At 42.6% G+C, this 57,671-nt stretch carries 47 protein-coding genes, 2 tRNA genes and 3 rRNA genes (2 of these 52 running past the window's edge); 31 read left to right on the forward strand and 21 right to left on the reverse strand.

Annotation, left to right across the window (positions count from 1 at the left end; genetic code table 11):
- Positions 1-1,269: the 3' portion of a molecular chaperone DnaK gene (gene dnaK, locus NQU59_RS03290; protein ID WP_005244748.1), read on the forward strand. Its footprint begins 675 nt before the window's first position; only the last 1,269 of its 1,944 coding nucleotides appear in the window; its start codon lies beyond the left edge, outside the window; it ends in the stop codon at positions 1,267-1,269.
- Between the two features lie 56 nt (positions 1,270-1,325).
- On the opposite strand, the gene NQU59_RS03295 is transcribed toward dnaK, so the two are convergent.
- Positions 1,326-2,201: an MBL fold metallo-hydrolase gene (locus NQU59_RS03295; RefSeq protein WP_257065012.1), complete on the reverse strand. Its 876-nt coding sequence runs from the start codon at positions 2,199-2,201 to the stop codon at positions 1,326-1,328.
- Between the two features lie 176 nt (positions 2,202-2,377).
- Between NQU59_RS03295 and NQU59_RS03300 the strand changes: the two genes are divergently transcribed.
- From NQU59_RS03300 to NQU59_RS03315, 4 genes are all read left to right on the forward strand, one after another.
- Positions 2,378-3,289, forward strand: coding sequence for a matrixin family metalloprotease (locus NQU59_RS03300; protein ID WP_032865391.1), 912 nt, complete (start codon positions 2,378-2,380; stop codon positions 3,287-3,289).
- Positions 3,290-3,668: 379 nt separating this feature from the next.
- A complete protein-coding gene (locus tag NQU59_RS03305) occupies positions 3,669-4,580 on the forward strand; it encodes a matrixin family metalloprotease (RefSeq protein WP_257065013.1) in 912 nt (303 codons plus the stop codon).
- Positions 4,581-4,962: 382 nt separating this feature from the next.
- Positions 4,963-5,871: a M10 family metallopeptidase domain-containing protein gene (locus NQU59_RS03310; RefSeq protein WP_257065014.1), complete on the forward strand. Its 909-nt coding sequence runs from the start codon at positions 4,963-4,965 to the stop codon at positions 5,869-5,871.
- A gap of 118 nt (positions 5,872-5,989) precedes the next feature.
- Positions 5,990-6,373: a hypothetical protein gene (locus NQU59_RS03315; protein ID WP_162616955.1), complete on the forward strand. Its 384-nt coding sequence runs from the start codon at positions 5,990-5,992 to the stop codon at positions 6,371-6,373.
- A 62-nt stretch (positions 6,374-6,435) separates the two neighbouring features.
- Here the strand turns inward: NQU59_RS03315 and NQU59_RS03320 are convergent, their stop codons facing one another.
- The 3 genes from NQU59_RS03320 to purE all read right to left on the reverse strand — a co-directional run bounded on the left by NQU59_RS03320 (position 6,436) and on the right by purE (position 10,024).
- Complete coding sequence (locus tag NQU59_RS03320) at positions 6,436-7,731, reverse strand: lytic murein transglycosylase (RefSeq protein WP_257065016.1); 1,296 nt, start codon at positions 7,729-7,731, stop codon at positions 6,436-6,438.
- A 587-nt stretch (positions 7,732-8,318) separates the two neighbouring features.
- Complete coding sequence (locus NQU59_RS03325; protein ID WP_005244761.1) at positions 8,319-9,440, reverse strand: 5-(carboxyamino)imidazole ribonucleotide synthase; 1,122 nt, start codon at positions 9,438-9,440, stop codon at positions 8,319-8,321.
- Between the two features lie 68 nt (positions 9,441-9,508).
- Positions 9,509-10,024, reverse strand: a complete 516-nt coding sequence (gene purE / locus NQU59_RS03330) for a 5-(carboxyamino)imidazole ribonucleotide mutase (protein ID WP_005277700.1) — start codon at positions 10,022-10,024, stop codon at positions 9,509-9,511.
- A gap of 229 nt (positions 10,025-10,253) precedes the next feature.
- Here purE and NQU59_RS03335 point away from each other — a divergent pair, with 229 nt between their 5' ends.
- Positions 10,254-10,712, forward strand: a complete 459-nt coding sequence (locus NQU59_RS03335; protein WP_005244763.1) for a hypothetical protein — start codon at positions 10,254-10,256, stop codon at positions 10,710-10,712.
- A 47-nt stretch (positions 10,713-10,759) separates the two neighbouring features.
- On the opposite strand, the gene NQU59_RS03340 is transcribed toward NQU59_RS03335, so the two are convergent.
- Positions 10,760-11,122, reverse strand: a complete 363-nt coding sequence (locus NQU59_RS03340) for a DMT family protein (RefSeq protein ID WP_171057874.1) — start codon at positions 11,120-11,122, stop codon at positions 10,760-10,762.
- Between the two features lie 209 nt (positions 11,123-11,331).
- Here NQU59_RS03340 and mpl point away from each other — a divergent pair, with 209 nt between their 5' ends.
- Entirely contained in the window at positions 11,332-12,693 is a 1,362-nt protein-coding gene (mpl, locus tag NQU59_RS03345) for a UDP-N-acetylmuramate:L-alanyl-gamma-D-glutamyl-meso-diaminopimelate ligase (RefSeq protein WP_005244765.1), read from the forward strand.
- Between the two features lie 235 nt (positions 12,694-12,928).
- Here mpl and NQU59_RS03350 read toward each other — a convergent pair whose 3' ends face one another.
- The 4 genes from NQU59_RS03350 to NQU59_RS03365 are packed head-to-tail and all read right to left on the reverse strand — an operon-like array spanning position 12,929 to position 16,753.
- Positions 12,929-13,672, reverse strand: coding sequence for an SDR family oxidoreductase (locus tag NQU59_RS03350; protein WP_005244766.1), 744 nt, complete (start codon positions 13,670-13,672; stop codon positions 12,929-12,931).
- Between the two features lie 18 nt (positions 13,673-13,690).
- Positions 13,691-14,389, reverse strand: a complete 699-nt coding sequence (locus NQU59_RS03355) for a histidine phosphatase family protein (protein ID WP_257065018.1) — start codon at positions 14,387-14,389, stop codon at positions 13,691-13,693.
- On the reverse strand, positions 14,386-15,507 hold the full coding sequence (locus tag NQU59_RS03360) for a phosphotransferase family protein (RefSeq protein WP_257065019.1): 1,122 nt from the start codon (positions 15,505-15,507) through the stop codon (positions 14,386-14,388). The genes NQU59_RS03355 and NQU59_RS03360 overlap by 4 nt, the downstream gene beginning before the upstream one ends.
- A gap of 16 nt (positions 15,508-15,523) precedes the next feature.
- The gene (locus tag NQU59_RS03365) at positions 15,524-16,753 is read right to left on the reverse strand and encodes an acyl-CoA dehydrogenase family protein (RefSeq protein ID WP_257065020.1); all 1,230 of its coding nucleotides are present in this window, start codon (positions 16,751-16,753) and stop codon (positions 15,524-15,526) included.
- A gap of 106 nt (positions 16,754-16,859) precedes the next feature.
- Here NQU59_RS03365 and NQU59_RS03370 point away from each other — a divergent pair, with 106 nt between their 5' ends.
- On the forward strand, positions 16,860-17,777 hold the full coding sequence (locus tag NQU59_RS03370; RefSeq protein ID WP_257065021.1) for a LysR family transcriptional regulator: 918 nt from the start codon (positions 16,860-16,862) through the stop codon (positions 17,775-17,777).
- 59 nt (positions 17,778-17,836) lie between these two features.
- Here NQU59_RS03370 and NQU59_RS03375 read toward each other — a convergent pair whose 3' ends face one another.
- On the reverse strand, positions 17,837-19,036 hold the full coding sequence (locus NQU59_RS03375; RefSeq protein WP_005244776.1) for a low temperature requirement protein A: 1,200 nt from the start codon (positions 19,034-19,036) through the stop codon (positions 17,837-17,839).
- A gap of 392 nt (positions 19,037-19,428) precedes the next feature.
- Here NQU59_RS03375 and NQU59_RS03380 point away from each other — a divergent pair, with 392 nt between their 5' ends.
- The 4 genes from NQU59_RS03380 to NQU59_RS03395 all read left to right on the forward strand — a co-directional run bounded on the left by NQU59_RS03380 (position 19,429) and on the right by NQU59_RS03395 (position 23,530).
- Positions 19,429-20,385, forward strand: coding sequence for a TerC family protein (locus NQU59_RS03380; RefSeq protein ID WP_257065022.1), 957 nt, complete (start codon positions 19,429-19,431; stop codon positions 20,383-20,385).
- Positions 20,386-20,956: 571 nt separating this feature from the next.
- The gene (guaD, locus tag NQU59_RS03385; protein ID WP_257065023.1) at positions 20,957-22,273 is read left to right on the forward strand and encodes a guanine deaminase; all 1,317 of its coding nucleotides are present in this window, start codon (positions 20,957-20,959) and stop codon (positions 22,271-22,273) included.
- A gap of 224 nt (positions 22,274-22,497) precedes the next feature.
- Positions 22,498-23,025 (forward strand): hypoxanthine phosphoribosyltransferase, encoded by a 528-nt coding sequence (gene hpt, locus NQU59_RS03390; RefSeq protein WP_005244785.1) that lies wholly within the window; start codon positions 22,498-22,500, stop codon positions 23,023-23,025.
- 253 nt (positions 23,026-23,278) lie between these two features.
- Positions 23,279-23,530 carry a GlsB/YeaQ/YmgE family stress response membrane protein gene (locus NQU59_RS03395; RefSeq protein ID WP_005244788.1) on the forward strand — a complete coding sequence of 84 codons (252 nt, stop codon included), beginning with the start codon at positions 23,279-23,281 and terminating at the stop codon, positions 23,528-23,530.
- Positions 23,531-23,588: 58 nt separating this feature from the next.
- Here NQU59_RS03395 and NQU59_RS03400 read toward each other — a convergent pair whose 3' ends face one another.
- Positions 23,589-24,287, reverse strand: coding sequence for a DsbC family protein (locus NQU59_RS03400; protein WP_010590072.1), 699 nt, complete (start codon positions 24,285-24,287; stop codon positions 23,589-23,591).
- Positions 24,288-24,723: 436 nt separating this feature from the next.
- On the opposite strand from NQU59_RS03400, the gene NQU59_RS03405 reads away from it, so the two are divergent.
- Positions 24,724-25,905 (forward strand): PilT/PilU family type 4a pilus ATPase, encoded by a 1,182-nt coding sequence (locus NQU59_RS03405; protein WP_257065025.1) that lies wholly within the window; start codon positions 24,724-24,726, stop codon positions 25,903-25,905.
- A 55-nt stretch (positions 25,906-25,960) separates the two neighbouring features.
- On the opposite strand, the gene mnmE is transcribed toward NQU59_RS03405, so the two are convergent.
- The 5 genes from mnmE to rpmH all read right to left on the reverse strand — a co-directional run bounded on the left by mnmE (position 25,961) and on the right by rpmH (position 30,082).
- Positions 25,961-27,316 (reverse strand): tRNA uridine-5-carboxymethylaminomethyl(34) synthesis GTPase MnmE, encoded by a 1,356-nt coding sequence (gene mnmE / locus NQU59_RS03410; RefSeq protein ID WP_257065026.1) that lies wholly within the window; start codon positions 27,314-27,316, stop codon positions 25,961-25,963.
- 115 nt (positions 27,317-27,431) lie between these two features.
- Complete coding sequence (yidC, locus tag NQU59_RS03415) at positions 27,432-29,189, reverse strand: membrane protein insertase YidC (RefSeq protein ID WP_005244793.1); 1,758 nt, start codon at positions 29,187-29,189, stop codon at positions 27,432-27,434.
- A 5-nt stretch (positions 29,190-29,194) separates the two neighbouring features.
- Positions 29,195-29,515 carry a membrane protein insertion efficiency factor YidD gene (gene yidD / locus NQU59_RS03420; RefSeq protein ID WP_004660550.1) on the reverse strand — a complete coding sequence of 107 codons (321 nt, stop codon included), beginning with the start codon at positions 29,513-29,515 and terminating at the stop codon, positions 29,195-29,197.
- Positions 29,516-29,524: 9 nt separating this feature from the next.
- Positions 29,525-29,920 carry a ribonuclease P protein component gene (gene rnpA / locus NQU59_RS03425; protein ID WP_005244795.1) on the reverse strand — a complete coding sequence of 132 codons (396 nt, stop codon included), beginning with the start codon at positions 29,918-29,920 and terminating at the stop codon, positions 29,525-29,527.
- Between the two features lie 27 nt (positions 29,921-29,947).
- Complete coding sequence (gene rpmH, locus NQU59_RS03430) at positions 29,948-30,082, reverse strand: 50S ribosomal protein L34 (protein WP_000831329.1); 135 nt, start codon at positions 30,080-30,082, stop codon at positions 29,948-29,950.
- A 667-nt stretch (positions 30,083-30,749) separates the two neighbouring features.
- Here rpmH and dnaA point away from each other — a divergent pair.
- The 4 genes from dnaA to gyrB all read left to right on the forward strand — a co-directional run bounded on the left by dnaA (position 30,750) and on the right by gyrB (position 37,012).
- Entirely contained in the window at positions 30,750-32,144 is a 1,395-nt protein-coding gene (gene dnaA, locus NQU59_RS03435) for a chromosomal replication initiator protein DnaA (protein ID WP_005244796.1), read from the forward strand.
- A gap of 90 nt (positions 32,145-32,234) precedes the next feature.
- Positions 32,235-33,383 carry a DNA polymerase III subunit beta gene (dnaN, locus tag NQU59_RS03440; RefSeq protein ID WP_005244797.1) on the forward strand — a complete coding sequence of 383 codons (1,149 nt, stop codon included), beginning with the start codon at positions 32,235-32,237 and terminating at the stop codon, positions 33,381-33,383.
- A 28-nt stretch (positions 33,384-33,411) separates the two neighbouring features.
- On the forward strand, positions 33,412-34,494 hold the full coding sequence (gene recF, locus NQU59_RS03445) for a DNA replication/repair protein RecF (RefSeq protein WP_257065029.1): 1,083 nt from the start codon (positions 33,412-33,414) through the stop codon (positions 34,492-34,494).
- Positions 34,495-34,543: 49 nt separating this feature from the next.
- Complete coding sequence (gene gyrB / locus NQU59_RS03450) at positions 34,544-37,012, forward strand: DNA topoisomerase (ATP-hydrolyzing) subunit B (protein WP_257065030.1); 2,469 nt, start codon at positions 34,544-34,546, stop codon at positions 37,010-37,012.
- 114 nt (positions 37,013-37,126) lie between these two features.
- On the opposite strand, the gene NQU59_RS03455 is transcribed toward gyrB, so the two are convergent.
- Positions 37,127-37,684, reverse strand: a complete 558-nt coding sequence (locus NQU59_RS03455) for a VTT domain-containing protein (protein ID WP_005244803.1) — start codon at positions 37,682-37,684, stop codon at positions 37,127-37,129.
- A gap of 341 nt (positions 37,685-38,025) precedes the next feature.
- A complete protein-coding gene (locus NQU59_RS03460) occupies positions 38,026-39,954 on the reverse strand; it encodes an ATP-binding cassette domain-containing protein (protein WP_257065032.1) in 1,929 nt (642 codons plus the stop codon).
- 212 nt (positions 39,955-40,166) lie between these two features.
- On the opposite strand from NQU59_RS03460, the gene NQU59_RS03465 reads away from it, so the two are divergent.
- The 5 genes from NQU59_RS03465 (at position 40,167) to erpA (ending at position 45,346) form a co-directional block, all read left to right on the forward strand.
- Positions 40,167-41,174 carry a putative solute-binding protein gene (locus tag NQU59_RS03465; RefSeq protein WP_257065033.1) on the forward strand — a complete coding sequence of 336 codons (1,008 nt, stop codon included), beginning with the start codon at positions 40,167-40,169 and terminating at the stop codon, positions 41,172-41,174.
- Between the two features lie 192 nt (positions 41,175-41,366).
- Positions 41,367-42,368, forward strand: a complete 1,002-nt coding sequence (locus NQU59_RS03470) for a putative solute-binding protein (RefSeq protein WP_257065034.1) — start codon at positions 41,367-41,369, stop codon at positions 42,366-42,368.
- 216 nt (positions 42,369-42,584) lie between these two features.
- Positions 42,585-43,592 (forward strand): putative solute-binding protein, encoded by a 1,008-nt coding sequence (locus tag NQU59_RS03475; protein WP_005244813.1) that lies wholly within the window; start codon positions 42,585-42,587, stop codon positions 43,590-43,592.
- A 290-nt stretch (positions 43,593-43,882) separates the two neighbouring features.
- On the forward strand, positions 43,883-44,887 hold the full coding sequence (locus NQU59_RS03480) for a putative solute-binding protein (protein WP_005244815.1): 1,005 nt from the start codon (positions 43,883-43,885) through the stop codon (positions 44,885-44,887).
- A gap of 123 nt (positions 44,888-45,010) precedes the next feature.
- On the forward strand, positions 45,011-45,346 hold the full coding sequence (erpA, locus tag NQU59_RS03485; RefSeq protein ID WP_005244817.1) for an iron-sulfur cluster insertion protein ErpA: 336 nt from the start codon (positions 45,011-45,013) through the stop codon (positions 45,344-45,346).
- Positions 45,347-45,400: 54 nt separating this feature from the next.
- On the opposite strand, the gene NQU59_RS03490 is transcribed toward erpA, so the two are convergent.
- Positions 45,401-46,534 (reverse strand): anhydro-N-acetylmuramic acid kinase, encoded by a 1,134-nt coding sequence (locus NQU59_RS03490; protein ID WP_005244818.1) that lies wholly within the window; start codon positions 46,532-46,534, stop codon positions 45,401-45,403.
- Positions 46,535-46,595: 61 nt separating this feature from the next.
- Here NQU59_RS03490 and tyrS point away from each other — a divergent pair, with 61 nt between their 5' ends.
- The 8 genes from tyrS to NQU59_RS03530 all read left to right on the forward strand — a co-directional run bounded on the left by tyrS (position 46,596) and on the right by NQU59_RS03530 (position 54,780).
- On the forward strand, positions 46,596-47,828 hold the full coding sequence (tyrS, locus tag NQU59_RS03495; RefSeq protein WP_009506246.1) for a tyrosine--tRNA ligase: 1,233 nt from the start codon (positions 46,596-46,598) through the stop codon (positions 47,826-47,828).
- 498 nt (positions 47,829-48,326) lie between these two features.
- Positions 48,327-49,863, forward strand: a 16S ribosomal RNA gene (locus tag NQU59_RS03500).
- Between the two features lie 59 nt (positions 49,864-49,922).
- Positions 49,923-49,999, forward strand: a tRNA-Ile gene (locus tag NQU59_RS03505).
- A gap of 55 nt (positions 50,000-50,054) precedes the next feature.
- Positions 50,055-50,130 (forward strand) — tRNA-Ala (locus NQU59_RS03510).
- A gap of 408 nt (positions 50,131-50,538) precedes the next feature.
- Positions 50,539-53,427 (forward strand): 23S ribosomal RNA (locus NQU59_RS03515).
- 174 nt (positions 53,428-53,601) lie between these two features.
- Positions 53,602-53,716 (forward strand): 5S ribosomal RNA (gene rrf / locus NQU59_RS03520).
- Together the 16S, 23S and 5S rRNA genes with 2 tRNA genes alongside form the textbook arrangement of a ribosomal RNA operon.
- Positions 53,717-53,808: 92 nt before the next feature.
- On the forward strand, positions 53,809-54,441 hold the full coding sequence (locus tag NQU59_RS03525; protein WP_257065037.1) for a hypothetical protein: 633 nt from the start codon (positions 53,809-53,811) through the stop codon (positions 54,439-54,441).
- A gap of 27 nt (positions 54,442-54,468) precedes the next feature.
- Positions 54,469-54,780, forward strand: a complete 312-nt coding sequence (locus NQU59_RS03530; RefSeq protein WP_257066142.1) for an ankyrin repeat domain-containing protein — start codon at positions 54,469-54,471, stop codon at positions 54,778-54,780.
- Positions 54,781-54,845: 65 nt separating this feature from the next.
- On the opposite strand, the gene NQU59_RS03535 is transcribed toward NQU59_RS03530, so the two are convergent.
- Entirely contained in the window at positions 54,846-55,808 is a 963-nt protein-coding gene (locus NQU59_RS03535; RefSeq protein WP_257065038.1) for a helix-turn-helix domain-containing protein, read from the reverse strand.
- Positions 55,809-56,236: 428 nt separating this feature from the next.
- Positions 56,237-56,998, reverse strand: coding sequence for a TIGR04219 family outer membrane beta-barrel protein (locus NQU59_RS03540; protein ID WP_257065039.1), 762 nt, complete (start codon positions 56,996-56,998; stop codon positions 56,237-56,239).
- Positions 56,999-57,130: 132 nt separating this feature from the next.
- Between NQU59_RS03540 and NQU59_RS03545 the strand changes: the two genes are divergently transcribed.
- Positions 57,131-57,671, forward strand: the beginning of a protein-coding gene (locus NQU59_RS03545; protein WP_257065041.1) for an aldehyde dehydrogenase family protein. Its footprint extends 902 nt past the window's final position; only the first 541 of its 1,443 coding nucleotides appear in the window; it begins with the start codon at positions 57,131-57,133; the stop codon falls past the right edge of the window.

Here is a 57,671-nt window from a genome sequence, read left to right on the forward strand (position 1 = left end):
CTTGGTGGTGAAGACTTTGATAACGCATTAATTGAATTCTTGGTTGAAGAATTCAAGAAAGAGCAAAGTGTAAACTTAAAAAATGATCCACTTGCGTTACAACGTTTGAAAGAAGCTGCTGAAAAAGCAAAAATCGAGCTTTCTTCATCAAACGCGACTGAAATCAACCTTCCATACATCACGGCAGATGCGACTGGTCCTAAACACCTAGTGATCAACGTAACACGTGCAAAACTTGAAGGTTTGGTTGCTGACTTAGTTGCTCGTACCATTGAGCCTTGCCGTATTGCGCTTAAAGATGCGGGTCTTTCGACTTCTGACATCTCTGACGTAATTTTGGTTGGTGGTCAATCTCGTATGCCACTTGTACAACAAAAAGTACAAGAGTTCTTCGGTAAAGAGCCACGTAAAGACGTAAACCCTGACGAAGCAGTTGCGATTGGTGCTGCGATTCAAGGTGCAGTATTGTCTGGTGACAAAACTGACGTACTTTTATTAGACGTAACACCGTTAACTTTAGGTATTGAAACAATGGGCGGCGTATTGACTCCGATCATTGAGAAAAACACCACGATTCCTGCGAAGAAATCACAAGTGTTCTCTACCGCTGCTGATAACCAGCCTGCAGTAGATATTTCAGTTTACCAAGGTGAACGTAAAATGGCTCAGCAAAACAAATTGTTGGGTAACTTCCAGTTAGGCGATATCCCACCTGCTCCACGTGGTGTACCGCAAATTGAAGTATCATTTGACATCAATGCTGACGGTATCTTGAAAGTATCGGCGAAAGATAAGAGCACGGGTAAAGAGCAATCAATCCAGATTAAAGCAAACTCAGGTTTGTCTGATGCTGAAATTGAAGCGATGATCAAAGATGCTGAAGCAAATGCTGAAGAAGACCGTAAGTTTGAAGAGTTGGCGAAAGCGCGTAACGAAGCAGATGCGCTTGTTTCTAGCTCAACAAAAGCAGTCAAAGATCTGGGTGATAAAGTCACTGAAGATGAAAAAACTGCGATCACAACTGCGGTTGCTGAGCTTGAAGCAGCAACTAAAGAAAATGATGTTGAAGACATCAAAGCAAAAACTGAAGCTTTACAAAACATCTTGATGCCAATTACACAACGTGCTTATGAACAAGCACAAGGTGCTGGCGGCGCAGAAGGTTTTGATCCAAATGCATTCCAAGGTGGCGATGCAGGTCAACAACAGAAAGCGGATGATGGCGTTGTAGATGCTGAGTTCACAGAAGTAAAAGATGACAAAAAATAATTTGTCTCTTTAAAAAGACCGCGCGAAAGCGCGGTTTTTTTATATTTTAAGATGAATCATTTTTGTTCAAAATAAAGTTCGCCCAAAATTGGCATAAATAAAGGTATCACGCCACACGCTTTAATTTCATCCAGAAACTCAGCAATATTCACCCCAGGTAATAACTGCGGTGGTGCATCAATTGGCGTCACCATGCTGTCCCAATGACATGGAATAATATATTTCGGCTTCAGTAGCCGCACCACATCTTTGACATAATTCGGGCGATATTTACGTCCAATCGCACACAGGCACACGATATCAGCCTGTTTACCCTGCAATTCCTGTTCAATAAAATCGGCCGAATCGATGTGAACAACACGCAATTGTCCTGTATCAATCCACCAGTTTAAGACCAAACCATGCCGTAACTGATGAAATTTCGGTGGATACGGGGGTGGCTCGATCATATCTCCCGGCAATGGAACACGACCAAACAAGGCTTTGCCATGGATTGAAGGCAAGCCAATGATTTGCCATTTCCCACACTCAATCACTTCCCTACCCTGTGTCACCTGCATTTGTTGCTCAGGCAAGCCTACAGAACGCGCATACATCATACTGGCGTGTGAACCAATCAGGCGAGCGCCTGTTTGTTTGCAGAGCTCTGGTGCATCCAGAATATGGTCATAGTGTGCATGACCTATCAGCACATCATCAGCCTCAGGGATATAATGCTTGACCAGTGCTGGATCGCTCCATAAAGGTTGAGTAAAGGTCTGCCAAAGACTGGGACGGCTCACAAATGGATCAAGCACTAAGGTTCGATTGGCATCCGACAAGATAAAACCTGCTGTACCCAAATATTTGATTTTTAGATTTTCTACCTTTGCAGGTGCAGGTGAAACAGCAGTCCATGTAACCTCAGTTGCTTTAAGTAGATATTTCAGCATGCATATTCCTTCAGCTTTCTTTTTATTGATCTATTCACAACATTTATTAAAACAGAATGCGCTATACGATGATATCTTTTCCCGTAATTCCCTATTCTTGCTATAGTCTGATCAATTTAAAGGGTTTATGGCCGAATCTCCCATTCATTAATTCAGCTTTTCTAGAAGAAAATAAAATGATTCGTTTGCTTATTTTTGCAGGATTAATTGTGTTCCTACTTTGGTCTGGCTATCAAACTCAGCAACATCCACAACTTAAATTTAACTCTTTGGCAGATCGTATCAGCAGGCCCTTAGATACTCGTCTACGCTATCGGATTGCCGAAGTTGACCCACGTTTTAAACTCAGCATTGAGCAAGTCAAAAGCATCAGCCAACAAGCGACACAAATCTGGAAAGATGGTACGCAACAAGATTATTTTGTCTATGATCCCAATGCCCAACTCGCCATCCACCTGATTTATGATGAACGTCAAATCGAAAGTGAACAACGTCGAGAACATCTCAGCCAACTACAGTCCAATCAACAGCATTGGCAAGATAAAAAACAGCAATTGGATCTGATTGAGAAGGAGATTCTGAGTAGCAAACAACTTTTAGATTTAAAGCAACAACAGCTGAATCAACAAATTCAACACTATAATCAAGAGCAACACAATGCACGGCAACATCCTGCCTCTTATGCCAATCCTGACTATTTTCAACAACGGCAGCGGGATTTAGAACAAAATGTGAAGTTACTACAGCAAGAAATTGACCAATATAATCAAAGAATCGCTCAACTTAATCAGCAAGTAGATGAATTGAATGCTTTGGACCAGCAGTTAACCAACTCTGTCAGCCAATTTAAACAACGCTTTAAACCCCATTTATTTCATAAAGGCTTATTTAACGGTAAACAGATCTTGATTTATGAATTCGAATCTGAAGATGATTTACGCCTTACCCTCGCACATGAATTCGGCCATGCCTTGGGACTACAGCACACTGATGATCCACAAGCACTGATGTATCCCGTTATGAAAGAACAAAATGCCACTCACTTTCGCCTGACTCAGGCCGATCGTGCGCTATTGCTGAATAGATAGTTTTCGCACATGCCAGAATCGAAGAGCTCTAAAAAGTGACTCAAAATTTGCTCGACAATAAATGTCACAAAGCAGCAATTTTGCACTTAAAGTTTAAAAACGTGACTGTTTTAGAAAAAACTTACAAAAGTTAACAATAGAAGGTTTTCTTACTGCTTTTTGAGAAAATTCTGACTCTCATTGATTTAGGCCATTGATATTTTTTGAATTGTGGTGAAAAAACAAGCAAATTGACTGTTTTTTTATTGTGTAAATTATTCCAGTTATTTTTTTATTTCTTAGAAAAAATCACACTTTTCGTTCTATTTATTAAGCAGATAGCATTTTGACGACCACAAAATAATGATCAAAAATAAGTTTTTATTTTGGGGATTTCACAATGCAGGCTCATTATCTCGCATTTTTCATTGCTTGTATCAGCATGATCACACCTCAACTGAGTAATGCACAGGCGAATCGCAATTCGATTGATGTCCACCAACACCAAGCTCTCAAAAAAGTCGTGCGTTATCGCATCGCAGCTATCGACCCACGCTTTAATTTAAGCCAGCAGCAAGTCCTCGACTTAACCCAGCAGGCCGCCAGACTCTGGGAACAAGAAACAGGACAACAAAATTTTATTTACGATCCGCAAGCCGAGTTCAGCATCAACCTGGTCTTTGATGAACGTCAACAGCGCAGTACTGACCGCTTACAGGGCCTCGATCAACTCAAACAACAACAGCAACAATGGGAAACCCAGAATCAGCAATTAAAACAGGCAAAAGATGAAATTCAAAAAAGTACTGCTTTAATTGCCAGTAAACAGGCACAACTCGCAGCCCAATTCCAGCAATATAATGCAGAAGTGCAACGTTTTAATCAAAGTCGTTCAAGTTCAAAAGATTTGGCACAACAATTTTCACAAAGACAACAAGCCTTACAACAACAATCTTTAGCACTACAACATGAAGTTCAGGAACAGAACCAACGCGCTCAAGAGCTAAATCAACGTATTCAAAGTCTCAATCAAAACAATCAACAACTGGTCGCATCAGCAAACCAGTTTAACCAAGTTTTCCAACCTCATCTGTTTCATAAAGGCCACTTTAACGGCAAGCAAATCTTCATTTATGAGTTTTCTTCTATCAATGATCTGCGTTTTACCCTCGCCCATGAATTTGGTCATGCACTCGGACTGGAACATACCAACGACCCAACCTCACTGATGTACCCAGTGATCCAAAAACAAAATCTTCAACAATTTGCACTGACAGATTCGGATAAAGACCTCGTAAAAGCCATTTATTAACAGCAGTTGGACAGAAACTCTTTACAAGAATTAACAGCAACTAGACTTTAAGTATAGTTTTTGTACAAACGAATAAATAAATTATGTGAAATAGAATGTATTTCTACGTTATAAAAAAATACTTTTTATCCAGCCCAGTAAAATTTTAAAGATCTAGTTCCTTTAAAAATAAAAAATAAACAGTTGTTCTCACATTATTTTTGATCATTTAATAAACAAATATCGTTTTTTATCATGATTTTTGAGTTATATGTCTACAAATGTATTTTTATTCATTTTCTAGAAATATCGTTAAAACTCATATATTGCATCTTCATTCATCAATTTGACTACTGATTTTTTTTGGCTAAAATGTGACCTATTTCAAGTTTTATCTCCTATTATGCGTCTTTTATCTCTCCTTTTGGCCACATGCTTTACTGTATTGGCCCCAGTCTCGGCTTTGGCTAAAATTCCTTCGTCGGCTTCAACGTCGTCTCAGGTTCGCTACAGCACTGAACAACCACTGCGTTATCGAATTGCCGAGCTTGACCCACGCTTAAACATCGATCAACCACAAATGGTCGAACTGAGCAAACAAGCAGCAGCGATTTGGGAAAAAAATACAGGTCAAAAATATTTTGTTTATGATCCTGAAGCCGAGTTTGTAATTCATCTGGTGTTTGACCAACGCCAGCTTCGCAGCATGAAACGTGCTGAAAGCCTTGGTCAACTCGAACAGGAACAGCAAAACTGGCTCAATCGAAATGAGAAATTACAGAAAGTGAATGCTGATTTGGCAGAAAGCAGTGTCCAATTAGAGCAGCAAAAGCAAGCTTATGAAAATCAGGTGCAGCAATATCAATTGGGTTTAACACAATATAAAGCAGACAATTCAAATAAAACCTTATTTGCAAGTCTGCAAAAACAGCAACGTGATTTGCAACAACAAGCGCTAAAACTGCAAGCCAAGATTGCAGAATACAACCATAAAGTTCAGCAAAATCAGTTGAAAGCAGAAAAATCTCAACAGGTCTATCAAGAGTTGGCTGCCTCTGTTGCTGAGTTTAATGAAACCTTCAAGCCTGAGGTCCTGCATAAGGGTCAATTTGATGGAAAACAGATTTTTATTTATGAGTTTTCTTCAATCGACGACCTGCGTTTAACTTTAGCGCATGAGTTTGGCCATGCCTTGGGTCTCAAACATACCCGCGACCCGAAGTCTTTAATGTATCCACGTATTAAAGATCAGGATGCCAAAGATTTTCAGCTGACGGATACCGATCTAAAGCTACTTGGCTTAGCCAACTAGAACAGATCAATCGCCATAATAGGTTGCGTTAAGATGATGTGCCAAGCAATAACAAGAATGGGTCGATTGTTTTGATTTATTCATGTTATTGTGATGTTAAAACATCATCTTAGCCTTAATGGAGATCAGCATGAGTTATTATCATATCTTAATTGAAGTGAACGACCACATCAGTACGATTGAGCAGACTCGTGATATCGAACTCTTAGATATTCAAGATATTAGCCCATATCTGCACTCTATTTTAATTCCCTATTTCAATGAGCAAGAAGTTGAACTTGAAGATGAAAACGTGGCGTATGACGAGATTCTGCACTTGGCAGTGAAACAGACCTTATTACCGATTGAACACTTGATTGAAGAAGAACAAAAGCAGCTTCCAAGTGATACCGATGTCACTATCACGGCATATGAAATCTTTAATGATCGAGATTTGAGCCAAGATGTAACTGCAGTAATTTTTGATATTTTAGAAGCGGTTAAATTAGACGCTGCACCATAAAACAGAGCGATAAAAAGGTCTGCCTTGAGCAGACCTTTTTATTTTATATGGATTAAAACGCATTACTGCATCATTTGTTTTGCCTGTTCCTGACGGAATGCACGTAGAATCTGCTGCCCTGCCCGTCCTGTCTGATTTAAACCGAGTCGGCTTTGTTCCTGACGAATGGCTTGACGACTCTTATCACCGATCAACCCATCTACAGCACCAATATCATAACCACGCTTGACTAAAAACTGTTGAATTTCACGACGTTCAGCACGTGATGTACCAGGGTCATCGGTTGGCCAAGCCGTTAAAAATGGTGTGCCGCCACGTAAGCGGTCAGATAAATGGGCAATCGCTAAACCATAACTTTCAGCGGCGTTATAACTATAAATTGCATCAAAGTTTTTAAACACCAAGAATAGTGGGCCATTGGCACCTGCTGGCGAAATCAATCCCGCTGGAGTACTGCCTGATAAATTCCCCTGAATCAAAGCCGTTCCGTCCGCACGGGTTACGCCTTGCGCAACCCAGCTATTCAGTGGCTTTTTATTACGGCGACTTTCACCCGAGATGGACATGCCTTGTGGAATTTTCACCTCAAAGCCCCATGGCATACCTGTTTGCCAACCAGCACGTTTCAAGAAATTAGCTGTCGAAGCCAGTGCATCTGTCGTACTTGAGACCAGATCACGGCGGCCATCACCATCAAAATCAACCGCCAGACGCTCATAAGTCGATGGCATAAATTGAGTATGACCAAAAGCGCCTGCCCATGATCCATAAAGTTGATATTGGGTTAAATCGCCACGTTGTAAAATACGCATCGTGGCAAAGAACTCTCCACGAAAATAACTTTGACGACGACCTTCACAACTTAAGGTACCGAGTGCCTGTAATAAAGGATATTTACCTGAAATATCACCATAATTACTTTCCACACCCCATACTGCCACCACTGTTTCCGCAGGGACACCATAGGCCTGTTCGACCCGGTTCAATACCGCACGATGTTGAGTCAGTTTTTGCTGCCCTGCCTGTACGCGTTCGTTATCCACAAGGCCAGACAAATAATCCCAGATTGGTGTCGAAAATTCAGGCTGATAATTTAATTTATCAATCACCGAATAATCTGGGGTTAAATTTTGGGTATAACGATCATAACTAGCACCAGACACCCCTGATGCAATCGCTTGAGAGCGTAAATTTGCAATACAGCCTTGAAAGTTGCTATTTGGCGTATAATTACTGCTTACAGGTGCTGTTGTGGTTGGTGCTGAAACTGCTGCACCATTAATCACCAACTCGGCATGCGCCTGATTGAAAAAAGTAAATAAGGCAGTGCCTAGAAAAAAAGAAAAATGACGTTTCATGACTGAACCAAAACTTTTGAATTTAAATTTCCTCTTCACCTTAACACGCTATATAAAGATGTATAGTTTGGAAACGTAACTTTGAATTCATTTTATGGTTTTAAATTTAAAACACAGTTTTTAAATTCATAATTGCAGCGCATTTTAAATTTAAAAGTTATCAACAGGTGCAATTTAAATTCAAAACCACCAACACCTTTCAACCCCAATTTTAAATTCAAAAAGTTATCCACTTTTAAATTTAAAACTAAAGAAAACCAGAGCCAACATCAAAAATACCGACTAATCATACAATTTCTAAGTAGTTAAACAAAAAAATAGATCCCCACAGGCTGTATATTTAAATTTAAAACGGCAAAAACATGCACAATTTTAAATTTAAACCATGCGATTATTTTTAAATTTAAAACAAAACCAGCGCCACATCATTTAAATTTAAACTCAATCCTGCTTTTTAAATTCAAACACTATCACTAGAGTTATCCACAATAGTACAATCCCATTTTTTAAATTTAAAAGTTTAAATTCAAAATGCGTTGGTAATAAAAAGCGGCCCAAAGACCGCTTTTTAGCTGTTGTGGATAAGTTTAGAGCATCATATCTGCGGTTAATGCCAATGGAACTGGTAGAATTTTCGCCAATTGACGGCATAATCCAGTTAAATCATCTGCATTATTCGGCATCAAGGTAATATGACCCAACTTACGACCTGTACGCTCAGACTTATTATAAAGGTGTAAATGTGCACCATTCAGTGCCAAAACCTGTTCAGATTTTGGATGTTGACCAATAATATTGATCATCACTGTAGGACGAATGACTTCCGTAGAACCCAATGGCAAGCCTGCAACTGCACGGATATGGTTTTCAAACTGCGAACAAATCGCGCCTTCAATCGACCAATGACCCGAGTTATGTACACGACATGCCATTTCATTGGCATATAAACCTTGTTCAGTGACAAACAATTCAAGCGTCAGCACACCCACATAATTTAAGTGGTTTAACAAACGGGTTATATAGTCCTGTGCCACAGGCTGCAAATCGACACTATTCGGTGCAGGTACAATCGAATGCGATAGAATACCGTTATGGTGGTGATTTTCGGCCAATGCCCAAGTTTTCACATCACCATTTTGACCACGCACCGCAATGATCGAGACTTCACGGCTGAATTTGACAAAACTTTCCGCGATCAAGCTTTTCGCAGGACCGAGTTCAGCCCAAGCCGTTTCGATTTGATCTTCTGTGCGTAATACGAATTGACCTTTACCATCATAACCACCTGTTACGGTTTTCAAGACGATGGGTAAGCCTAATTCCGTCACCGCTTGTTTTAAGCTGTCCAAGCTATCCACAGCACGATACGGCGCAACTGGGATACCGAGTTCATCAAACAAACTTTTTTCTGCCAAACGATTTTGTGCGGTCGCCAAAGCAAGACGAGGCGGGTACAAGCTTTTACTTTGCGTCAAAACATCCACATCTGCGACAGGCGTATTTTCAAATTCAAGGCTAAATACATCCGCACTGGCAATAAAATCTTGCAAGCCTTGCGGTTTCTGGCTGGAAAATACTGGACCTAGAATCGCAGCAGGGCAATCCGCTTCAGCTTCAAAGAAGGTGCATTGAATATTTAGTGGCAAAGCCGCTTGCGCCATCATACGGCCTAGCTGTCCGCCACCAAAAATACCGATGGTTTTATTCATATCTATAACTCTTTTGCTCAGACAAAGTCTTCGCCTTACATTCGGGCAAAGCGTTGCTTTGCTTATCCTCATTCATGACCAGGGATATTATTATTCGACACTTTTTCGGTCTGTGCGGTACGGAAGTCCGCTACATTTTTTGCAATGTCTGCACGGGTTAAGCCAAGGATTTGCGCCGCCATAATCGCCGCATTGGTTGCACCTGCCTGACCAATCGCCAATGTACCCACCGCAATACCTGCGGGCATTTGTACAATTGAAAGCAATGAATCAACACCATTTAAAATTGAAGATTTCACTGGTACACCAAGCACAGGTAAATCAGTTTTCGCTGCACACATTCCTGGTAAATGTGCTGCGCCCCCAGCACCTGCAATAATCACTTGAAGACCACGATCACGTGCAGTTTCAGCATATTCAAATAAACGGTCTGGGGTACGGTGTGCAGAAACAACTTCCGCTTCAAATGGGACACCAAGCTGTTTAAGCATATTGGCAGTATGTTCGAGAGTTGCCCAATCTGATTGAGAACCCATGATAATTCCAACAAGTGGTTGAGCGTCTTGTGCTGCGGCCGCATTCATTGCTAATGTTCCAGAGACAAAAATTAAAGAAGATAAATCTCGACGAGAGCCAAGCTTTAGAGGATTCAGAACGCCATTATTATAGACTGATTTTTCATCTCACGAAAATTTAACTGAACGACTGCAACCATATTTTTTAGGAAAAAATAAAATAAAGTGGGCTAACAATGACATAGCCTTATATTTCAATAATAATAGGGGAGCTTAAAAATCAACAAGAGCATTAATAATGAAAAAACTGCTGAGCCTGATGGTTATGGCACTTTTCACGGCGCACAGCCATGCCGCTTTAGTGAATTTAAATCTTGATGAGTTTCAAAAAACCTTTCAGTCATTAAATAAAGCACAGGGCTATAATGGCGAAATTAACAGTGAAGTGCTCACGGGTAAAGCTTATGAGAAATTCATTGTCACAGGTTCATCCCATACCGATGAAAGAGAAGCTGTATTGATGACAGGCTATTATATCAACCCGACTGAGGTCGGTACACTTTATTCAATTACCCAATATCGTGTGTACTGCGATGATGAAACTTATAGTTATGCCTTGTCTAAATTTAAGCCCAACGGTGCATTATCCACAACAACAGTGGACAGTGACTATGGTTTTGAATATGAAAATCCTTCGGCAAGAGACCAAAAGTTTAGCAAAATTTTAAAAAATGCCTGCAAGCACCCAGCCAAATAGAGCTGAATGCGTATCTTATAATGCTGGAAGGCCAGAACCATTGTAATTTATTGATGTCTAAATACGAAATAGACACAGCCCATCAAACACAGCATCGCCCAGATGTAATCTAGCTTAAATGGCTGTTTAAACACAAAAATCATAAAAGGGACAAACACCAATAAAGTGACCACCTCCTGGGTGATTTTCATTTCTCCCAAACTCCAGCCATGCTGGTTAAGCAGTTTGGTAGCAGGGATCATAAAACTGTATTCCAGCAAGGCAATACACCAGCTAAACAAGATCGCTTGCCAAATTGGAGCATCGTGCAGAATTTTCAGATGTCCATACCATGCCAAGGTCATAAAACAGTTGGAAATGATCAACAAACATAACGCTAAAAGGGTAGGGCTTAACATCGTTCTTTTTATCCAAATCTGAGCAGTACAAGAGGGAGTTGGTGGAGTTCAAAACATTAAAATATTAGCATCTATCCGCATCATTATAAGTAAACAACAACAACGAATTTTGACTATCTTTTCCATGCAAGCCTTGTTATCGTTGCGTTTGATTTTTATTGATAATGACAATCATACATACGATATCAGTGCTGTATGAAAAGCAGTGGAGAAGGCGCGTTATGCATCTGCATATTTTGGGTATTTGTGGCACGTTTATGGGGTCTCTGGCTCTACTCGCACGAGATTTAGGACATAAAGTCACAGGTTCAGATGCCAATGTTTATCCACCGATGTCGACCCAACTGGAAAATGCGGGAATCGAGCTCATGCAGGGCTATGACCGCAGCCATTTACAACCGCATCCAGATCTTGTCATCGTCGGCAATGCCATGAAACGTGGCATTGATGCGATCGAGTACATGTTGAATGAAGGACTGCCTTATATTTCGGGTCCACAATTCTTGGCTGACCATGTATTACAAGGCAAACATGTGCTTGGTGTTGCGGGTACACATGGTAAAACCACCACCACCACCATGCTGGCGTGGGTATTAGATCAAGCGGGCTTAAATCCAGGCTTTTTGATCGGTGGTGTACCTTTGGGTTTTAGCGAAAGTGCACGTCTAGGTGGTGGCAAATATTTCTGTGTAGAAGCGGATGAATATGATTCGGCCTTCTTCGATAAACGTTCTAAATTTGTACACTACCACCCAAAAACGGCGATTCTTAATAATCTTGAATTTGACCACGCCGATATTTTTGATGATCTGGCTGCGATTCAGAAACAGTTCCATCATTTAGTACGTACCATTCCAAGTGAAGGTCGTATTATTGCACCGATTACTGAGACCAATATTGATGAAGTATTAGCGCAGGGCTGCTGGACACCTGTGCTTCGCACCAGTCTTGAGCCAAATGATCAAGCCGCTTTATCTGCTGAATTGATCAGTGTCGATGGCAGTCACTTTAAAGTACTTGAGCACGGCAAAGTGGCCGGTGAAGTGAAATGGAATATGACTGGACAACATAGTGTGGCCAATGCGTTGGCAACGATTGCAGCGGCACAGCACGTCGGTGTCAGCCTTGCGCAAGCCTGTGAAGCCTTATCCAACTTCGGTGGGGTTAAACGTCGTATGGAGCTGTTAGGCACCGTGCGTGGTATCGAAGTCTATGATGACTTTGCCCATCACCCAACTGCGATTGAAACCACTTTGGACGGCGCACGTAAACGCTTAGGTGAACGTAAGTTATGGGCCATCATTGAACCTCGTTCTAACACCATGCGTATGGGCAGTCATAAAGATGGTTTAGCACACTCTGCACGTTTGGCCGATGAAGTGATTTGGTATCAACCAGAAGGTTTAGATTGGGATTTACAACCCGTGATTGCAGCATCAGCAAACAAGGCTGAAGTCAGCCGCTCTTTAGATGAAATCATTGCCCGTGTGGTCAATGAAGCAGGTGAGGGCGACGCGGTAGTGATCATGTCCAATGGCGGTTTTGGTGGTTTACACCAAAAGTTGATTACGGCTTTGTCGTAATCTAGCGCATAGCCCACAATTTTGTCACAGTATTCGCTATCGTGGCAGGCGGCATGGATGCTGCCCGTTGGACTGTGGTATAGGGATATACCATCAGTCCAACAAAAGATTTTTGTTACTTTTCATCTTTGGAAAGTAAGGGAGCGCCTATACCCAAACCAGTTAATGATTCAACCTATATGAGGCTGTAAAATCTTGCCAATTAGAGATATCTCCAATCCATTTTAAATGGCAATCAACTCAATTTATTCACCAATTTCAACGGCAAAATCTTCATTGCAATCCCCATTGGCAACCACGGCCACTGCGGTACATAGGCTTTCACAGGTTCCTTCTCAATCGCTTTGACCAAAGCCTTGCTTCCGGTTTTTTCATCCACTTCAAAGGGTAGTTTTTTCGCACCCTCATTCAGCTCAGTGCGAATATAACCTGGGAAAATCGTTGAAACTTTAATTGGTGTATCCAGCAACTCAGCGCGAATCCCTTCCGCCAAATGCGCCACCGCAGCTTTACTGGCAGCATAAGTCGATAAATGCTTGGGTAAACCACGCATCGCACTCATCGAAGAAATCACCACCAAATGGCCTCTATTCTGCGCCCTAAAGATTTCAACCGCGGCTTCACACTGTGCCAGTGCCGAAATAAAATTGGTTTCCGCCGTGGCGCGATTCACTTCAAAATGCCCCTTACCAATACGGCGACCATCGCCAACACCAGCATTCACAATAATTCGGTCAATCGTGCCAAACTCTTGCTGAAAGGCATGAAAAACCGTAAATACATCATCGTAATGGGTCACATCAAGGGTTTTAATCTTCACCTGTACCGAAAACTGGCTTTGCAACTGTTGTTGTAAGCTTTCCAAACGCTCTAGGCGTCGTGCACAAAGCGCCAGATTGTAGCCTTTAGCTGCAAATTCACGCGCCATACCTGCGCCCAAGCCCGAACTTGCCCCTGTAATTAAAATCGTCTTTGCCATGCCTGCCACCTATTTTTTTTAAATCCATGTTAAAAGTTCAGCATCACGTGCTTTTAAATACTGATGCTCATTAAAACTGAGTAATTGCAAACGATCATCTGACCAGCGCAGTGTGGTGATACTGGCATTGGCAATCGACCAATTCAGCGCAAAAATCTGTTTGGCATTCAGCCCCAACACCTGACCGACCGCCACAGAAATCACACCACCAGAACTAAATACCAATGCCTGGCGCTGCTGTGTCGCATCAAGCTGCTGACACAAATCGTGCAAAGCGTTTTCTACACGGGTTTGGAAGCCTAACCATGTTTCATGATATTCATGGTCATATTGCTTGCCAATCCAGCGATCAATCGCGCCATCAAAGATTTTGGCCAGATAAGCCCGAGGATTGGCCACCAAATCGACATCCTGTTTCAGCAATTCAGGTTGATTAAAACGCGGCTCATATTGGGCAAACACCTGCTGATGGTCAAATTCATTCCAAGCCGACTCTGTTTGTATCGGTGCATCCTGAAAACTTTTTGATAAAGCCAGTTGCGCTGTTTGCTGATGGCGTTGCATCGAACCTGCCACAATCAGCGGTGTTTGTTTCAGCGTCTGTTTAAAAAAATCACCGACAACCTGTGCCTGCTGCTCACCTTTGGCTGAAAGCTGGTCATAACTTGCTGCACCAAAAGATGCCTGCCCATGCCGTACCAAATAAATTGTGGTCATCGTTTTAAAATATCCTGTAGTTTTGCACCATATTCAGCAATCAATGCTCGTGCTTGCGGATTGTTTTGTGCAATCAGTTTTAAAGCCCGAATATGTAAGGCATGAATCATGATCCAGAAATCTTTAAAGGCTGGATTATCGGTTTGCTGATGGTAAAAACGATAATAAATCTGCTGAGCAATCACGGCCAAACGGAACAAGCCAAACACTTCATAAAAAGCCCAATTGGCAGGCTGTAAACCGGTCTTTTCCAGATAGTAATCCACCACCTGTTGCCGTGTCAGCATACCTTTTAAATTGGTCGGTTGACGGCGGCTGGATTTCATCAGGGCATCATCATCCTCTTGAATCCAGTAGGCGAGGGCGCTGCCCAGATCCATCAAAGGATCGCCGAGTGTCGCCATTTCCCAGTCCAGTACGCCAATCACTTGAGTCGGTTGTTGTGGGTCTAAAATGACATTATCAAAACGCCAGTCATTATGAATCACGCAGGTTTTTGTATCGGCAGGGATATGTTGTTGCAGCCATTCACGCACAAAGGCAAAATCGGGCACATTCGGTGTCAGGGCTTTGCTATAACGTGCATCCCATCCCTCAACCTGACGGCGGCAATAGCCTTCGCCTTTACCCAGTTTTTCCAGTTCAGTGCCTTGATAAGGCACTTGGTGCAGCTCAATCAACTTATCTAAGACATTCAGGCAAAGTTGCTGTACCTGTGACGCATCCAGCTGTAATTCTTTGGGTAAATTAGCACGGGGAATAATGCCTTCAATCCGCTTCATCACATAAAAATCGCAACCGATGACGCTGTCATCCTGACACAGTGCAAGCATCTCAGGCAGCACAGGGTAGAACGGCGCCAGATGCTTCTGCACATTGTATTCACGCGCCATATCATGCGCTGATTTGGCTTTGGTACCTTTTGGTGGGCGGCGTAAGATCAGGTCGGCATTGTCATACTGCAGTCGATAGGTCCAATTCGATGCGCCCCCTGAGTATTGGGTCACTTGTGCCTGTCCTTGCAAATCCACACCTTGGTGTTTTAGCCAGTTTTCAACTGCTGCAATATCCAGTTCTTCACCATGGCGAACCTGTCCACCGATATCAATCATTGTCATTCTTGTATTTTCCTTATCAACGAGCATAGCCACGTTTTTTCAGTTCGAGTTTGGCAATCATGCCTTTATGGACTTCATCAGGTCCATCGGCCAAACGTAAACTACGCGCTTGATTAAAAAATGCGGTCAGTGGGGTATCGCGTGAAACGCCTTCACCGCCGTGAATCTGGATTGCCATATCGACCACATGTTGCAATACGTTCGGCGCCACCACTTTAATCGCAGAGATTTCCGTCAAGGCTGCCATATTGCCCAGCGTATCCATCTTATAAGCGGCATACAGCGTCAATAAACGCGCCTGATCGATTTGCACACGCGCATCTGCGACCCGTTCTAAATTACCACCGAGCTTGAGAATTTCCTTGCCAAAGGCTTTACGCGACATACCACGATCAATCATCAGCTCCAGCGCTTTTTCAGCTGCGCCAATACAACGCATACAATGGTGAATCCGCCCGGGCCCTAAACGCCCTTGCGCAATTTCAAATCCTTGGCCTGCACCGCCAATAAAGTTGCTGAGAGGTACACGTACATGGTCAAAATTGACTTGCCCATGGCCATGTGGTGCATCGTAATCACCAAACACAGGCAACATTCTTTCGATCGTCACCCCTTGGGTGTCAATCGGTACCAATACCATCGAATGTTGATGATGGCGGTCTTTGCTTGGATCGGGGGTATAGGCCATGAAAATAATCACTTTGGCATTCGGATCGCCCAAACCCGATGACCACCATTTGCGTCCATTCAAGACGATCTCATCGCCCTCAATCACCGCCGTGGCTTGCATATTGGTGGCATCACTGGAAGCGACTGCGGGTTCAGTCATGCAGAACACGGAACGGATTTCACCCGCGAGTAAGGGTTGCAACCATTGTTGTTTTTGCTGCTCACTGCCATAGCGCCATAACACTTCCATATTGCCACTATCCGGCGCATTACAGTTAAAAACCGTTGGGGCAAGCAGACTGCGTCCTGTCAGTTCCGCAATATGCGCATATTCCTGTACCGACAGACCTGCACCCAGTTCTGCATCAGGCAAGAACATGTTCCATAAGCCCGCTGCTTTGGCTTTACTTTTCAGCTGTTCCAGTTGATCGGGCCATTGCCATTGGGTCCAGTCGCCATCGACATTCAGATGATGGACTTCATCCCAGAAGGCTTTTTCAATCGGTTCTATTTCTTGTTGAATAAAGGCGTGTGTTCGTGCAATAAAATCCTGTGCGCGGTCAGATAATGCAAACATCCTCATGTCCCTCAAAGTAAAAATTTGGCGAAACGTGATTCGCCGCTTTACATCACCATAAGCGAAAATTTATTATGAATGAAATGATTTTATTTTATTCAAAACTATGAATCAGATTCATAATACCAGCCCACTGGAAGTGGCTCATTTTCATCGTATTGATATCAATTTATATCCGCTGTTTATTGCGATTTTTGAACAAAAAAGTATTTCCAAAGCGGCGCAATTGTTGTGTATCAGCCAATCTGCGGTCAGTCATGCCTTGCAGCGTTTACGCACACAACTTGGAGATGAGTTATTTGTACGCAGCGGGCAAAAAATGCTGCCAACGCCTTATGCCGAGCAAATTTATCGGCCGATCCAGAGCGCATTGCTGAGTATTCAACAGATTGCCGTGCCGCAACATGATTTTGTGCCCAGTATGCTGCACAGCCTAAAAATTGCCATTCATGATGAAATCGAACCGATTATTTTTCCACAACTGGTACATCATTTTGCCCAACTGAGTCTGGACATTCAGTTCTTGAGTTCCAAGCTGGATCGTAAAAATATGTTGGCCGATCTCTCGGCCCAACAAATCGATTTTGTGATTGATCTGGTACAACCCCAGCAGGCACATCTGCAGTTTGAAAATCTGATTGATGACCATTTTGTGGTCTGTACCCAGCAGCCTGAGATGAATTTGACTCAGTATCTATCCTCACCGCATATTGGTGTGTCATCACGACGCACGGGCTTATTGCTGGAAGATATTTATCTGAATCGGCAACAACTGTCTCGGCAAATTTTCCTGCGTTGTCAGCATTATTCAACCGCACTACAAGTTTTGGCTCAATACCCCAATGCGGTGTTAACGATTCCACAAAGTATTCTGAAACATCTGCATTATGCGAAGCATTTAAAGATTCACACCCTGCCGATTGAATTGCCTAAAATCAACATGGGCATGTATTGGCATGACCACGTCACACATAACCCACGACACCAATTTTTACGCACCGAAATTTTAAAAATTTTTAATTAGAGCAGGCGAATGCATTGCTTATTCGCCTATCTGCGGATATCTATCTTGGGAGCCTTTGATTATTTGCTTGATGCCAGCTGTTGCAAATCAAGCTCATGACTTAAGTAGGCCTTAGCAAGCATCAGACGAAGAATATAAACCACCGCCATCGCAAAAATCATATAGCCAATATCCGCAAAGAAACAAGGAATCGAATAAAGAATCAAAATGGTCAGCGGATAAAGCCAACGTCTCCAGCCTGACAAATAAAAAGCTTCATAGAACAACCAAATATAGGTGCTATAAATGGCCAAACAGGTCGCAATTAACCATCCCATCATTGGACTGGAAATATGGGCATGTCGCGTTGAAACATCGACCGCGGCTGCTAAAGCTGCCCCCAGAACCGCAATACTGATAAAGATAAAAAAATGACCGTAACCCCATAAAAAAGGCTGCACCCCATGACGTTGATGGTGATGATGACTGCGATCAAAGTAGACCCACCACATGGCGAACATCATCAATAAGCCGCCAATGACTAAAAAAATTTCTTTAAAATTCACATCATGATTGGCAAAGGCTTCCTGAGTGGCTGCAAAACTCCCGATGATTGACTCCCCCAACACAATGATCGTGAGTAATGCATAACGCTCAACAATATGATGAGGGTGCCAAGGCGTCACCGCATATTTTTCTGCATACAACGGTACAGCCAATTCAGCAAAAACCAAAATCAGGAAAAGTACGGGGGTCATTTGTATGGCACTAAAATTGCCAATTAACCATCCCAACTGCACCAAGACAATACCAGTCGCATAGCGATAGGCGGTTACCCTTCGTTCAGGATCATGTTTTGCCACACGTATCCATTGTGTCACCAAGGCCAAACGCATAATCACATAGCCAATGATAATGACATCAAAATTGTGTTGTTGAAAAACCGCGGGAATGCCTGCCGCCATCACTAATGATCCGACAATCTGCACAAAGGTCAGACAACGGTACAGCGTGTCATCATTGTCATAGGCAGAGGCAAACCAAGTGAAATTCATCCATGCCCACCACAAGGCGAAGAACACCATACAATAGGTCGGTAAAGCATGCCATAAATGACCTTCAATAATCGCGTGATGAAGCTGTTGTCCTGCGGTTGCAATCGCAACCACAAAAATCAGGTCAAATAAAAGTTCTAATGGCGTGGCTGCTCGATGGGCTTCATCAGGGTCACGGGGAGCAAATAATTTTCGTATTTTGTTTTGATTTTTTTTAGTACTCATGTCTTCTTCTCAGAACAATATTCAGCCTTCAGTTCTAACTTAATCCATCTGTATTAATTTACCTATCGGCTAGCGCATAAAAATGCTTAAAATTTATGCATTGAAGATTTGCTTAAATCGATTATTTATGTAATTCTATGCCTAGCTTTGGATCTCATCATCCATAACAGAATTTGACAAGGGGAGTAGCCTCCTCCAAGCCTAGATCGTGGCTTTTAACGATTTAGGTGTCAGAGTATCGTCATTACACTTTGCAAAAAGTCGGACTCTGAGCATCACAAGCGATCGTGATGTAGGCAAGACCTTGATCATGTTGAAACAGATGTTTTATTTAATTCATCTGGCAACTGGTCAAGGTTTTTTTATGTCCATTTGCCAGATAGGGAGTTGTGATGGAAACTATCGGTAATTTATGGCTGTACGTTGCGTTCTTCGCAATCGTGACCATCATGCTACTGGTCGACTTTTTAGGCTTTAAACAAAAACAGAACCAAGATGTCCCCATCAGGCAAGCGGCTTACTGGAGTATTGCTTGGGTCACCGTTGCCATGATTTTTGGTGGTGGTTTGTGGCTGTACTTACAACAAACCGTAGGTGCAACCATCGCCAACCAAAAAACCATGGAATACTTTGCAGGTTATTTACTGGAAAAGTCGCTGGCAATTGACAACGTCTTTGTCTGGCTGATGATTTTCGCAGCGTTTGCGATTCCTCCTGCATTCCAGCGTAAAATCCTGCTGTACGGCGTACTCGGCGCCATCATTTTAAGAACCATCTTTATCTTTATTGGTGCTTGGTTTGTACAAGAGTTCTCTTGGGTGCTGTATATTTTCGGCGCATTTCTGGTCTACACCGGCTTTAAGTTCCTGAAAGGGCAGGACGAAGAAGAAACCAATATTGAAGATATCAAGCTACTGAAATGGTTACGCAAACACATGCGGATTACCCCGCAGTTAGAAGGCAATAAGTTCTTTGTTCGCCAGAATGGGATGTTATGGGCAACGCCTTTATTCTTGGTATTAATCTTGGTAGAAGCATCTGATGTGATTTTTGCGGTGGATTCTATTCCTGCAATTTTCGCCGTGACCAGTGACCCGTTCATTGTGTTAACCGCAAACTTAATGGCGATTTTAGGCTTACGTGCAATGTTCTTCCTGTTGGCTGGTGCTGCAAGCAAAATGCATTATCTACCGTATGGCTTGGGCATCATCTTATTGTTTATTGGTGCAAAAATGTTATTGCTCGATGTATTCCACATGCCAATCTGGATTTCACTCGGCTTTATCGTCCTGGTCTTGAGCATCACCGCTTATCTCTCGTTACGTCATAACCAACGCCAAGCGCAATAATCGCGAAGCCGATCAAAAGGGTCTTCAATGAAGGCCCTTTTGATTTGAGCATCATCAACTCATGGCAATTTAGACCATAGCGATACAGCCTGCTTGATTGAGATCAATAGCTTAATTTTTTCAGTCTGGTCGGAGACATCCCACTCAACTCCAAGGCCTGATTCACACATCACAGTGCTATTCAGCAAAGATGTGTAACGCTTAATACAATTGCTTTTCTCTGCTGGAATCAGGCTCGGTTATATCATGATAGATCATATCGACACAGTATTTTGCAAGTCAAAGACATGACCCAGTAAATGCGCCCAAACCATATTCATACAACAGAATTTGTTGTTGCAACATCCTATCCCAAGCAGCGCAGTGCCTAATCAGATCAACCTGTCTGCTTCGATTGCCTTACTTTGGCTCAGCAGCGGAAAAGGCAACGATTTCTATCTTCCCGAGCTGAATTGGTTCAAATCATAAGTCACATTTATATACCTTTTAAACCTGTGAATGAGATGAATAATCCAGTAACTTTGGCAAAATCAGGTACAATCAACCGAAAAAAGTAAAATTGTAGGTTGTTATGACTTTGGCTACTCCAATCACGGTGATTCGTGGTCGCTTCTTAGATATTCAAAAAACCGTTTCCCAAGCGGCTGAAATTGCCGATCAAGTCCGTTATATCGAAGATGGTATCCTGATTACCGAGCAGGGCAAAATCCGCTGGTTTGGCACGTGGAATGACGCTCAAGCCCACCTTCCTGCAAACGTTGAGATTCAACATTATCCAGAACAATTGATCATTCCGGGCATGATCGATACCCATATCCATTTTCCACAAACTGAAATGGTCGGTGCCTACGGCGAACAATTACTCAGTTGGTTAAATACTTATACCTTCCCAACCGAAATCCAGTTTAAAGACAAAGCTTACGCACAGGAAATTGCACAATTCTTTGTCACTGAACTGCTTAAAAATGGTACCACGACAGCCTTGGTGTTCTGTACGGTACATCCTGAATCGGTGGATGCCTTATTTGAAGCTGCACAACAGCATCAGATGCGTTTAATCGCGGGTAAGGTGATGATGGATCGTCATGCACCAGAAGCCTTGTGCGACACTGCAGCCAGCGGCTATGAGGATTCTAAGGCATTAATCGAAAAGTGGCATGGTCAGGGTCGCGCACTGTATGCGATTACCCCACGCTTCGCACCCACTTCGACGCCTGAACAACTCGAAAAAGCAGGCCAGCTCAAAGCCCAATTCCCAGATGTCTATGTGCATACCCATTTAAGCGAAAACAAAGATGAAATCGCATGGGTGAAAGATTTGTTTCCTGAGCAAAAAGGCTATCTTGATGTCTATCATCATTATGGTCTAACTGGTCAACGCTCGGTATTCGCGCACTGTGTGCATTTAGAAGATGCCGAGTGGAAATGTATGCATGAAACAGACTCTGCAATTGCCTTCTGTCCAACCTCAAACCTGTTCTTGGGCAGCGGTTTATTTCCATTGAACAAGACTTGGGAACAACAGGTAAAAGTGGGGCTTGGTACCGACGTTGGGGCAGGGACCTCGTTTAGCCTATTGCAAACCGTCAACGAAGCCTACAAGGTACAGCAGCTGCAAGGCGATAAACTGTCTGCCTTTGAATCGCTGTATCATGCAACTTTAGGTGGTGCAAAAGCCCTCGATTTAGACGACAAACTCGGTAACTTTAATATCGGTAAAGAAGCCGATTTTGTGGTGCTCAATCTCCAAGCAACCGCGTTACAACAATTACGTCAATCACGTTCAAAATCGGTTGATGACAGCTTATTTGCCTTATTCACCATGGGCGATGACCGAAATATTGAGGCAACCTATATTTATGGACAAAAAGCCTATAGCCAAAGCTAAACGTTTAAATAAACAAAGACTTGGGTGGATCATATTGGCGATTGGATGTGCGGTTCTATTAAAACGTGACCGTGCATCTGCTCAAAATGAAACACATTCTTCATCATCAAAAGGTGCATGAACGGTGATTTTGTTTTAAAATTGGCAGATTAGCTCAAGATTTCGAGGTGTTGCAGGTCAACACCTTTTTTATTTTCCCGTTTTTAAGTGTTAGGAATCTACCGATGACCATTGCAATGCGCATTATGATTTCAAGTGAAGAGATTCAAGCCAAAGTCAAAGAACTGGGTGAAAAGATCAATGCACACTATGCTCAAAGTGATAAAGAACTGGTACTGATCGGCCTATTACGTGGTTCAGTCATTTTCATGGCAGACCTATGCCGCTCAATTGAAAAACCACACGAACTCGATTTTATGACGGTCTCTAGTTATGCTGGCGGCACGGTCTCATCACGTGATGTTAAAATCCTAAAAGACCTGGATGGTGAAATTCACGGTAAAGATGTACTCGTGGTTGAAGATATTATTGACTCTGGAAATACCTTAAGCAAAGTGGTTGAAATGCTTAAAACCCGTAATCCCAATTCAATTGAACTCTGTACTTTGGTCAGTAAACCCTCACGCCGTGAAATTCCTCTGGATGTTAAATTCCTTGGTTTTGAAGTTGAAGATCGCTTTATCGTCGGTTATGGACTCGATTTTGATCAGAAATATCGCCATTTACCTTTTATTGGTGAAATCGGTCTTTAAGCCAACGCATGTGTATGGGCATTTCATACTCATAAATGGCGTCAATGATAAGTTTCAGCTTAGGCGGTGAACATCCCAGTGCAAGCTTCAAATTGAGGTGCTGACAAGCACCTTTTTTATTGCGCTTCAATCACGCAATATTGCTAACCATGCACAAAAATACGACATAACTCCGTAATCCACTACAGACAAAGCACCTTCCTATCAAGCAGGATAATAGGAAATACCTTTGTTAAAACAAGGAGAAAAGACAATGTGGTCCCTAATTGTGGCAATTGTTGTTGGTTTTTTTGCTGGTTTAATTGCTCGTGCGATCCATCCTGGAGATGACAAAGCAGGCTTTATTGTAACCACCCTATTAGGTATTGCAGGTTCATTACTTGCCACCTATGGTGGCCGTTTACTGGGCTTATATGCGGAAAACTCGGCGGCAGGTTTCATTGCTTCCGTGGTTGGTGCCATCATTATTCTATTTATTTATAATCTGGTCACCAAAAAAAGCTAAGTTACAGGCAAGCAAAAGCCCAGTTCACTGATTCGCAGGAATTGGGCTTTTTTATCGGCTATAGTCCCAACTCTTTCCAGATCATCTGAATTTCTTCAGCACTACGCCCACCGACCATTTTCAGACCATTACCAAAGATCAACGTTGGTGTTCCATCTACGCCGAGTTTACGTCCCAGTTCGAGGTTACGTTCAATCGGATTGGCACAGCTTTTTTCCTTGGGTTGCACATTCTTTTGCAACAAGTTTTTCCATGCATAGGCCTGATTAGCATCACACCATACCGATTTTGACACTGCGATGGATTGAGGTTTTAATGCATAAATAAAGGTATAAATCGTTACATCAGTCAGTTTATCCAGCTCTGCTTCTAATTTTTTGCAATAAGAACAGTTAGGGTCGGAAAACACCGCCAATTGACGCTTACCATTGCCTTTAACCGTTTTAATCGCATCCTTTAAAGGCAGTTGTTTCCAGTCCATCGAGTTTTGCTGGATGACTAAATCCTTAGTGAGGTTCTTCTGATCTTTTAAACGAACCATTGAGCCGACAAACATGTGCTGCGCACTTTCATCCAAGTAAATGATCTGATTATCCAAACTGGCACTATATAAACCATTCATTTCAGTCGCCTGAATATTGGTTACCTGAATATTGGGATACTGCTTAGTTAAATTGCTTTTTAAGCTATCGACATTGGCTAAACTGATGGCAGAAATACAACTCAACAATGAGAACATCCCAATTTTTTTTAACATCATGAACACTCAACTCAAAAATCAACGGCTATTGTAATCAGTCTGGCTTCCACCGACAGAGCCGCTTACGGAGCAACAACCAAAACCCAACCAATTTTCGCGATGTTTCACGTGGAACATTCGCCTTAATTCTCCCAATGGGTGAGCACGCATTACGCAGTTCCTCCCTTTAATAAAAACCCAAAAATCAAACTCATCACATTGATAATTATTAAATAATTTTAAAAATTAGCTAGATCTCAGCCAAGCTTTTTGGAATAATTTACGCTGCATCCCAATACGGTGAGAATGAAGGGACAAACTTTATTTAAATTGAGTAAAATTCATCTCCCTATCAGCATTCATTTTCAAGAAACAAAAATATGTTTCCCTTAGCGGGAAATTATCAACGTATTACAGAAATGGACCTCGTTTCATTTAAAATTTAGGTAGATCAATGTATAACGCGGAACTATTAGAAGAAGCCAAAACCTTTATGTTTCACATGCTCAGCAAAGTTGTCGAGTATGAGGGGTCAGACTTATTTATCACTGCCGATTTTCCGCCCAGTATTAAATTGCAAGGCTTAATGCGCCCCTTAGGACAGCAAGCACTCACAGCAGATAAGACCAAGCTATTTGCCTATAGTTTGATGAATGAAAAACAACGCCAAGAATTTGAAAGCGAATGGGAATGCAACTTTGCAATCAATGTCCCGAATGTTTCACGTTTCCGCGTCAATGTGTTTAAACAGCAGCTACAAATCGGTATGGTGATCCGGACCATTACCTCAGAAATCCCAAACTTTCAGAAACTTAAACTGCCAGAATCACTGAAACACGTGATTATGGAAAAACGTGGTCTGGTCTTGGTTGTGGGTGGAACAGGTTCTGGAAAATCAACCTCTCTGGCTGCCATGATTGACCACCGCAATGAAAATTCAGCAGGCCATATCATTACCGTTGAAGACCCTGTGGAATATGTGCATAAGCATAAAAAATCCATGATTACCCATCGTGAAGTCGGGGTCGATTGCCATTCCTGGCATCATGCCTTGAAAAACACCTTGCGTCAGGCACCTGATGTGATTCTAATTGGCGAAATCCGTGATACCGAGACCATGGAACATGCGATTGCCTTTGCTGAAACAGGGCATCTCTGCTTAGGTACCTTGCACGCCAACAATGCCAACCAAGCCTTGGATCGAATTATTAACTTCTTTCCAGAAGAACGTCGCAATCAGTTGCTGATGGATCTTTCATCCAACATGAAAGGGATTATTTCGCAACGTTTAGTCCGTACCCAAGATGGTAAGGGCCGTCGTGCTGCAATTGAAATTTTGCTGAATACCCCATTGATTGCAGACAACATTCTCAAAGGTCAATTCCACGCACTGAAAGAGATTATGAGTAAATCGCGTGAGCTGGGCATGCAGACCTTCGATCAGGCCTTATTTGAGCTGTATAACGAAGGCGCGATCAGCTATGATGAAGCCCTGCGCAATGCCGATTCAGTCAATGAACTACGCTTACAGATCAAATTAAGGGCCTCTCGCCAAGAAGGTGTGCCTGAAGCAATGATGACGGCGTTAAATGTAGTTCCAGATGAGAAACCGAAAGAAGAGCAAGAAGAAAATTGATAAACAATGGCTTAGATTATTCCCAATCTAAGCCTTTTTTATTTGATTTAATTTATTATTTACCAATACAAAACGAACCAAAAATCTTACCCAGCAAGTCATCGGCACTGAAATCACCGGTGATTTCACCCAAGGCATTTTGCGCCAAACGCAATGACTCAGCCACCAGTTCACCTGCATTAAAGACCACAAGTTGCTCGCGTGCTTCGGATAAATAGCGCTGAGTACGCTTCATTGCGTCTAAATGACGTGTTCTGGCGATAAAGGTATCTTCCTCAGGTTGGAAGCCTGCATGCGCTGTAATCGCATCTATGAGCGCCTGAACCCCCATCTCTTGTTTGGCTGAGACACTAATATGCCGGAAACCTTGATAATCACTCAAAGTCGCAGCCTGACCCGTTAAATCACATTTATTGCCAATCAACAATAAACGCTTTGGCTCCAGATGATCAGCAAAATATTCATGTGCCAGCTGTAAAGGTTCATCGCCTTGATTCAAGTCATACACCAACAGTAACAAATCGGCCTGTTCAATTTCCTTGATGGCACGACGAATCCCTTCCTGTTCAACGATATCGCCCGTTTCACGTAAGCCTGCAGTATCGGTTAAAGTAATCGGCAAGCCATTTAAACTGATCTTTTCATGCAGCACATCACGGGTAGTCCCTGCAATATCGGTCACAATGGCACGTTCATGGCCAGCGAGTGCGTTTAACAGGCTCGATTTACCCGCATTTGGCTTACCCGCAATCACCACCTGTAGACCTTCACGTAGCAATTGGCCTTGGCGCGCAGACTGTTGCACTGCTTGAACCGAGTCTTGTACCTCATCAAGTAAAGCTAAAATCTTGCCATCGGCTAGAAAATCGATTTCTTCTTCTGGAAAATCAATTGCAGCTTCAACATGTAAGCGTAAGTGAATCAGTTTTTCTAAAACGGTATTAATTTTGGTTGAAAATGCGCCTTGTAAAGAGCGTACCGCGGAACGTGCCGCTGCCTGTGAGGTGGCGTCAATCAAATCGGCAATCGCTTCGGCTTGTACCAAGTCCATCTTGCCATTTTCAAAGGCACGCATGGAAAACTCACCGGCCTTTGCCGCAGTTGCGCCCAAATCAAGTAAACGTGCTAATAGCGCATTCTGAATGACTGGGCCACCATGGCCTTGCAGTTCCACCACATCTTCACCTGTAAAGGAATGCGGATTCGGGAAACATAACACAATGCCTTCATCCATCACGGCACCATCGGAATCACAAAACTGGCGGAAGCCCGCCATTCGTGCAGCAGGCAGCTGTTTCTGGGTCAGTTGCTCTGCAATGGCATAGGCTTTCGGTCCAGAGAGTCGAATCACCCCCACACCGCCACGACCTAAAGGGGTAGCAATCGCAGCAATTGTGGTTTGATGTTGCATGTTAAATTCACCTAAAAAAACGCAAGGGTTATAAAATTAAAACCCTAAATACAGCCAAAGAAAAATCCGCCTAAGATTACCATCTTAAGCGGATTTATTCAGTAAAAGTTCGAACTTAAGCGCTCGGCTCAACCTTGTTAAGACGGTCTTTTTCGACACCTTTGTTAATAAACCATTGTTGTAAAATGGTAATACTGTTGTTGACGATCCAGTAAAGCACCAAACCGGCAGGGAAGAACAACATGAATACCGTAAACATGATTGGCATGATACGGAACACTTTAGCCTGCATAGGATCAGTCGGTTGCGGGTTCAACATTTGCTGAACGAACATGGTGACACCCATGATCAACGGCAAGATAAACCATGGATCCATTGCAGATAAATCTTGAATCCAGCCTAACCACGGTGCATGACGAAGTTCAACTGATTCCATCAACACCCAATACAAGGCTAAGAAAATCGGCATTTGTAATAGCAATGGCAAGCAACCAGACAATGGATTAACTTGTTCACGCTTGTACAACGCCATCATTTCTTGTGAGAAACGCATACGGTCTTCGCCAAATTCTTCTTTCATGCGTTGCATTTCAGGTGCAATTACACGCATTTTCGCCATTGAGCGATAACTTTTTGAAGAAAGTGGCCATAAAATGGCTTTTACCAAGATTGTCAATAAGATAATTGACCAACCCCAGTTCCCCACAAGGTTATGGAAGAATTGCAAACCTAAGAACAATAACTTCGCAATTGGCCATAACCAACCGTAATCTACAGTTTGGTTTAATCCAGCCGCTAAGTCTTTGAGTTCAGATTGAATTTTAGGACCAGAATACAGTTTTGCATCCACTTCCATTGAGGTACCGGCCGGTACATTGATCACGGGAGAGGTGAAGCCCATGATATTCATATGGTCCGCAGACTGACGCGATTCAAGTTTAGCAGTATAAGGCTGACCATCCGCTTGAGTCAGTTTTAAATTACCCGGAATCCATGCACTGACGAAATAGTGCTGAACCATGGCAACCCAGCCGCCTTTGGCATCAACATTCAATTTCTCATCATTAAAATTGCTGAATTTTAACTTGTTATAGTGCGCATCTGGTGTACCCCAAGCGCCCCCTAGATAAGTTCCAAGTGTGAAAATACCTTGAGAAGATTTACCAGGATCATCCGAATTATCACGTTTTAACTGACCAAACATTTGACCTTGCCAGTTTTGCTGGCTACGGTTAATGACTTGGTGTTTTACTGTAATTGGGTAATCACCTTGCGTGAAGGTGAACGATTTGATCACTTCCACACCCTCAGGTGTTTTAAATACCAATGGCACAGTCAACACTTGCTGTGTCTTGCCATCTTTTGATGCGATGCTTTTTGCATCGGCCAATGTATATGCTGTTTTTTCAACATCATACATTGGGCGTCCGCCACGGCTACTATCAGGTCCATTTAAACCAATTAAACCCGATTGAGCGACGTAAGTACGTTTCGCATCACTTTCCAGCATAACAAACGGTTTATTGCTGTCTTTGCTTTCATCATGGCTTAACAATTCAATACGAACGATATCACCACCTTTTGGGTTGATCCAAAGATGGTAAAGATCAGTTTGCACTGAAATCAGTTGCTGACTTACAGAAGGCGTTTCTGTAGCTTGTGATGCAGTCACATTTGCTTGTGGCAAGTCTGAAGCCGCTGTTGCATTTTGAGCATTTGGCAAATCTGCAGATACATCATGTGCAGTGACAACCGCCGCTTGTTGTTGCGGTGCTGGTGCAGCATGACCATAGTCTTTTTGCCAAGCCAAAATAAGCAAATATGCGGTAACAAACATGGCTCCAAGAATTGCAAATCTGGCCCATTGTTGCATATCTATTATCCCAAATGGTTAGAGAGATTTTGCTTGAATAAACGATCACGAAAGGGTACAGCAACGTGATGCATTTGAGAATCTATTTGATGAAACGAAATAAAACGAAGTGCTTTGCGAGGAACTGGATCATAGCCTGAACCACCCCAAGGATGACAACGGCAAATTCGCTTAGTCGATAACCATACTCCTTTGACCGCACCATGCGTTTGCAATGCTTCAATTGCATATTGTGAGCAGGTAGGAATATAGCGACAACGAGGACCCAATAATGGACTAATTGCGATTTGGTAACATCTTATCAACCAATGCAGTAAACGTACCATTGGAGATCTCTAATTCTGGAGGGATGTCACAACGACTTTGGAATGCTTCTTTGCTAAACGTTGTAATTTTTGCCAAGCAAAATCTAATTGTTGATGTAATTCTTGATTTGCGATTGCTTCTATACCTACTTTAGGCATCACCACAATATCGATATCAGCATTAAATTGCGCTTGATGTAAACGGAAACTCTCCCGAGCAAGACGCTTTATTCGATTTCGTTCATGCGCGCGGCGTACTTTCTTCTTAGCAACGACAATACCCAAACGGCTTTTAGGCTGTTCGGTTAATTTTGCTAAAAAAAGGAAATGGGGTTGATGCACTTTAAAAAGCGCACCATCAAATACACTTTTATAATCTGCGGCACAACGAATACGAGATTCTGCGCCGAAACTGTAAAGTGTCATCACCCAAATCTGGTCAGCTTAACAGTATTAAACAGTTAAGCTATGACGACCTTTTGCACGACGACGAGCTAAAACTTGACGACCTGCTTTAGTAGCCATACGAGCGCGGAAACCATGAACGCGTTTACGCTTTAATTCAGATGGTTGGAAAGTACGTTTCATATCGAAACTCCCAAAATGATCTTTCTATAAAGGTCCGCGATTTTATTGTGCAATGTTTACGCTGTCAATGGAAAATCAAAAACTTTACATTTTGTTTGTTCTGTTTTGATGCAATAAAACTGCACTTAAACATTCTGCTTAATAGAAAACAAAAAATATACACAAGCTATCTATTTATATTATATCAACATTCAGCTATATTCACAGCTTGCAGACAGGCTTATCAACAATCCATCTTCTAATTTAAATTTAATTCTTGGATTTTGAATTTAAATTTCGATATGCTCAGTTATCCACAATTTGCTTAAGCCCTATAAGTAATTCAAATTTAAAATTCAAATTTATTCTTATTAGTGTGGATTTATTCTGTGGAAAGTGATGTTTTTCTATAAATAAACATAGAGTTATGGTGTGGATAACCATGTTTTTATCAATTTTATAAATTGTGGATAACTTTAGGGTTAAAACTATCCACAGCTTGTGCAAAAAGTTATACACAAGTGGTTTTAAATTTGAATTTATAAACGAATGCTTTCTTTTTCAGCAAAAGTCTCATAAATTTGCCTGACAGATGTGGATAACTTGGTTAGAATGGCGACCCCTTCGAAAGATGGGTGTGGTGATTTTTATTTTTTGAATTTAAAAATGGATGGAATAGGGGATGCACATGCTCTGGACAGACTGCTTAACTCGCTTGCGACAAGAGCTCTCTGATAACGTCTTTGCGATGTGGATTCGTCCTTTAGTTGCCGAAGAGGTTGATGGTGTGATGCGTTTATACGCACCAAACCCTTATTGGACACGCTATATTCAAGATAACCATTTAGAACTGATTGCTATTCTTGCTGAACAACTCTCTGAAGGCCGAGTTCGTCAGGTTGAAATTCTGGTTGATTCGCGTCCAGGCACAATTTTGTCTTCTAATGAGCAACCTGCGACCACCACAGCTGCACTGAGCACGCCTGTTGCCACGCCAGTAAAAGTGAAAAAAGAATCCGATTTAGTACAACCTAGTCAAAATGTCACAAAAATACCTAAGAAAAGACAACTCAATCCACTATTTACCTTTTCTTTATTTGTTGAAGGCCGTTCCAATCAAATGGCCGCTGAAACGTGTCGTAAAGTCTTAACCCAATTGGGGGCATCTCAGCACAATCCTTTGTTTCTCTATGGTCCAACAGGTTTAGGTAAAACACACTTGATGCAAGCGGTGGGTAATGCGCTATTACAAGCCAAACCAAATGCACGTGTGATGTATATGACCTCTGAAAGTTTTGTTCAGGACTTTGTCAGTTCTTTACAAAAAGGTAAGGTTGAAGAATTTAAGAAAAATTGTCGTTCTTTAGATTTACTCTTGGTCGATGATATTCACTTACTCGCTGGAAAAGAGGCAAGTCTTGTTGAATTCTTCTATACTTTCAATGCCTTACTGGATGAATCCAAGCAAATTATTTTAACTTCAGACCGTTATCCCAAAGAACTGACTGAACTTGATCCACGTTTGGTGTCTCGTTTTTCATGGGGCTTATCGGTCGGCGTTGAACCCCCTGATATTGAAACCCGTATCGAAATTTTGCTGAAAAAAGCAGAAAATAGTGGTGTAGATTTGCCGCGAAACTGTGCTTTATTTATTGCTCAACAAGTCGTTGCCAACGTACGTGAGCTTGAAGGAGCGTTGAATAAAGTAGTGGCGATTTCACGTTTCAAAGGCACAGTCATTGATTTGGATGTGGTCCGTGAGTCTTTGAAAGATGTCCTGGCGATTCGTGCACGCACCATCAGTGTGGAAAATATCCAGCGGGTGGTGAGTGAATATTTCCGTATTCCGCTGAAAGAATTGATTGGACCAAAACGTACGCGTATTTATGCGCGCCCACGTCAGCTCGCCATGGGGCTTGCACGTGAATTAACAGGGGATAGCTTTCCTGAAATTGGGATGGCGTTTGGTGGTCGAGACCATAGTACCGTGATGCATGCTTGTGAAAAAGTAGTCAGTTTGCGGGAAGAAGACCCTATTTTTAATGAAGACTATAAAAACTTACTTCGTCTGTTACAAAGTTAATCTATTTTTCAGAGTTGCAAACTGCTTTTAAGTGCAGCATAGTACACTGCTAACATTCATATCGGCTTCTGTTGTAAGAGGAATAAAATCGTGCGTTTGAAAATCGCTAAAGAAAGTTTAGTCAATGTTTTATCCCATGTGGTGGGGGCTGTAGAGCGCCGTCATACCTTGAATATTCTTTCAAATGTCAAAATTCAAACCACGCAACAGGCCTTAACCATTACAGGTTCTGATTTAGAAGTCGAATTGGTTGCAAGCACCACGTTAGCTGAAGGTGCTTGTTTGGAAGCGGGGGAAACCACGGTTCCTGCACGTAAACTGGTCGAAATTTGTAAATCTCTTCCAACAGCAGCCTTGATTGACTTACAAATTACAGAAGATCAGCGTTGTATTTTAAAATCGGGGAACAGCCGCTTTGTACTAGGGACGCTTCCAGCAGAAGATTATCCCTTACTCACCACTGAAAATAGCCAAGGTACGCAAGTACAGGTGACGCAACGTGAGTTAAAGCGTTTATTTGAGAAAACAGCCTTTGCGATGGCGGTTCAGGATGTCCGTTTTTACCTGACGGGAACCTTGCTGGAAATTGATCAAAATCAATTGCGTACAGTAACAACCGATGGGCACCGTCTCGCTTTATGTGAAGTGTTGGCTTCATCAAATGCATCGGCACCGATTCAAGCGATTGTGCCACGTAAAGCCGTGGGTGAATTGCAGCGCTTACTGAGTATTGAAGATGAACAACTGACCTTGCTGATTGGTCGTGAATTATTAAATGTGACCATTAACACTCCAAGCCGCGATAAAGAGCAAGGGGAGATTACGGTTCGCTTCACGACTAAATTGATTGATGGTAAATTCCCTGATTATCGCCGTGTGATCCCGAAAGGGGGGGATAAACATGTCTTTATTGCGCATGATGTGTTTAAACAGTCACTACAACGTGTTGCGATCTTGAGTAATGAAAAATTACGTGGTGTGTTCTTGAATTTTAATCAGGATTCATTGCAATTGCGTGCCAACAACCCTGAACAAGATGAAGCGGTTGAAGATTTGGCAATCCAATATCAAGATGCACCATTAGAAATGTCATTTAATGCACAATACATTCTTGATGTATTGAGTGTGCTGGATGGTGATGATGTAAAAATGAGCATGACTGAAGCCAATCAATCGGTATTGGTGCAAGATCCAGCCCATCCAGATCAGACCTATGTTGTGATGCCGATGCGTGTTTAATCGGGATTGATGATTTGAGTTTTTAAGTATGCAAATCACGCGTTTAAATATCGAACGTGTACGTAATTTAAAGGCGGTTGCACTCCATGAGTTGCAACCGTTTAATATTTTTTACGGGGCCAATGGCTCTGGAAAAACCTCAATTCTAGAATCCATCCATTTATTGGCCACTGGGCGTTCATTTCGCACGCATATTCCTAAGCATTACATCCAGTATGAGGCCGGGGATGCGATTGTGTTTGCACAATCGGCCAGTGAGCGTATAGGCATGCAAAAGCTGGCTTCGGGTGAGCAACTGATCAAGGTCAATGGTGATACGATTGCCACCCAGGGGCAGTTGGCAAAATTATTGCCCTTACAGCATATTGACCCGCAAAGTACCGATATTATCGATCATGGGGCGAAACCTAGACGGCAATTACTGGATTGGTTGATGTTCCACGTGGAACCTGAGTTTTATTTTGCTTGGCAATACTATTCACGTGCCTTAAAGCAGCGTAATAGTTTGCTAAAAACACGGCGTCATCCAAGTCTGGCTGATCTAGAGCCGTGGAACAAAATGCTGAGTGATTATGGCGAAATTTTGCACTCGCAACGGGTGGCCATCGTCGAACAATGGAATCAGTTCTTCAAGGAAGATTTACAACAACTCCTGCCCGATATCGAGGTCGAGCTGGAATATAGCGCAGGCTTTCATACTGAACAGGGGTTGTTACAGGACTTGGTTCAGCAGCATCAAAAAGACTGTGATCGACGTTATACCGAGTATGGTCCGCATCGGGCAGATTTACGTCTAAAAACGCCCTTTGGCAATGCCGATGATGTACTGTCTCGGGGCCAAAAAAAGTTGTTAATCATGGCATTAAAACTGTCACAAATTGCAATGCTGCATGCGAGTAATAAGGAAACTGTGGTATTATTAGATGATCTGACAGCAGAGTTAGATTTGGCTGCACAACAACGTTTAATTGAGCGATTGAGTCAGTTAGGAAGTCAGGTTTTTATCACCACCTTAGACCATGCGTCGGTATTAAAACACTTACATGATTTGTCGATTTCCTTTCAATTGTTTCACGTTGTCCAAGGCCAAGTCAGTGTTGCTGCGCCATAATTTTATTTCCTCATCTTTGGATAGATTAGATATTTACTAGGGAGTAACCATGAGTTCAGAGTCTCAATCAGTCTCTCAAACAGAACAAACAAATGAAAAGGCTTATGATTCCTCTAGTATTAAAGTATTACGTGGATTAGACGCGGTTCGTAAACGTCCTGGCATGTATATCGGTGACACCGATGACGGTACAGGTTTGCACCATATGGTGTTTGAGGTGGTGGATAATGCCATCGATGAAGCGCTCGCAGGTCACTGTGACGAGATCCTGGTTACCATTCATGAAGATGAATCGGTCAGTGTATCGGATAATGGTCGCGGTATTCCAACCGATATTCACCCTGAAGAAGGGGTGTCTGCGGCAGAGGTGATTCTGACCATTCTGCATGCAGGTGGTAAGTTCGATGACAACAGTTATAAAGTGTCGGGCGGTTTACACGGTGTCGGTGTTTCGGTTGTTAATGCTTTATCTAAAAAATTGCATTTGACCATTCATCGTGCGGGTCAGATTCATGAACAAGAATACGCGCATGGTGATCCGCAATATCCCTTAAAAGTTGTCGGTGAAACCGATACATCGGGAACCACTGTTCGTTTCTGGCCAAGTGAACTCACGTTCAGCCAAACCATTTTTAGTGTAGATATCTTGGCACGTCGTTTAAGAGAGTTGTCTTTCCTGAACGCAGGGGTTCGTATCGTCTTGCGTGACGAGCGCGTTAACCTTGAGCATGTTTACGATTATGAAGGTGGTTTATCAGAGTTCGTTAAATATATTAACGAAGGTAAAACCCATCTCAATGAAATTTTCCACTTCACTACAGATGCAGACAACGGCATCGGTGTCGAAGTGGCATTGCAGTGGAACGATAGCTATCAAGAGAATGTTCGTTGCTTTACCAACAATATTCCGCAAAAAGATGGCGGTACTCACCTTGCAGGTTTCCGTGCGGCATTGACCCGTGGCCTCAACAGCTACATGGAAAATGAAAGCTTACTGAAAAAAGAAAAAGTGGCTGTGACTGGTGATGATGCACGTGAAGGTTTAACTGCAATCATTTCAGTAAAAGTGCCAGATCCAAAATTCTCTTCACAAACCAAAGAAAAACTGGTGTCGAGTGAAGTCAAACCTGCAGTCGAGCAGGCGATGAACAAAGAGTTTTCGGCTTATTTGCTTGAAAACCCGCAAGCGGCGAAATCAATCGCTGGCAAGATTATTGATGCAGCACGTGCGCGTGATGCCGCTCGTAAAGCACGTGAAATGACACGTCGTAAGAGCGCTCTAGATATCGCAGGCCTGCCAGGTAAATTGGCAGACTGTCAGGAAAAAGATCCAGCATTGTCTGAACTTTATCTGGTCGAGGGTGACTCTGCGGGTGGTAGTGCGAAACAAGGGCGTAACCGTAAGATGCAGGCGATTTTGCCACTTAAGGGTAAAATCCTTAACGTTGAACGTGCACGTTTTGACAAGATGATTTCTAGCCAAGAAGTTGGTACGTTGATTACCGCTTTGGGCTGTGGTATCGGGCGTGAAGAATACAACCCAGACAAATTGCGTTATCACAAAATCATCATCATGACCGATGCGGACGTGGATGGTTCACATATTCGTACCTTGTTATTGACCTTCTTCTTCCGTCAAATGCCTGAGTTGGTTGAACGTGGTTATATTTATATTGCACAGCCGCCATTGTATAAGTTGAAGAAAGGCAAGCAAGAACAGTACATCAAAGATAATGATGCACTTGAAACTTACTTGATCTCAAATGCGATTGATGAATTAGCATTACATGTGAGCGCTGAGGCACCTGCGATTAATGGTTCTGCGTTGGCAAGTGTGATTGCCGATTATCAGGTATCGCAAAAGAGTTTACAGCGCCTAACGCAACGTTATCCAGCAAGTTTACTGGATGGCTTACTTGAGCTGGATGCATTCAAAGCCGATCATAACCATGAACGTGATTATGTTGAATCATGGGCAGAGCAATTACGTGTTGCAATTGAAAAATTACAGCCGAGCTTACGTCCTGAAATTAGCTTAGAAGCGTTTGAGCGTGAAAATGCACAAGGTGAGAAGTCGGCACATTATTGGCCACGTGTCACCGTATATGTACATAATTTGCCGCATTCGTATTTATTGGATGCTGGTCTGTTAAATTCTGCTGAATATGCGCGTTTGCTGAAAAACTCGAAGAGCTGGTTTAAATTGTTGGAAGAGGGTGCTTATCTTCAAAAAGGTGATCGTCGTATTCAGGTCAGCAATTTCCACCAGGTGTGGCAGCATATTTTACAAGACTCGCGTCGTGGCATGATGATCCAACGCTATAAAGGCTTGGGCGAGATGAATGCCGAGCAGCTTTGGGAAACTACCATGGATCCTGAAAACCGTAATATGTTGCAAGTGACCATTGATGATGCGATTGAAGCAGATCGCATGTTCTCCTGCTTGATGGGGGATGATGTTGAACCACGTCGTGCCTTTATTGAAGAAAATGCCCTGAATGCGGATATTGATGCTTAATTGTATGCAGCATCTGTTTTACATATTCTCAATCTAAATAAAAAAAGCGATGATTATTCATAATCATCGCTTTTTTTATACCCTAAGTTTCACGTGGAACCTATGAATGCGTGGTTAGTTTTCCACAAAATCACTGACTTGAATTAAGGCGTGTCCAAAGAGATATCCCGCAGTGACCAGAACACTAATCCAAAGTAAAGCACCCAGAATGTTATAGATCACAAAATGGGTGTAATTCATATTGCTTGAACCTGCTGCCAGAGGTGCAAATGAGCGTGCAAAAGGAATAAAACGAGCCAGTAAAATGGTTTTGCCGCCGTGTTTCAAGAAGAACACATTGGTCTTTTGTAGATATTCCTGCTTAATAAAGCGTGATTTTACGTTGAAAATACGATCACCAAAATGTCGACCGATATGATAGTTCACCATATAGCCCAGTGCTGCTGCAAAAAATAGGAGAGTGATCATATAGCCGAGATGCATGATTTCTACAACAGAGCACAAAGCGCCTACGGTGAGTAATAGACTGTCACCTGGTAAAAAAAACATAAACACAAAGGCGGTTTCTGAAAAAATAATCAGAAAAAGGATGGCATAAATCCATAAACCGTACTCTTGAACCAAAACTGGCAGAATATGTTCAAAATTAAAAAGAAAATCTAAAGAATTCATTCAGTTTGTATGATCCAAAATAGAGTACTCACCAAATTAAAGTACAAAAAATGTGAATTGAATTTAACCCTCGGGATTCATTCATCAGTTATAAATTTACCACAGTAGGGCTGAGTATATCGAGCCTGACACTAAAGCTCAATTTTCTGAGAAAGTTCCAGTTTTCACCTTATCCTAAATTCTCGACAAATTCATGACATTTTTAATGATATTCATAGTGTTTTTAAGTATCCAAAGCCTGTTTTGAGACCATAAATTGGATGATTCTGTTTAAACAAATGACCTTAAAAGATGTGATTCATACAGCTCAAAATACTTCGCTGCATGAATCATAGGGCAGTTTAATCTACAAATGAGCCTTCTAACGCTTCAAGCTCCATCATCAACTCTAAAAGCTGTTCTTCATGCTGTCCTAATTTGGCTTTCAGCTCAGTTTGTTCGTTCATGAGCTTGATTAAATCCTCTTTGCGGTTGGCTTCGTACAAGGCGCTATCTGCTAAAGTATTTTCTATCTCAGTTAAACGTGGCTGAACTTTTTCAATCTGAGCTTCGACTTTTTCGATATTTTTTCGAATTGGTCGGGTCATTTCACGGCGCCGAGCCGCTTCTTTACGTTGGGCTTCTTTATCTACTTTTGTGGCAGAGGCATGTGGGGCTGCACTTTGTTGCTGTAAGGCGTTTTGCGCATTGATCTGTTGCTGACGCGCTTCACGTAACCACTTGGCATAGTCTTGTAAATCACCTTCAAACTCGCTGCATTGACCTGCATGTACTAATAATAAGTCATCACAGACACTGGCAATTAACTGGCGTTCATGTGATACCAACACCACAGCGCCTTCAAAGTCTTGTAGTGCCATGGTCAGCGCAAGACGCATATCCAAGTCTAAATGGTTAGTTGGTTCGTCCAGAATCAAGACATTTGGACGTTGCCATACGATCAATGCCAAGGCTAAACGGGCGCGCTCACCCCCAGAGAAGCTCTCACATGGCGTATCCATACGCTCACCACTAAAGCCAAACCCGCCTAAAAAGGCGCGTAATGCGGCCTCACTGATCTGCTTGTCAGCAATACGCGCCAATTGCAACATTGGACTGGCATGGGCATCAAGGGCATCCATTTGATGCTGAGCAAAATAACCAATATTGAGGAGTTCTGAGGCCTTACGTTCACCTGCAAGTAGCGGTAAATCACCGACTAAGCTTTTGATCAAGGTGGATTTACCTGCGCCGTTCATTCCGAGTAAACCGATTCGGGAGCTTGGAGTAATTTGCAGGCGAATTTTCTCGGCAATCATCTTATCGCCGTAGCCTATGGTTGCAGCCTCTAAGCTCAACAATGGCGAACTCATTTTGGTCGGTTCGCGGAAGCTAAAAGTAAATGGAGTATCAACGTGCGCAGGCGCCAGTTGCTGCATCCGTTCCAATTGCTTAATCCGGCTTTGTGCTTGACGGGCTTTGGTGGCTTTGGCCTTAAAGCGGTCAATAAACTTCTGTAGATGGGCACGGGTTTCTTGCTGTTTTTCAAAAGCCTGTTGTTGTTGTGCTAAACGTTCACTACGGGTCGTTTCAAAAGTAGAATAATTGCCTGTATATAAGGTCAGTTCTTGGTTTTCGATATGCAATATATGATCGGTAATCGCATCTAAGAAATCTCGATCATGTGAAATCAGCACCAGTGTACCTTCATAAGCTTTGAGCCAGTCTTCTAACCACAAGATCGCATCCAAGTCCAAGTGGTTGGTTGGTTCATCCAGTAACAACAGGTCCGAACGGCTCATCAGGGTACGCGCCAAGTTCAAACGCATGCGCCATCCACCAGAAAAGCTTGCGACATTTAAACGGAGTTGATGATCAAGGAAACCTAGACCTGCCATAAGTTGCGCAGCTTTGGCAGGCGCAGCATAGCCATGAATCTCATCAAAACGACCATGCAGTTGAGCCAAATCATCATTACTGAGTTGATCAGGGTGTGCTAGTTTTTCTTGAATATCCCAATACTCTTCGTCACCTGACAGAACAAAATCAATTGCTGGTATTTCCAGCGCTTTGATTTCCTGCGCCATATGCGCCACAGTCCAGACCGCGGGGCGGGTCAGATTACCTTCATCTGCAACCAAATCCCCTAAAAAGGCAGCAAATAAGGTGGATTTACCTGCACCATTGACGCCTGTAAGACCAATTTTCCAGCCTGGATGAAGCTGCATCGATGCTTTTTGAAATAGAACACGCCCACCGCGGCGTAATGAAACTTGGTCAAACTGGATCATGAGCATGCAAAATAGCGAATAGATAGCTGCATTTTAAGGTGATCGTTCATGAATGCAAATTTTTATATTGAAGATCAAGTTGTTTGAATTGAATTGCTCAACTCATCGAAAAGTAGAGCAATTGCTCTATTTTTGTGACCTAAATCAGATTAATATTTAAATTATATGAAAAATAAGCAACATGATTAAAAAGATCGCAATGGGGTTTAAGGATGAACAAGGGAATTTGTGCATTGGGGACAATGCTGATTTTGGGGACATGTACAGACGTACAGGCAGTAACCAAGATATGTGTTTTTGATCTGTTGGGGAAGTCTGGCGAAGCCTACAAAGCCATGGAGGAGTGGTCATTGGCCGCGAAAGCATGGCATGGTGATACCTTACTGATCGGCTATCAGAATGAAGCACTGGCGGAAAATGATTTTGAGCAGGGTAAATGCGATGGTGTATATATGACTTCAATGCGCGCCCGTCGCTATAACAAGTTTGCAGGCTCGATTGATGCCATTGGTGCCGTACCCAGCTATGCCATTGCACAGAAGGCAATCAGTTTTGCTTTGGACAAGCGTAATCAGCACCGTTTGACCAGTACAATTGATCATGAAAACTTTGAAGTTGCAGGTATTTCGCAAATCGGATTGGCTTATATTTTTGTGAAAGATAAGAAAATGAATACCATTGAGCAAATCAAAGGTAAAAAATTTGCTGTTCTCGGTTATGACGAAGCACAAAAGATCGTAGTTAAAAGTCTGGGAGGACAGGCGGTAGTTTCAGATATCTCGGATATTGCGAGAAAGTTTAATAATGCTCAGGCAGATATCATGGCAGCCCCCGCTTATGCGTACAAGCCTTTAGAGTTGTATAAGGGGTTGGGCAATGAAGGGGCGATTATTACCTTTCCTGCAGTGAATATGACCATGGACCTGATTATCCGTTCTGATAAATTCTCGAATGCTTTTGGGCAGAATTCTCGTACATGGTTTCTGAATCGGTTGAATACCAATTTCAATCTGATTCAACGAATCGAAGCCGAATTACCTGCCAAATATAAAATCAATCTCAGCAATGAAGATAAAACCCGTTATCAGCAAATATTAAGAGAAGCGCGCATAGGACTGACCAAACGCGGGATTTATGATGCCAGCATGATGAGTGTGCTGAAGCGTGCGCGTTGTACTGTAGATCGGACCAATTTTGAATGTACGCTCGGCGGGGAATAAATAGCGGCTTTGGAGGATGAAACTGGCATTCAATGGCGCTCGGCTTGCATCAGATAAACTGTGATGGATTTGATTAAAATGTTGCAAAACCCGATGTATGTAGATAAAAGCGCTATGATTTTAGCCAAAATCTGACTATATTGAATAGGCACTGATGGAAAATTGTGCAGAATAGCAAAAAGGGAAAACAAGATGAAAAAGGGACTTTGGGCATGCGGGGCGATGGCTCTATCTGTCATGTCGACTTCTGTTCAGGCAAAACAAGAAATTTGTGTTTTTGATTTATTAGGGAAGGCTGGGGAGTCTTATAAACTGATCGAGGAATGGAAACTTGCCTCTAAAACTTGGCAGGGCGATGTCGAGCTCATTCCCTATCAAGATGAAGCAAAAGCAGAACAAGATTTTGATGCAGGCAAATGTGATGCGGTCTACATGACCTCAATGCGTGCACGTAAATATAATAAATTTGCAGGTTCTGTCGATGCGGTTGGGGCCGTGACCAGTAATGCGATTGCGCAAAAAGCAATTAGCTATGTGCTGGACAAGCGTAACCAGCACCGTTTAACCGCCACTGTGAATGGAGATAAATTCGAAGTTGCGGGCATTATTCAGGTTGGCCTGGCTTATATCTTTGTACGAGATAAAAAGATCGATACCATTGAAAAGGCCAAAGGCAAAAAATTTGCTTATTTACACTATGACCAAGCCCAAAAAGCCATTGTGGAAAGTATTGATCTGGTGGCTGTACCTTCAGATATTTCAGATTTTGTAAAAAAGTTTAATAGCGGGCAAGTGGATGTAATCGCAGCGCCTGCTTATGCCTATAAGCCTCTGGAAATCAGCAAAGGTTTAACCAATGGTGCATTATTTAATTTTCCTGTGGTCAATATCACAGGCGATTTGATTATTCGTCCTGCGAAATTCCCAAGTGGATTTGCTGCGCAATCTCGACAATGGTTTGTCAACAAGCTGCCAAGTAATTTTGCCATGGTACAACGTTTAGAAGCAGGAATGAATGCCAAAAAGATTACCTTGACCAATGAAGATAAGACCCGTTACCAAAAAATGTTACGGGACGGACGAATGAATTTAACCAAGCAAGGTGTGTACGATGCGAGTATGATGAATGTACTGAAACGTGCCCGCTGTACGGTTGAACGAACCAACTTTGAGTGTACTTTGAGTGGCGAATAAGAAAGGAGAACAGTGGCCCAGATATAAAACGATACACAAAGTGAGGCAGATATAACAAAATTGCCTAAGAAAATAATAGAAATGGATAAAAGAGGGTAAAAAATAAACAATCTGGTCATAAAAATAGAGTAGAAGCTCTATTTTTTTTCAAAAAACATGATTAATATTTGCTTCGAACAAGGAGACAAACATAAAGTTTGTGAAAGGATGAAAAATATGAAAAAAATTGCACTTGCTCTTGCAGCAACTTCGATCTTAGGTGTATCTGCTTCTACTCAGGCAGCAATTGATGTGTGTGTATTCGACTTATTAGGAAAGTCAGGTGAATCATACAAAATGATGCAAGACTGGGCACTCGCAGCAAAAGGCTGGGGCGCTGATGTCAACCTACTTGCAATCACGGATGAACAGGTTGCAGACAATAACTTTAAAGCGGGTAAATGTGCTGCTGTTGCGATGACAGCAATGCGTGCCCGTCCATATAACAAATTTGCAGGTTCAGTAGATTCATTGGGCGGTGCGCCAAGCAATGAAGTTGCACAGCGTGCAATTACTTATGTGTTAGATGCGCGTAATGCAGCAAAAATGACCACCAACTTAGGTGGCAATAAATATGAAGTTGCAGGTATTGCACCTTTAGGTGCGGCCTACATTTTCGTGCGCGACAAGAACATTAACTCAATTGAAAAGGCAGCAGGCAAAAAATTTGCAGTCTTGGGTTATGATGATGCACAAAAAATCATGGTTCAACGTATTGGTGCGCAAGCGGTACTTTCTGATATTTCTAACTTCGCTGCGAAATTCAACAATGGCCAGGTGGATATGGTTGGTGCACCTGCCTATGCTTACAAGCCATTGGAATTAAGCAAAGGTTTGGGTACAAACGGGGCGATGTTTAACTTCCCTGTTCTCCAAGTCACTGCGGATCTTGTTTTACGTCCAGAAAAATTCCCTGCTGGTTTTGGTCAAAAATCGCGTGATTACTTTGTGAAACAGCTTCCAAAAGCTTTTGCAATGATCAAACGCTATGAAGCTGAAATTCCAGCAAAATATAAAATGAACTTGACTGCTGAAGATACCTTGAAGTATCAAAAATTAATGCGTGACGGCCGTTTAGATATGACGAAACGTGGCATTTACGATGCAGGCATGATGTCTGTATTGAAGAAAGCGCGTTGTTCAGTAGATAAAGCAAACTTTGAATGTGCATTGCCTGGTGAATAATCAGAAATTGCAATAAAGCGTACTTAAAGCCTAGATTCATCTAGGCTTTTTGTTTTTTTGTAGATGTCATTTAAGCCATTGTCTTGTTTACTAAAGAGCAGGATCATAATTCAATATAACAATCCAAATGAAATCGTGAGATTTAAAAAATATGCTTTAATCAGGATGATTGGACGTGACGATTTTAAAACATTGATTCATGGGTAAACCGTATTTAAAGATATACCGCCAGTCTTTTGATTTTGGATGGAATGCAACAACAATCAGCATAGATGCAAAGGAAAAATAATATGCAATGGTTTAAAACTTTATTACTTGCGACTGGGATCGCTGCGGTATCTGCGGGTGCTCAGGCCAAACAAACAATTTGTGTATTTGATATCGTCGGTAAAAGTGGCGATGTCTATGCATTAATGAAGGATTATCAGCTCGCTGCAAAAACATGGGGTGCTGATATTGAGCTAAAAGTTGGAACCAATGAGGCCGTGATTGCAGAAGACTTTAAAGCAGGTAAATGTGATGGTGTCAGTATTACCGGAATGCGTGGTCGCCAATTTAATCAGTTTACGGGTTCATTGGATGCAATCGGGGCGATTACAGATCTTAAGCTCGCGGTAAAAGTTATGCAGGGTTTAGCTAGTCCAACATTTGCCAAAGCCATGGTCAATGGCAAATACGAAGTGGTTGGAGTGATCCCTGTGGGGGATGCCTATTTATTGGTGAATGACCGAAATATCAATACCGTGGCCAAGGCTGCAGGCAAGAAAATCGCCGTACTTGATTATGATGAAGCACAAAAAATTATGGCTTCACAAGTCGGCGCGCAAGCAGTCAGTTCAGATATTACCAACTTCGGTGCCAAGTTTAATAATGGTCAGGTTGATATTATTGGCGCACCAGCTGCAGCCTTTAAGCCTTTAGAGTTATATAAGGGGTTAGGAAGCAAAGGTGCGATTGTCAATTATCCGATTTTACAAGTGACAGGTAATCTAATTATCCGCCCTGAAAAATTCCCAGAAGGGTTTGGTCAAAAGTCGAGAGAGTGGGTTAAGGCCCAACTGCCACGTGCCTTTGGTATTCTAGGTAAGATGAAAGCCGATATTCCACAAAAATACTGGATGGAAGTACCTGCTGCAGATAAACCAGGCTATCAAAAGTTGATGCGCGAAGCACGGATCAATCTGACAGCAAAAGGAATTTACGACAAGCGTATGATGAAATTGTTATGGCAATTCCGTTGCCGTGAAGATGCCAAGAATTTTGAATGTGGCTTACAAGATGAGAACTATAAATAATCTTGTAAAAAGTGTTTGAGGAGACTTTAAAACTTCAAATACAGACCCGATATTGAGTATGCTATACTACATATCGGGTCTTTTATTTATGAAAGACGTATTGAAGTCTGAGGAATATCCATCATGAACGCCCAAGCTCTAGAATTGTCAGATAGTGCTGCTAACAAAGTTCGCCAACTACGCGAAAGTGAAGGAAATAACGACCTTATGTTACGTGTTTATGTAACAGGTGGGGGGTGTTCAGGGTTCTCTTATGGCTTTAACTTCGCTGAAAGCGTCAATGAAGATGATGCTGAATTTATGAATGGCGACGTTAAAATGCTGGTTGATTCACTCAGTTATCAATATCTTGTTGGGTCCGTAGTCGATTATTTGGAAGGGCTTGAAGGCTCTCGTTTTGTAGTTCAAAACCCGAATGCGACCACCACTTGTGGTTGTGGTTCATCGTTCTCGATTTAATAGATTTTTGCTGTAAAAAAAAGCTTCTCCAATTGAGAAGCTTTTTTTATGGCTTTAGACGACTGTAATAGTGCCGAGAATACGGTCACCCGATGCGCCTGTGACCGCAGGTAAGTTACCACTGAGCTGCTCGACGAAACGCATTGCCAGCCATGCAAATGCCGTGGCCTCTACCCATGTTGGGGCTAGGCCGAGCGCATCCGTGGTCTGAACTGACCAATGGTGCTTGCGCAAACGCCAACGGAGTTGCTCAAGTAAATGTGAGTTATAGGCACCGCCACCACAGACATAGATTTCCCCTGTCGGCATGCTTTCTTTACTGCGATAAATCGCTTTCTTAATGGCACGTGTGGTCAGTTTCATTAAGGTGGCCTGAACATTTTCGGGGGTATCTTCCAGCTCGTCATAGCCGAGATCATTGCGCCAATCACTGAGCTGTTCATCTAGCCATTCTAGGTTAAAGTCCTCGCGACCTGTACTCTTCGGAGGTTCTTTGGCAAAAAACTCATGGCTTTGCAAACGATCTAGTAATGAGCGAATGGGGTTGCCATAGGCCGCCCAGTCACCATTTTCATCATAAGGATGACCTGTATGGCGATGACACCAGCCATCCATCAAAATATTGGCAGGACCTGTATCAAAGCCATAAACGCCGTCTGCATTATTTGCAGGAAGCATACTGATATTGGCAATGCCACCTAAATTCAGGATCACACGATGAATACTGTCATGCTGAAATAAGGCTTGATGGAAAGCTGGAACTAAGGGTGCGCCTTGTCCCCCGGCGGCCATATCACGACGACGAAAATCAGAGACTACAGGTAGTTGGGTGATTTCAGTGATGATATTGGGGTCACCAATTTGTAAGGTAAAACCATGTTCTGGGCGATGACGAATGGTCTGCCCATGTGATCCAATCGCTTTAATCTGTGCTCGGTCTAAATTATTGTTTTCAATCAGTTGATTGATGCCATGTCCAATCATTTGCGCCAAAGCCACATCGGCTTTGCCCATACGATCAATTTCATTGTCATCTGGCAGGGTTAAGGCCATCAGCTCATCACGTAAATCAGGCTCAAAAGGCACCGTTAGCGTGGCATGCAGCGTTAAAGGGTCGAATGAAGTTGCAACAATATCAACACCATCCATGCTCGTGCCTGTCATTACACCAATATAGATCGCGCTCATATACAACTTATCCTGCAAGATGCTGAAAAAATGTTAGTATATCGCACAAATTGAATAACTGATGTGTTTAGGTTTTGTGATGTCAAATTTCTTGCCAGCCGAAGAACAGCTTGCTCTCATTCAACGAGGCACGCACGAGATTATTTCTGAAGAAGATTTATTGAAAAAACTCAAAGAGAATCGTCCACTCCGAGTAAAAGCAGGCTTTGACCCTACGGCTCCAGATTTACACTTAGGCCATACGGTTCTAATTAACAAATTAAAAACTTTCCAAGATTTGGGACATGAAGTGACTTTCCTGATTGGTGACTATACCGCGATGATCGGTGATCCAACGGGCAAAAGTGCAACGCGTCCGCCGTTATCACAAGAACAGGTCATTGCCAATGCAAAAACCTACCAAGAACAAGTTTTTAAAATCCTAGATCCAAATAAAACCAAAGTCCGTTTTAACTCAGAATGGTTCAGTCAAAAAACCGCAGCTGATTTAATTCAGTTGGCAAGTCAGCAAACTGTATCGCGTATGCTAGAACGTGATGACTTTACCAAGCGCTATAATAACCATCAGCCGATCGCAATTCATGAGTTCCTGTATCCATTGGTTCAAGGTTATGACTCGATTGCGCTTGAGGCAGATGTTGAGTTAGGTGGTACAGACCAGACCTTTAACTTGTTAATGGGTCGTACTCTACAAGGTCGTTACGGTCAAGAATCACAAGTGTGTATTACTGTGCCGATTCTTGAAGGTTTGGATGGCGTGAATAAGATGTCTAAATCTTTAGGTAACTATATTGGTGTATTTGACACCCCTGGTGCGATGTACCAAAAAATCTTGTCGATGCCAGATAGTTTGATCGAACGTTACTTTGATTTACTCAGCTTTAAATCATTGGATGAAATCAAAGTTTTACTGGATGAAATGGCTGCAGGCCGTAACCCACAAGAAATCAAACGTATCTTGGCGCTTGAGTTGGTTGAACGTTTCCATGATGCAGAAGCGGCAGAAAATGCACATAAGAGTGCAGGTAACCGTGTAACTGAAGGTGAAGTACCAGAAGATACCCCAGAAGTAACCATTTCTCGTGGCGAGTTTGGTGGTGAGTTATTTATTGCAACCATTCTCCGTGTGGCAGGTTTAAACCCGAATGCCGCTGCTGCTAAAGACGCCGTGGGTCGTGGTGCGGTTAAAGTCGATTGGAATGTGGTGGATATGAGCTACTCTGTAAAAGAGAATGTCACTTTAATCATTCAATCGGGTAAAAAAGCCATTGCACGTGTGACTTTCACTGATTAAATCGAAAAGAAAATAATAAAAAGCAGGCCATGAGCCTGCTTTTTATACGTAAATAGCTGATAAAAACAACGAAAACACTGATTTTGTAGAAAAAAGAAACATGCAAAAGAAAATAATAAAAAAGGGGGTTGTATTGGGTTAGGAATGCTGTAGAATGCACATCCATCGGCGGTGATGCAGATAAAAACTTATTGAGAAACAAGGATTTGGCTGAAAAGGTTAGATTCTTGAGTTGATTAATAAGTTTGCTAAATATCTAAATTACCTGTTGACTTTTAAGAAATTGAGAGTAATATAGCCGACCTAGCTTGATGATGACGAATCATCGAGAAGATCATTAAGAGAATAGAAGAACAACTTGTGTGGATTTTTACTAGTTGATCAATCGAAAATATTTCATTGATTGAAGAGTAGAAATTTCTCGAAGTTTATTTGAGCGAATTTTTAGTCAGAAAATTGATGAGCCAAGATTTGTAGCCATAAGCTACTAATGATTTTAAACTGAAGAGTTTGATCATGGCTCAGATTGAACGCTGGCGGCAGGCTTAACACATGCAAGTCGAGCGGGGAAGGGTAGCTTGCTACCTAACCTAGCGGCGGACGGGTGAGTAATGCTTAGGAATCTGCCATTTAGTGGGGGACAACATTCCGAAAGGAATGCTAATACCGCATACGTCCTACGGGAGAAAGCAGGGGATCTTCGGACCTTGCGCTAAATGATGAGCCTAAGTCGGATTAGCTAGTTGGTGGGGTAAAGGCCTACCAAGGCGACGATCTGTAGCGGGTCTGAGAGGATGATCCGCCACACTGGGACTGAGACACGGCCCAGACTCCTACGGGAGGCAGCAGTGGGGAATATTGGACAATGGGCGGAAGCCTGATCCAGCCATGCCGCGTGTGTGAAGAAGGCCTTATGGTTGTAAAGCACTTTAAGCGAGGAGGAGGCTACTTAGATTAATACTCTAGGATAGTGGACGTTACTCGCAGAATAAGCACCGGCTAACTCTGTGCCAGCAGCCGCGGTAATACAGAGGGTGCGAGCGTTAATCGGATTTACTGGGCGTAAAGCGTGCGTAGGCGGCTTTTTAAGTCGGATGTGAAATCCCCGAGCTTAACTTGGGAATTGCATTCGATACTGGGAAGCTAGAGTATGGGAGAGGATGGTAGAATTCCAGGTGTAGCGGTGAAATGCGTAGAGATCTGGAGGAATACCGATGGCGAAGGCAGCCATCTGGCCTAATACTGACGCTGAGGTACGAAAGCATGGGGAGCAAACAGGATTAGATACCCTGGTAGTCCATGCCGTAAACGATGTCTACTAGCCGTTGGGGCCTTTGAGGCTTTAGTGGCGCAGCTAACGCGATAAGTAGACCGCCTGGGGAGTACGGTCGCAAGACTAAAACTCAAATGAATTGACGGGGGCCCGCACAAGCGGTGGAGCATGTGGTTTAATTCGATGCAACGCGAAGAACCTTACCTGGCCTTGACATACTAGAAACTTTCCAGAGATGGATTGGTGCCTTCGGGAATCTAGATACAGGTGCTGCATGGCTGTCGTCAGCTCGTGTCGTGAGATGTTGGGTTAAGTCCCGCAACGAGCGCAACCCTTTTCCTTATTTGCCAGCGAGTAATGTCGGGAACTTTAAGGATACTGCCAGTGACAAACTGGAGGAAGGCGGGGACGACGTCAAGTCATCATGGCCCTTACGGCCAGGGCTACACACGTGCTACAATGGTCGGTACAAAGGGTTGCTACCTAGCGATAGGATGCTAATCTCAAAAGCCGATCGTAGTCCGGATTGGAGTCTGCAACTCGACTCCATGAAGTCGGAATCGCTAGTAATCGCGGATCAGAATGCCGCGGTGAATACGTTCCCGGGCCTTGTACACACCGCCCGTCACACCATGGGAGTTTGTTGCACCAGAAGTAGGTAGTCTAACCGCAAGGAGGACGCTTACCACGGTGTGGCCGATGACTGGGGTGAAGTCGTAACAAGGTAGCCGTAGGGGAACCTGCGGCTGGATCACCTCCTTAACGAAAGATTGGTGACTGGTAAGAATCCACAACAAGTTGTTCTTCGAAGATGTATCTGAGGGTCTGTAGCTCAGTTGGTTAGAGCACACGCTTGATAAGCGTGGGGTCACAAGTTCAAGTCTTGTCAGACCCACCAAATCTGATTGCTGAAGCTTAGATTAAAAGATATGTCGTTCATTAAGTGATAAGCTGGGGACTTAGCTTAGTTGGTAGAGCGCCTGCTTTGCACGCAGGAGGTCAGGAGTTCGACTCTCCTAGTCTCCACCATGAATTAAAAGAGTTTGTAAGAACGAAATTAATTCAAAGCTAAGAAGATTATAGAGTTTAGTGAATACAGTCCAAGTTGACTGGTTTATTAATCTCTGTGATTTATCACAGTTTACTACGCACCGACGAGGTGGTAGTTAATCATTAACAGATTAGTAGAATTGAGTCTGAAATAAATTGTTCAAACTCGATTAATTTGACACTAACGGTAATACGTAAGTATTTCAGTTAGATGAAGAGTTAATCTGAGAACTAGCAAAAACACTGAATCAAGCGTTTTGGTATATGAATTTAGATTGAAGCTGTACGGTGATTAAGTTCACGAAACAACAAGCTGTATGAATTAATGTTTACATTGATTCTGTTGCTACACCCACTTGTAGGTGTAACGACTGTTTGGGGTTGTATAGTCAAGTAATTAAGTGCATGTGGTGGATGCCTTGGCAGTCAGAGGCGATGAAAGACGTGATAGCCTGCGAAAAGCTCCGGGGAGGCGGCAAATATCCTTTGATCCGGAGATTTCTGAATGGGGGAACCCACCCGCTACAAGGCGGGTATCATAAGCTGAATACATAGGCTTATGAAGCGAACGAGGGGAAGTGAAACATCTCAGTACCCTTAGGAAAGAAATCAATTGAGATTCCCTTAGTAGCGGCGAGCGAACGGGGAGCAGCCCATTAAGTTGTGTGTGTTCTAGTGGAACGCTCTGGGAAGTGCGAACGTAGAGGGTGATATTCCCGTACACGAAAGGGCACACACAATGATGACGAGTAGGGCGAGGCACGTGAAACCTTGTCTGAATATGGGGGGACCATCCTCCAAGGCTAAATACTCCTGACTGACCGATAGTGAACCAGTACCGTGAGGGAAAGGCGAAAAGAACCCCTGTGAGGGGAGTGAAATAGATCCTGAAACCGCATGCATACAAGCAGTGGGAGCCGACTAGTTCGGTGACTGCGTACCTTTGTATAATGGGTCAGCGACTTATATTCAGTAGCAAGGTTAACCGCATAGGGGAGCCGTAGAGAAATCGAGTCTTAATAGGGCGTTTAGTTGCTGGGTATAGACCCGAAACCAGGCGATCTATCCATGAGCAGGTTGAAGGTTGGGTAACACTAACTGGAGGACCGAACCCACTGTCGTTGAAAAGCCAGGGGATGACTTGTGGATAGGGGTGAAAGGCTAATCAAGCCTGGTGATAGCTGGTTCTCCCCGAAAGCTATTTAGGTAGCGCCTCGGACGAATACCATTGGGGGTAGAGCACTGTTTCGGCTAGGGGGTCATCCCGACTTACCAAACCGATGCAAACTCCGAATACCAATGAGTACTATCCGGGAGACAGACTGCGGGTGCTAACGTCCGTAGTCAAGAGGAAAACAATCCAGACCGCCAGCTAAGGCCCCAAAATCATAGTTAAGTGGGAAACGATGTGGGAAGGCATAGACAGCTAGGAGGTTGGCTTAGAAGCAGCCACCCTTTAAAGAAAGCGTAATAGCTCACTAGTCGAGTCGGCCTGCGCGGAAGATGTAACGGGGCTAAAACTATGTGCCGAAGCTGCGGATTTGACTTTAAGTCAAGTGGTAGGGGAGCGTTCTGTAAGCCGATGAAGGTGTATTGAGAAGTATGCTGGAGGTATCAGAAGTGCGAATGCTGACGTGAGTAACGACAAAACGGGTGAAAAACCCGTTCGCTGAAAGACCAAGGGTTCCAGTCCAACGTTAATCGGGGCTGGGTGAGTCGACCCTAAGGCGAGGCCGAGAGGCGTAGTCAATGGGAAATTGGTTAATATTCCAATACTTCTGTGTAATGCGATGAGAGGACGGAGAAGGTTAAGTCAGCCTGGCGTTGGTTGTCCAGGTGGAAGGCAGTAGGCATGCATCTTAGGCAAATCCGGGGTGCTCTATGCTGAGAGCTGATAGCAAGCTGTACTTGTACAGTGAAGTGGCTGATACCATGCTTCCAGGAAAAGTCTCTAAGCTTCAGTTACACAGGAATCGTACCCGAAACCGACACAGGTGGTCAGGTCGAGTAGACCAAAGCGCTTGAGAGAACTCTGCTGAAGGAACTAGGCAAAATGGTACCGTAACTTCGGGAGAAGGTACGCTGCTGACGGTGATGGGACTTGCTCCCTGAGCTATTGGCAGCCACAGAAACCAGGCCGCTGCAACTGTTTATTAAAAACATAGCACTCTGCAAACACGAAAGTGGACGTATAGGGTGTGATGCCTGCCCGGTGCTGGAAGGTTAATTGATGGGGTTAGCGTAAGCGAAGCTCTTGATCGAAGCCCCAGTAAACGGCGGCCGTAACTATAACGGTCCTAAGGTAGCGAAATTCCTTGTCGGGTAAGTTCCGACCTGCACGAATGGCATAATGATGGCGGCGCTGTCTCCAGCAGAGGCTCAGTGAAATCGAAATCGCTGTGAAGATGCAGTGTACCCGCGGCTAGACGGAAAGACCCCGTGAACCTTTACTGCAGCTTGACATTGAACTTTGACCTTACTTGTGTAGGATAGGTGGGAGGCTTTGAAGTTAGAACGCTAGTTCTAATGGAGCCGTCCTTGAAATACCACCCTGGTAATGTTGAGGTTCTAACTCTGCCCCGTAATCCGGGGCGAGGACCATGTCTGGTGGGTAGTTTGACTGGGGCGGTCTCCTCCTAAAGAGTAACGGAGGAGTACGAAGGTGCGCTCAGCGTGGTCGGAAATCACGCGTAGAGTATAAAGGCAAAAGCGCGCTTAACTGCGAGACCCACAAGTCGAGCAGGTACGAAAGTAGGTCTTAGTGATCCGGTGGTTCTGTATGGAAGGGCCATCGCTCAACGGATAAAAGGTACTCTGGGGATAACAGGCTGATACCGCCCAAGAGTTCATATCGACGGCGGTGTTTGGCACCTCGATGTCGGCTCATCTCATCCTGGGGCTGAAGCAGGTCCCAAGGGTATGGCTGTTCGCCATTTAAAGAGGTACGCGAGCTGGGTTTAGAACGTCGTGAGACAGTTCGGTCCCTATCTACCGTGGGCGCTGGAAATTTGAGAGGATCTGCTCCTAGTACGAGAGGACCAGAGTGGACGAACCTCTGGTGTACCGGTTGTGACGCCAGTCGCATCGCCGGGTAGCTATGTTCGGAAGGGATAACCGCTGAAAGCATCTAAGCGGGAAGCCTACCTCAAGATAAGATTTCCCTAGGAATTTATTCCTCTAAAGAGCCGTTCGAGACTAGGACGTTGATAGGTTGGGTGTGGAAGCACGGTGACGTGTGAAGCTGACCAATACTAATTGCTCGTGAGGCTTGACTATACAACACCCAAACAGTTGTTGTATTCAAGGTAAATTCAATACATAACTTGATTTAGTGTGAAAACTAGTTACAATACCGACTCAATTAACTAATCCGTTAATAACTCTTTGGACCGTAAGTAAGGCATACGATGAATACATCGTGATTAAGACCCGAAAGCACCACAACAGTTTGCTGGCGACAATAGCAAGAGTGAACCACCTGATCCCTTCCCGAACTCAGAAGTGAAACCTCTTAGCGCTGATGGTAGTGTGGCACTTGCCATGTGAGAGTAAGTCATCGCCAGCTTTTAAATACTAAACACCCCAGTCTCGAGAGAGGTTGGGGTGTTTTTTATGCGCGAAAGTAATGTATTGTTTGAATTTTAAACAGATATTAAAATGAAAGATTTACAAAAAATTTATACTGATAAAGTAAATGAGGCACTTTTTAGATTACAGAAGTGTGAAAGTCTTATAGAGTCATATTTTGAAATTAAAGATTTATTAGATTTAGAATCCTCAATATTACATTTACGTAAAGCATTAGAAATATTTGCTTTAGCTTCGATCGCCCCAAATAAAATTAAATATCAAGAATACCGTGCTCAAGCTGATAAAAATCCTGACTATACAAAAGATTATAAAGCTAGCTCAATTTTAAAAGCTTTAAGTGGAATAAATTCTGACTTTTATCCTATACCTTTGTTACCAGCTGAAAAGTTAGAGAATGGAACTTGGCATTTTGATAGAAAAACAGGGAAATTCTTTGACAAAAATCAGTTTATTAAATTGTATGATCGATTAGGAAAATATTTACACGCTGATAATCCTTGGGGAAACAATAAAGAATGGGAAGATTTTGCTTTAGTAGTAAGGGATGGTATAAGTTCCATCCGTGATCTTTTTAAATTGTATTTTACTGTAATACGGGCACCAGAATTTACAGGTGTATGGGTTCTAGAGACACGTGATAATGTGGTTCAATTTCTTGTTGCTGAATCTCAAGGTGAATTTATCGTTGAGAATTATTAATTTGAAAGGTTATTAAAGAGAATTATGATGAAACTTAACGCTTTCACTCCACTACCTGACGATGATGAGGAACTGCATCTTCCTGAACTTGTGTATTGGGCTTCTCTTGGTGATGTGGAACAAGTAGAGCAACTATTGGCAGAGGGGATAGACCCGAACCAGACCGATGACGAAGGCTATAGTGCGTTACAGGCTGCTGCCGAGAATGATCATCTAGCGGTAGTAAAGCTGTTAGTGAGTAAAGGTGCGAATGTGGAGTATAAAGGCGAATATACAGCGCTACAGCTTGCCGAAATGGCAGAGCATCATGATGTAGTCGCGTATCTTAAAAGTCTTTAAATCGCAGATAAAAATGGTAGATAAAAAGAAGCCCCATCATCCTGATGGGGCTTCTTTTTATATTTTTAGTGTCCAAGCTTAAGATCTGATGGGTCTAATTTGAACTCATCGTAAATTTCTAACTTTTTCATAATTACTGGTAAAACTTGGTGTAATGTGCGCATTCCCACTAGTAATTCGTTCATATAAATATCTGGATGAATACGTCTTTCATTAAAGCCAAGGCTTTCTGCTTCAGCTTCATAACTAATCTCTTCTTGAGAATCATAAATAAGATTTAATAGTTCTGCTCTAAGCGGAATATTTGCACGAAAGGCATTGTCTTTAACAATATTGAGCCATTTCTTATAGTTTTCTAAAGTTTCATATCTAAATTCATTAAAATTAGGAGCTATTTCTGCTGAAATATCAATTTTACATGCGGCTAATTCCATTAAACAAGGTTCGATATTGACTGCATCTGTCTCAAATAAATCTAAACTTTCATCATCAATAATTTCTGCGATATAAGCAGCATAAAAACCGTAAACATCATTTAGAGCTAAAAATATATTCCAAATTAAATGAGAAATAGGATGGTTTTCTATATTTCCCATGAATATTTCATATGCTTCCTCATCTGAATTTTCATAGTCAATATCTAGTTCTACTGGGAAATAGAAAGGCGAAGCAAGTCCTAGTTGCTTAAGTATATGAAATGTATGCCAACTTAAGTTTCCCAAATCATCTTGTAAAGGTACTGTGTTATATCCTGTTTCAGCTTCGTCATGAGCAACTCTTGCAAGAAAATGAATTAATTTATTCCATTTCTTCGCATCTTCTAATGAACCTGCCCTAAGAATAAATTCTGGTGATAATTCACTAATGTTTAATAATTTTTTAAAATTATTTTGCATATCAGATGATATGTACTCTCCTTTTTTCCATTTGCTTATTTGGGTTGGAGAGACGTTAAGACGAGTAGCGAGTTCTTTTTGAGTACATGAGAGCAATTTCATTGCTAATTCTATAAGTGCTTTGCTATCCATTTGAATATCTCTTTTATTTACTAAATTAATTTTATATTTAGTAAATTTATAAATCAATTAAATTATATGAAACTCTGTATGGGATTTAAAGCTTGCAGAAATGGCAGAGCATAGCGAAGTGGTTGCGTATCTTAAAAGTCTTTAAATCGCAGATAAAAATGATAGATAAAAAGAAGCCCCATCATCCTGACGGGGCTTCTTCATATTCAGTTTATGTCGTTGATATCCTATTAACGACCACGTCCTGTATCTGTTCTTATTCTCAATGAGACTTCCTGTCTCTCTATGGTTTATATGATAGGTGAAAAGTTTGTATTGGGATATTCGCCAATTGCTGCGATTGTTGTAGGTTTTTGCGTACATTGATATGGATAATTATTATCCATAAAAACATAATCAAGAGATTCCCTTTCTGTTTTATTCGGATCTTAGAAATGAATATCTAAGCCAATATACGGACCTTTAAAGTCAAACTTAAGGTCATTTTTCTTGTAGTCATCTAATTTGATATCGAGAATACGATAGCCTGCTTTTAAACCCACATCGACCAATAAATTATCAATAAAGTTGTATTGTAATTCGGCTTGCGCATCTGTGATTTTGGTATCGTTAAAATTGCTATACAACAACTCGCCCTTGGCACTGAGACCAGTAAATGGAAGTTTGACGCCCGCAGAGCCATAGATGACAGGAACTGTTTTATCGATATCTGTTTTACTGACATTCAGTGTTTTGACATCACCATTTAAATTGGTTGCACCCAGACCGACATCTGCGCTGACGATGGTGTCCAAGATTTCATAATAGAGAATGAAATCGGTGTGATCGATGTTCAGATCGTAGACAGGTTGTCCAGCCACTGTATTTTCAGTTTGTGATTTCAAATTTACATAGCGAATTTTGGCATTTGGAATCAATGGAATCGGGTGTTCAAATGCAAGTGATATCTGAGCTGAACCTTTACGATCTAAATTTTCTTCAGGTGCTGAAAGACCTGCATAAGGATTTAATAAAAGGTCATCTACACCTGTTTGATTCGATAATGATGAGGTATTTGGTTTTGGTTGAACTTTTGCCTTCCCATCATAAAACCAATAACTCGCATCCGCTTTCACGCCTAGCATATCCGCTTGTGCCAGACTGCAAATGCCTGTCCCTAACGCAAACATTGATATTTTTAATATTTTCATTGCATTGTCCTAATCAGTATCAAAAACAGTAATGAATTGTTGTGAATTCATCTGTGAATGGGCGAATCATATAGTGATCTTGGAAAATATGCAGTAGTCTAAATTTAAATTTTTATAACGGGATCAAGAATAATGACAGATACAAAAAATGTGGTGGATTACCCACTTTATGTCGCAGGCAAAGCAGCCACCACAGGCCAATGGCTTGAAGTTCATGATAAGTATCACAATACCGTGTATGCACGTGTCGCCTTGGCCGATACCAAAGTGCTTGAAAAAGCGATTGCAGCTGCGGTGAAAGCTGAAGCAGAAATGGCGGCCTTAAAACCCTTTCAAAAACAAAGAATCCTATTGCACTGCGTGAAGCGTTTTAATGAACTGCGTGAAGAGTTAACAGATATTCTGATTGCAGAAGGGGGGAAACCTCGCGGTGCAGCAAGTGCCGAAGTTGAACGTCTGATCAATACCTTTCAATTGGCCGCAGATGCCGTGATACAGCTCGATGATGGGCGAATGTTAGCTCTAGCAGTGACACCTGCAGCTGCCCAGTTCAGAGGGATGGTCAAACATGTACCCATCGGTGCAGTTTCCTTAATCAGTCCGTTTAATTTTCCTCTCAACCTCGTTGCACATAAGATTGCACCAGCCATTGCTGCGGGTTGTCCTTTTGTGT

The sequence above is a fragment of the Acinetobacter colistiniresistens genome (assembly GCF_024582815.1).
Classification (GTDB): domain Bacteria; phylum Pseudomonadota; class Gammaproteobacteria; order Pseudomonadales; family Moraxellaceae; genus Acinetobacter.

Coding starts and splice junctions, on each gene's coding strand:
- NQU59_RS03525 (WP_257065037.1), top strand. CDS start 53,809: ATGAAAGATTTACAAAAAATTTATACTGATAAAGTAAATGAGGCACTT.
- NQU59_RS03365 (WP_257065020.1), bottom strand. CDS start 16,753: ATGTTTGCATTATCTGACCGCGCACAGGATTTTATTGCACGAACACAC.
- NQU59_RS03530 (WP_257066142.1), top strand. CDS start 54,469: ATGAAACTTAACGCTTTCACTCCACTACCTGACGATGATGAGGAACTG.
- NQU59_RS03295 (WP_257065012.1), bottom strand. CDS start 2,201: ATGCTGAAATATCTACTTAAAGCAACTGAGGTTACATGGACTGCTGTT.
- NQU59_RS03480 (WP_005244815.1), top strand. CDS start 43,883: ATGCAATGGTTTAAAACTTTATTACTTGCGACTGGGATCGCTGCGGTA.
- recF (WP_257065029.1), top strand. CDS start 33,412: ATGCAAATCACGCGTTTAAATATCGAACGTGTACGTAATTTAAAGGCG.
- NQU59_RS03350 (WP_005244766.1), bottom strand. CDS start 13,672: ATGGCAAAGACGATTTTAATTACAGGGGCAAGTTCGGGCTTGGGCGCA.
- purE (WP_005277700.1), bottom strand. CDS start 10,024: ATGAATGCGGCCGCAGCACAAGACGCTCAACCACTTGTTGGAATTATC.
- NQU59_RS03460 (WP_257065032.1), bottom strand. CDS start 39,954: ATGATCCAGTTTGACCAAGTTTCATTACGCCGCGGTGGGCGTGTTCTA.
- NQU59_RS03355 (WP_257065018.1), bottom strand. CDS start 14,389: ATGACCACAATTTATTTGGTACGGCATGGGCAGGCATCTTTTGGTGCA.
- NQU59_RS03540 (WP_257065039.1), bottom strand. CDS start 56,998: ATGAAAATATTAAAAATATCAATGTTTGCGTTAGGGACAGGCATTTGC.
- NQU59_RS03380 (WP_257065022.1), top strand. CDS start 19,429: ATGGAAACTATCGGTAATTTATGGCTGTACGTTGCGTTCTTCGCAATC.
- yidD (WP_004660550.1), bottom strand. CDS start 29,515: ATGGTACGTTTACTGCATTGGTTGATAAGATGTTACCAAATCGCAATT.
- NQU59_RS03360 (WP_257065019.1), bottom strand. CDS start 15,507: ATGACAATGATTGATATCGGTGGACAGGTTCGCCATGGTGAAGAACTG.
- NQU59_RS03400 (WP_010590072.1), bottom strand. CDS start 24,287: ATGTTAAAAAAAATTGGGATGTTCTCATTGTTGAGTTGTATTTCTGCC.
- yidC (WP_005244793.1), bottom strand. CDS start 29,189: ATGCAACAATGGGCCAGATTTGCAATTCTTGGAGCCATGTTTGTTACC.
- guaD (WP_257065023.1), top strand. CDS start 20,957: ATGACTTTGGCTACTCCAATCACGGTGATTCGTGGTCGCTTCTTAGAT.
- NQU59_RS03405 (WP_257065025.1), top strand. CDS start 24,724: ATGTATAACGCGGAACTATTAGAAGAAGCCAAAACCTTTATGTTTCAC.
- NQU59_RS03325 (WP_005244761.1), bottom strand. CDS start 9,440: ATGAATAAAACCATCGGTATTTTTGGTGGCGGACAGCTAGGCCGTATG.
- dnaA (WP_005244796.1), top strand. CDS start 30,750: ATGCTCTGGACAGACTGCTTAACTCGCTTGCGACAAGAGCTCTCTGAT.
- erpA (WP_005244817.1), top strand. CDS start 45,011: ATGAACGCCCAAGCTCTAGAATTGTCAGATAGTGCTGCTAACAAAGTT.
- NQU59_RS03315 (WP_162616955.1), top strand. CDS start 5,990: ATGGAGATCAGCATGAGTTATTATCATATCTTAATTGAAGTGAACGAC.
- hpt (WP_005244785.1), top strand. CDS start 22,498: ATGACCATTGCAATGCGCATTATGATTTCAAGTGAAGAGATTCAAGCC.
- NQU59_RS03370 (WP_257065021.1), top strand. CDS start 16,860: ATGAATCAGATTCATAATACCAGCCCACTGGAAGTGGCTCATTTTCAT.
- rnpA (WP_005244795.1), bottom strand. CDS start 29,920: ATGACACTTTACAGTTTCGGCGCAGAATCTCGTATTCGTTGTGCCGCA.
- NQU59_RS03470 (WP_257065034.1), top strand. CDS start 41,367: ATGAAAAAGGGACTTTGGGCATGCGGGGCGATGGCTCTATCTGTCATG.
- NQU59_RS03475 (WP_005244813.1), top strand. CDS start 42,585: ATGAAAAAAATTGCACTTGCTCTTGCAGCAACTTCGATCTTAGGTGTA.
- NQU59_RS03395 (WP_005244788.1), top strand. CDS start 23,279: ATGTGGTCCCTAATTGTGGCAATTGTTGTTGGTTTTTTTGCTGGTTTA.
- NQU59_RS03455 (WP_005244803.1), bottom strand. CDS start 37,684: ATGAATTCTTTAGATTTTCTTTTTAATTTTGAACATATTCTGCCAGTT.
- NQU59_RS03375 (WP_005244776.1), bottom strand. CDS start 19,036: ATGAGTACTAAAAAAAATCAAAACAAAATACGAAAATTATTTGCTCCC.
- NQU59_RS03465 (WP_257065033.1), top strand. CDS start 40,167: ATGAACAAGGGAATTTGTGCATTGGGGACAATGCTGATTTTGGGGACA.
- NQU59_RS03310 (WP_257065014.1), top strand. CDS start 4,963: ATGCGTCTTTTATCTCTCCTTTTGGCCACATGCTTTACTGTATTGGCC.
- tyrS (WP_009506246.1), top strand. CDS start 46,596: ATGTGTTTAGGTTTTGTGATGTCAAATTTCTTGCCAGCCGAAGAACAG.
- gyrB (WP_257065030.1), top strand. CDS start 34,544: ATGAGTTCAGAGTCTCAATCAGTCTCTCAAACAGAACAAACAAATGAA.
- NQU59_RS03320 (WP_257065016.1), bottom strand. CDS start 7,731: ATGAAACGTCATTTTTCTTTTTTTCTAGGCACTGCCTTATTTACTTTT.
- mnmE (WP_257065026.1), bottom strand. CDS start 27,316: ATGCAACATCAAACCACAATTGCTGCGATTGCTACCCCTTTAGGTCGT.
- NQU59_RS03335 (WP_005244763.1), top strand. CDS start 10,254: ATGAAAAAACTGCTGAGCCTGATGGTTATGGCACTTTTCACGGCGCAC.
- rpmH (WP_000831329.1), bottom strand. CDS start 30,082: ATGAAACGTACTTTCCAACCATCTGAATTAAAGCGTAAACGCGTTCAT.
- NQU59_RS03490 (WP_005244818.1), bottom strand. CDS start 46,534: ATGAGCGCGATCTATATTGGTGTAATGACAGGCACGAGCATGGATGGT.
- mpl (WP_005244765.1), top strand. CDS start 11,332: ATGCATCTGCATATTTTGGGTATTTGTGGCACGTTTATGGGGTCTCTG.
- NQU59_RS03535 (WP_257065038.1), bottom strand. CDS start 55,808: ATGGATAGCAAAGCACTTATAGAATTAGCAATGAAATTGCTCTCATGT.
- NQU59_RS03305 (WP_257065013.1), top strand. CDS start 3,669: ATGCAGGCTCATTATCTCGCATTTTTCATTGCTTGTATCAGCATGATC.
- NQU59_RS03300 (WP_032865391.1), top strand. CDS start 2,378: ATGATTCGTTTGCTTATTTTTGCAGGATTAATTGTGTTCCTACTTTGG.